The organism is Rheinheimera sp. KL1, from assembly GCF_001275035.1.
GTDB classification, from domain to species: domain Bacteria; phylum Pseudomonadota; class Gammaproteobacteria; order Enterobacterales; family Alteromonadaceae; genus Pararheinheimera; species Pararheinheimera tangshanensis.
On sequence record NZ_LAMX01000015.1, the window covers coordinates 1 to 57,487 of the forward strand.

Genomic DNA, 57,487 nt, shown 5'->3' on the forward strand with positions numbered 1-57,487 from the left:
GCATAAGCTGGAAAATCTCATCACGGGATTGGTATTAATTCCGGGGAAAGGTCATTTGCAATAAGCACTAAACCATCAGAAATACGGTCAATTTTTTCTATTTTGCTTTTTGCTCCCTCGATGACACCCATGAGTTCGTCTTGGGTGGATTCCATGTCTTCAAGGACTTTATATATTGCATCTGTATATAAGCTATCTGCGTCCATCCTCAGTGACGACAGCTGGTCAAATGCCTCTTGAGCCTCTTTTTGGGATATGGTCTTGCTCTTTGCTGCTGAGAGGACTTTTGCATGCATCGCATCTGCTGACTCCGTTAGTTTGTCGGCAAGAGCTTCTATTTCCGCTGCGGTTGATAATGCCATTCATATTCTCCTTGGAAAGTTCTTAAATGCTACTTACGGTTTGAATACTTTTAGATAAGTTTTTTATATCTTTGGTTAGCACTTTTAATGATTTCTGTAGGTCAGAGCCAGACAAATCGTCTAAATGTTTCACTAATTCTCTATGACCATCAGCGACTTTCTGAAGTCCTTTTTCGGCACTCAAATAGAGTGGCTGGGCTTGTTCGTATTCACGACGTTTGGCATCTTCATGGACTCGGGCAAGTGTAGCCAGTAGGCGGTCTTTGGGGGTATCAGCATATAGCAGCTCTACCTCAAAAAAGCCCAGGACTCTCTTTTTCTCGTTCTCATTTGTTTTTGAGTACAATCTTACTAAGTCCTGCATACCCGCCAGCAATAGTTGAAACGATGCGTCACCTTCTCGCACCATCTCCTTCACAGCTTTTTCTTGTAATCCTGCCATCGCCCATTTAGTGATAAGCGTCGTAATATTGGCAACAGCATCAACATGCGCAGCGGACACTCCAAAATCAGGATGTGCTTTAATTCCTCCGGATATGCCTTTAATTTCTCCAGACAAATCGTAAGTATCTTCACCGGCGAGTTTTGCTAAAGTCTGCATATATAGAGAGGCCGTTTGATGCACTCTTACGAGGTCTACATACGCTGCTTTACGCTTTTTGTCGTTCGTCTGGGCTCTCGCATCGACAGGGCCCGATAAATACAAGCGCTCACGTTCATACGTCGTATTAAACCTGTCAGTAAGTTGGGTGTAGCTCGATAGCTCAGCTGATGCATTCGCAAAATCCCTTACAGGTTGTAAGTTAGCGCAGCCAGTAAGATAAAATGCAGCAACAACACCAAAAATGTAATTCAATCGTTTCATACAAAATGTCCTTGGATAGTGTTATTGGGCTACCAGTGGATAAGCTGGCTTGTCTTTTCCTTCGAGCATCCAGTTCACCCACAATTTGTTATCTGAACCTTCAAGTAAGGTCACAAAGTTTCGGGCGCGGATATACTGGTTTGAGCCATATGGTTTGAGCATGTCGGCTGTAATAGATTTGTTCTCATCCAGGTACTCAGTGTCATCATTGGTAATCGCTAGGATGCCCAGCCACTGGATATAGGTAGGCGCAGGATGAACAATTCCAGAAGAAACAACTTGATGAATATTGATTGAGCTTGTTTCACGTTTGTCGCGGATGACGCCGAGGCATCCGACATGAACATCCCCAGATAATAGGACGGTTTTGCCTTTACGCATTTTTGCATTGTCTAATAAGCGCATAATTAGTTTTTGACGCTCACCTTGGTGCTCTTTTGCGCGCCAGTGGTCTTTTAAGTCATCGGTAACTTCTTCTTCCCATGGTGTAGAGTCAACAATAGATTCAGCTGCTGCAAAGTCTCTGTATACAACGGGCACTGCTGTCATGACAAGAAGGTCACCCGATGTGCAATAATTAAGAGCTGCAGCGATATCATTCCAGTGAGATTCACTCATCACCTGAGATAGTGTGCGTTCAGAGCGATTGTCTAAAGCCAAAACGGTATAAGTACCAAACTTTAAACTCATTGAATAATGCTTTAGATCTGCAAGATTTCCGATGAGTGACCTATTCTGAGGCCCTCTTACCTGCAATAGCTCAAAGTGCTTTTTGGCAGCTCCATAGATGGCTTGGTATACAGGACAATTCGTCAGTTTTTCTGGATAACTTCCCCACCCATCGAATATATCGTGGTCATCCCACATCATGACCGAAGGGATTGTAGCCAATATCTGTGCGACTTGTGGCTGATTCCAACGAGAGACATAAAGCTCACTGTAAAAACGGTCAATTTTTTTCTTCATATCAACCGTTGCCTGACGCTTTATCTTTTCATCTATTCCAAGTTCATTCCATTTTTGCAATGGTTCTATGGCTGACCAAATAGAATCCGCATACACTTGGTCACCCCCCATGAGTAATGCAGCAAATGGGGCTGAATCATGCTCGCTCTTCATCAGGTCCCAAAGGCGATAGGGATTCTCTGCGGTATTCATCAGCCTGTAGTCAGAAAAGCCATTGCATGATGCATAGGCGAACTTCGGTTTCTCATTGACTCCAGGAACATAAAATGCCCATTCCGAGATAGCTAGCTGACTTTGATACTGTTTGTTGTCACATACCACTTTGTATTCAACAAAGAAGCCCTGGCTTTCTGAGGTACGTGAATATCTGTACGCCAAACACCACCTGAGACTATTTCGCCTATGCACTGGGCCTGGATACTTTGCTCTCCAAGCAAAACAACCGCAGATTGAATGTTTTTAACAACAAAGAGAATGGTGTAATGGTTATCAGATTCGAGACCAATAATTGGGCCGAGCACGAGCTTGTCTGTCATGAAAATGTCCTGTTTTTCTATGTATTGTTCTTTATGTCAGCAGCCTAAACGCTTGAGCAGGATGGGATTAAACTTGAATTCCGGAAGGCTATAACGGAGCTTTGTTTGTAAATTTTCAAGAGGGATTGTTTTTGAGCAGTATCTTTCGCTGCGCGGAGTTGACTGCTCCATATGAAAAGCCACCGCATTGCCAGACCTGTCATAAATAATCTTGTAGTAAGCCGAAGGCACTATATGTGGCTCATCTGCCCCTGGCATTTTCGGCATAGGTTTATCGAAAAGCGGTCCTGTAATGACAAAGATAGAGTTGCGGAAACTAACCGCGCTTCTCTCTGCATCCTCTAGATTTTTCCAGGCACCTTGGTTCAGGTCTTTGTCCTGTGGGGTGATGTTGCTCAGATAATTCAGCTCGTACCAATATTTAGAGCCTGCGAACGATGCTAAAGGTGCTTGATGTCCACGGTCTGCATCTAAGGGCTCTTTACTCGCATCTTTATAATCAGGCTCTTCTAACGTCGCATCAGCGGGTAAAAGCGGATCGCTTGCCCAATCCCGACCTGGAGACTCACCAAAATTTGTGACATCCACTTCATAAGCAACCCAATCAGCCATTTTTGTATTGCTATTGTTTGACAGAGCATAAAGATGGCCAAAGACCAGAGTGTTTTCTTTGGGATTATCAGGACATCCTATGGGACAGTGAACGGAATAAATTTGCTCTGCCGCATAGGCAAATATAGAACTTAATAAAAAGATAGCGAAAAAAAAGCTTCGCATGGCCCAAACTCCCTTTGGTGCGTTTCCATTTAAGGTAGCATCTAATTTGCAGAATTCAACAGTTAAATGACAGATTTTTGAGCGTCAGTACTCAATATCTGCCAGCTCTAGCTTTAGTCACTATCCAACAAAACGACCACAATACAAGCTAGCAACTTTTTGAGTTGATTGACGGGTGAGTCCAGCACTAATTCTTATTAGGTCAAATAGTTAAACAAGTGCTCAAATGAACTTCTGCTTTATTAAGATGAGTTGATTACCATCCCATCTTGAAACTGTGGTTTGGACGGAATGAAAAACGAGGATCTAATAACTCAATTTCGGCATTTTCGTTTCTTTTGATTAAACGCACATTGAAATTCTGTGATTGTGTTATTTGCGGAAAATCGACCCCGAGTACTCTAAGCAGCTCTGGGTTATCAATCCATTCGCCCCCCACCATTGGGGTTATTTCGAACGAAATCTGCCAAGCCTGATAAACCGCAGTTGGTAATTGTTCTGTAGGGACTTCCTTAATCAGATTTACATTAGAGATAGTGTGTCCAGATGCATAACAAAAACCGTTCTGCTTGTGATCAAAGAAGTCTTTTCCTTTAGCTGTTAGGTCAAAAGTACCATTTGCCTGCTGCACCAATCCTACATCCGCCAACCGTTCCATGATCACCTTATTTCGGGTAACAAAATCACCTTTAGCAGGCCACTCGCTAAATAACTCTGACGTTAAACACGCTTTTTTCTGACCAAGTTCGTTTAAAGCGGCTAGTAGCTCTTCACTAGTCGGTCGCTCATTTGAGCAACCGCTTAGTGCACAAACTACAAGGGGAAAAACTTTCCTCATTTTTCATTCCTTTGAATACAAAACAAAGTCGTATCGTACCAATTAGGAGTACGTTCTGCTAGTACCTATTTATTGTTGATGTGAGGAGAGAAAACAGATAGCTTGATAAATCAATTAGTTTCATCGGAACTGAGATTAATGACTTATCTAGCACTGACAAAATCCTGTTAATGAGACTCATTCAAGATGAAAACTATACTCCAAGAAAATCGAGAAAATATTGCCTTAGTCGTCGGAAATGGGATCAATTTGTATGGGGCGGCTAGTGCAACTAACTCTTGGCAAGCTCTCTTAATTGCTCTCGCCAAAAAGAATTTACCATTGCCGCTTCGAGATGTACCTGAAGGAGTTACAATGACAGAGTTTTACGATGTACTGGAGCTCAAATCCAAACACTCCTCGTCAGCCATTCCATTGTCGCAGCAATTTTGTCAGTTAATGACTTCATGGAAATTTTACGATCATCATCAGCGTATTGTTCAATGGGCAATAAGTAACAAAAGTCCAATTCTGACTACAAATTTTGAGCAAGTACTCTCTGACGCCGGTAATTGCACATTACGTCGTAAAAAGAAAGATGGCTTCACGGACTACTACCCTTGGGGCAGCTACTACAGTAAGGAGGATGTATTAGATCCTAGTCGTGAGTTTGGAATTTGGCACATCAATGGGATGCAGCACTATAGACGGAGTGTTCGTCTTGGTCTTTCTCATTATATGGGGTCTGTAGAACGAGCAAGAAACTGGTTCCACAAGGGCGGGAAAATGAGCCTGTTTTCAGGTAAAAATTCTCAAGTGTGGAGTGGCGCGGATACTTGGTTACACATTGTATTTAATACTCCGTTACTAATATTTGGACTTGGTTTGGAAGAAAACGAAGTATTCCTTCGATGGTTGTTAATAGAGAGAGCTCGTTATTTCAAAAAATTCCCTGATAAAAGGAAAGACGCTTGGTATGTAAGTACAGGCGGACGTGATTCTGATGGTAAAAAGTTTTTCTTGGATGGTGTCGGAGTAACCCATATAGATGTTGGTAGTTATGATGATATTTATGGTGCCGAAGTCTGGAATGACTAGTGATCACATTGACTTTAATTCGCATCGAGTTTTAAGACTTTAGGTTCGGCAACTTTTTCAGTTGTTAGGTCTTGGATGCGGAGATTGATTTTTGAGCATCAAATCCCAAAGTATACGACTAGTACATTCATCAGCTTAGCTATAAGGGAAGTATAACAAATGGATGATTCTTTGGTCTTTCACTCAATCGCAAAATTACTCAGTGCCGATTACAGCAGACTAATTTTAGCTGCTAACGCTTATCAGTGTGTACTTTATGCTGAAACCCAATCTTCTGAACTGAAAAATGTTGGATCCATTGAGTTTAGTGACACCGAAAGAGCTAAGCTGCTTGATAAAACCATTAATAAAAAAGTGTTATGGCTGACAACTGATAACCCTCAAAACGTATCACCGCAGGATACCCAAAGCTCAATCCTTGTTAATTCTGCTACCGTTAAGCAATGGATTAAGAAAAGAGATCAAGTTACAAATGGTCGAAATGGTGAAGTAAGTAAAGCGACAAGAGATGAAGTTTTAGCTTCTGCGGCTTGGCGATGTCAGTTCGAAGGATGTGGTGAAGATTTACGGACACATTTTACATCTGGAGTTATAAAAGGTAATTTTAGTTATTTCGCGCATATTATTGCCTCATCACAAGACGGGCCTAGAGGTGATCCATCAGCATCACCTCTATTAGCTGATGATCCGACCAACATTTTATTGCTATGTGACAAATGCCATCGAACTATTGATCGAGTCGCGCCGCATGAATACTCAGTAACTAGGTTGCGGCACATGAGAGAGAGCAGCATCGCTCAGGTAAAAAGAGCTCTAGAGACACTCAGGTATCGCAAAGTCAAAACAATTGTCCTATCCGGCAGTATCGAAGGGCAATCGCCAGATTTTGATCGTAGGAAGGCTGAAGAAGCATTGTGGCAATCTGAGCTTCGAAGTGAAGGAGAGCCTTTTTGGATCCTAAAACAGGCATATCAAACTTCCTCTGTTAATAAAGCTAGTTTTTGGTCAAACGCATTTGACTGGATTGGCTTAGAATATAGGAGTCTACGTTCATATCTATCTGGGACAGGTACGGCTGGAGGTGAACGTCTTCCGACAGCAGTTTTCGGAGTTGCAATGATGTCTCTGATGGTTCTTGCGGGTAGGATCTTTGGTGAATCGTCATCGATTTACCACTTTCAATTTCATCGCGACCAGAGTGCGGATAAATTTGGCGGGCAGTGGGCTTGGCTCGCCGACGAAGAGCCAAAAAACACTTTCTCCTTTGATACATTAAAAGAGCACAACGGTGAAAACTCTGCGGTACTACTTTTCTTTTTGACTGCAAAACCTGAATTTAATGAGCTTCCTCCTGATATCTATTTGAATGGCGAATTCCAGAAGCCTACCGTCATGATAAAAGCATCGAATACGTCATTCAAATGTATTAGATCGAAAGATGATTTGATAAGACTTGGATATGTAATAGATGATGTTGTTAAGCTAATACAAGATGAGTGGCGTATCAAAAATGTACAGCTACTTCCCTTAGCTCCTACAACAGCATGTTTTAAATTGGGACAAAAGATGCAGGCGCGTTGCCAGCCTGAGTATACCATTTATGAACGCTCTCTGGCTGGAAATCGCGAGTTTGAGCCAATCCTAAAAATCACACCAACAAAAGCTGTATGCCTCGCAGGTTCGTCCCAAGAAGAAATACAGCTATAGGAATATGTATGAACGAGACTTTTATATCTGTCGATATTGAGGCATCAGGACCCGTGCCTGGTGAGTTCAGTATGTTATCTGTTGGTGCTTGCTTGGTTTATGAACCAACTCAAACATTTGAACGAGTCCTTAAGCCGACTACTAAGAACTTCGATCCAGAAGCTCTCGCTGTTACAGGGTTTGACTTAGATGAGCTTACTAGAAATGGTCAAACTCCTGAAGAGTGCATGCGAGCCTTTGCGGATTGGCTTCAGGCTGTAGTTCCTAGTGGTTCAAAACCAGTCTTTGTTGGTTTGAATGCGGCATTTGACTGGTCTTTTGTTAACTATTATTTCATCAAATTTTTTGGAGTTAACCCTTTTGGATTTGCACCTTTAGACATTAAAGCAATGTACATGGGGGTATTCGGATGCGCTTGGAAAGATACTAAATCAAGCTTGATGTCCAAAGCTCTCAATGCTGAACTTCAAGGTAATCACAACGCATTAATCGACGCTGTTTTTCAAGCGGAGTTGTTTCGATTAATGCATCAAAAATCAACTATTCAGAAGCGAGATTAAATATGGATCTAGTACAACAAGACCTAGGCCAAGTTGATAACTGGGAGCTGATGCTTCTGGCAGCTATTGATAAAATTTCCATTACAGAACCCCAGTATTCTCTGATAGAAAAACGCTACGACGTCTTACAGGACATCTTGTCTGGTTCGGACGACCCAATTTTACAAGATGCACATATTTTCATTCAAGGCTCAATCTGCCTAAAAACTACAATAAAACCAGCTCCAGAAGCAAAGGATGAAATGGCCACCATAGATGCTGATGCGGTCGTTTTATTACCTCGGGCTCGTGGCTACTCTGCGGATGAAGTGTTAAAAAGTATAAAGAAAATTTTCTCTGAACGCTCTCGTGTGCAAAGCCCTATAGTTGAACTACGGCGTGGTATACGAATTGAGTACGCAGATGAAAACCCAGCATTTCACATCGATGTAACACCTGCGATTTCAACGTCAGTCTATTGCGATCCAAAAGGATTCGGTAACCTGCAGGTTCCAGATCGGGTGCAAGGATGGAAAGCGAGTACACCCAGAGATTATTCTGATTGGTTAGACGAGCTTTCAAAGCAGCAAATTACTATAGCATTGGAAAGCAGAACCATGATGAAAGGAGATGCCTATGACGCTATTTTCTCTAATGTAACACAAGACCCTATGCCAAGTTATGATGACTACACGTCACATAACCCACTTAGAGCCACTATTAAGGTTTTAAAAAGACTTAGAGATGTGTGGGCGATTTCGACTGAAAAAACAGACCAAAGACCTATATCGGCAGTTATTACAACACTTGCTGCACTGTCTTACGAAGCTGTTGTCGCAGCTTCGGTAATTAGACCTTTGCGACCACTTGAAGCAATCACAATGATCATCGAGGGAATGCCTAAGTTTATCAAAATGAACCAAGCTACCGGTGAGTATTTCGTTCTCAATCCCAAAGATGCTGGTGAGAATTTCGCAGAAAAATGGAACCGAAAAGGGGGACATGAGTATCGTCAAGCATTTTATGAATGGCACGGGTTTGTCATGGATGCTCTTAGAATTGGCTTGGTTCAGCACACATCTGAACTAGAATTTGAATCCAACTTCTCGTCGCGTTTTGGACTCCCTAAGGCATGGGTTTCAGACTTCATTGAGAAAACATTACCTTCGAATAAAACTCTCCCAGGTTTGAAAAAAGGCGTAACAAAAAATACGTTGGCTATAGGGCTTTTTAGCGGCGGAACTGCTGCTCAGGAAAACATAACTTCGGTAGATAGACTTGGTTGATTTATCAGTACTAACTAAATTACCAGAGCCTGTTCAACAAGGTGTTCAGGCTCTGTTCGATGGTTTTGGTCCTCAAATACACTATGTATTGTCAGAGACTAAAACGAATTACAAGGAGGTGATTGCATTTCAAATGTTACTGCCTCTCGATTACTTGGGCGTTCAGCGTCACTTGCGCATCGGATTCCCAGAGAAGTTTCCACTCCAAAATATGATTTTAAAAGTGACACCTAATGCGTGGTTGGAGTGGCCGCATACGTTTGAAAATAGCATTTGTCTTTATGGCGCTGGAGAGCATCCTTCATCACTAGAACCTGTAGATATAGTTAATGATGCGATAAAACGATTAAAGCTGCTAATTGGGTTCGTTGCTAAAGATACATGCCCGATATCCAGGCAAAAAGAGTTCGAGCGGGAAATATCTACTTATTGGAACCAGCAACTTACTCGTATTCATCAAACAGCACTTTTACTAAATATACCGAAAAAGGCCTGTGCTCTTTACACGTTGAGCGATGCAGCAAACAGAACGCTCAGCAATATGCCAACTTGGTTTGCGGAAGAAGTTGGAGTGCTAAAAAATCATGCTTTTAAATCTTCAAAGTATACCGTTAGAGCAGAGCATTTAGCACAATCAGCCTACTACTTAGTATTAAGTTCCGTTCCGTCCAAAGAGATACCGAAATCTGAACTGCTCCTTCAATGGTTATCTGAGCATATTAGCGGTATTGAACTCTCTAATTTCCAAAACTGGCTGGGAGAAAGCAGTAAGTACTCTACACGCTGGATATTTTTAAAGCTTCCAGAAACAAATCCTCCGAAAATTCAAACACTAATTATACGTGGGATGTCTCAAGAAGATAAATTTGTTAAGTTCTACGGGCATCGAACAGCTAAAAGATCGAAAGCTAGAGATAACTTAATCATTCATCCTAAGCTTCATACTGCAGCTGTTTATATACTCGAACCTTCAATTATTCACTCACGAAACAAGAGTGTTGACTTGGAGCAAATTGCTACCAAAAAAATCGTAATGGTAGGCGCTGGAACGTTAGGTAGCTTTGTATTGTTGCAGTTAGCGAAGTTTGGCATTCAGAAACTCACTATTATCGATCCTGATAATCTCTCTGATGCAAACTTAGGGCGTCATGTTTTGGGTATCTCAGAGTTAGGCCAAAATAAAGCAGAAGCAATGCGGAGTTTTTTACTGAGAAATATGCCATGTGAAAAAGTACAGGCAGTCCCAACTTACCTTCAGTTCGCTTTATATGATAAGCCGTCAATGCTTGATAATGCCGATATCGTGGTGATTACAACTGCTGACTGGGATTCTGAGAAATATCTATGGGAATTAAAAAGTCGGGGAGCGAGTTGGGAGTTGATACAGGCCTGGACAGAGCCCCAAGCTCATATCGGTCATGCAATTGTCAGTGGTTCCGATGTTACTGATGGTCGATATTTATTCGAGCCAAAGGGACGGTTTAAATACAGATTTTCCGATTGGAAAAAAGGTGGTGTAATTCCTCTACCTGGATGCGGTGAAAGTTTTATCCCAAGTGGGCCTGTTGGTGTTGTACAAGTGGCGTCTATGGTTGCTGACATTGTTATTAAGGTTGTTACTGGGCGGCTAACTGATGCAGCTTGGTTTTCTATGATAAAAGAACCTTCAACAATTGAAGCCCTGGGTGGAGAGTACTTAGGACCGAAAGAATACTTTCAGGCAAATCTTACGATCCTGTCTAGAGCATGGCCTGATGATGCCTCTTAGTTCAGTATGTTCATGGGGGTGGGACAACCCGAAGTTGGTACTCCATGTCACTGAAAATGTGATGAAGGTACTAACTTCATATCGACAATATGGCAACCAAAGTGAAGTGGGTGGACAGCTATTTGTTGACATGAATCAGCCTGATGGTATTTGGCTTGTAAAGGCAACCCTACCTCATCCAGCAGACAAATGTTCTTATAACAGTGTTGAATTCAACAAATTGCGGTGCTTGGAAGAAATGCGTCAGGCATCGAAGGAAGGGCTTCAATTTATAGGTTACTGGCACACCCACCCTCAAGATATACCACAGCTTTCCCCTCAGGATCTTGTGAGTATCCGAAAATTTGTAAATAAGAATAAGCATATTCAAGAATGCTACATAGCTGTTATCGTTGGCCGATCTTTATCTCTTGATGGAGTGAGGGCTTGGCTATGTACGCCTAACACAATAACTATTTCACAGAATGCGAGAAATTAATCTTGGTAAGATTTGTGGACGGTAATTCATTTGATCGGGGATAACGACATTGCCCTGTCAGATGTGACCAATATTGCAATATCGGAAATTAGCTAGTGCATAGTAGGAACTGTAATTTCCACAATAGATAAGTTAATGTTCTGTTTGATACATGAACTTTTAATGCTCTCTAGCACTTGCCCCTGATACATTGTATTGCAATGCTCCCCGTCCACTGGAAGATGGTAGATACTGCCAGATGCTTGCTCCCAAACAAATTTATCACCTTCCTTTTTCAGTGCTGATAAATCTGGGGCACCGCTGGAGAGTTGCCATTTATCATTTTCTTCACGCCAGGTTGCAAAAATTTTGTAGGCGATTTTTTCTCCATCTTCAAATTTCAAAATGGTCCATCCGTCAGGGCAGTGAATTGTTGACACAAACATCTCCTTCCAAACTGAGAGTTAATAAGCATTGTTTTATAACATTTGTCGATACTGGAAAAGTGCTAGTGACTTTTTCTTCCAATACTACTGGTGGGCCGCGTCTTAGCTGAGTTTTTTACGATAAAGAGTGTTAATCCTATTTTGAATGCGTGTGCGAATTACATCCTTCAACTGCTCTGTGCCCGGCGAATCAGCCAATACCTTTTCAATACATTTGTATATCTTCGTGACCAGCTTATCCATCAATACTTGCCCCACCTTTTCACCAAGAGACAATTGATTGGCCAGTTGCATAAAATCATGCCCAGTGTAATAGCCATACTGCTCATAGGAAGACGTACTGAATGCATCATCGACTTCACTTTGGAGTAACCAGATGCTCAACTCACCTGAAGCGTCGTATTCTTTGTAAGGAGCCACAGAGACCATATCGTACATCTTGGTAAAGCCTGTTGCTGCCGAATCATGCATCGGCCTTATCAAACTCATATTTTTAAGATGTAGGTCATTGTTACCCACAATGTAAGCCATTAATACATGTAGAAAACCGTCTTTGAGGACTTGCATGTGCCTGCCGCAACACACATATGCTGTTTTGAGCATACGCTCATATGATAATGCCTCACTGCTTTTGTTGCCCGGAGATACATCCATCGCGGATGCCATATCCTCAATGAAACCAATGTGCCTGCCGGTACGGTCAATATCGAATCTGCTGGTCACATAAGCCATCTCGCCACAGGAGAAAGGCACTAAATAGTGGTCAGCCACATTGAAACCTACCTTGTCGCAGAGCTGCATAATGATGTATTCATTAATAGCCAACTCAGGAAATTCATTTGGAGATGGTTTTACAATATAGGGACCAATGCCCATCGCATTGGTGAGCATTTTTTTAGCACCTGCTTTATGCGTTAAAAACATCTTGGGCTGGACACCCGAAATCGAGGCTCTACCTAATGATGCTATCGCAACTTCATTAAATTCTTCTCGAGGAAAGTCTATTTGAAATCCTTTGAGACTTTTAGCAGGAATGAGCTGATTTTCTGGTTCTGCCTGATGCTCAGGAAGCATCTCGGTTAGAATTCGTATCGGTCCAATCAGTTCTTCCCCGTGCCCCAACAGGAGTCCAAATTTGTCATCTTGATCTAATCGGGCAAGTTTAGCTTGATGGCGTTTTACCCACCCTTCACTTACTAAGTTCGAAAAAAATGTTGGGAGAGCACGGCTTTCAAAGGGAGTAACAGTGAGAGGTAGATTCACTCCAATCTGCGCGAGTCCACTCGTGAGATATTCAGGGGCATATTGGAAGACGTATTCATACCCTCCCTGGACAATGAATTCCTTCAAAGCACCGGCGAAGTGGGCCCCAGCATATACATAACCAACTCGGTTTTCTTGCATCAAAGCCCCCTCTATCTACTGCTTCCCTATATAAAGTTGCAAGCCAATAGCCCTAAGTAGGGCGCTTAACTTGCCCACTGATACAGTGTCTGGTTTGGTGCGGATGTTGTAGTAAGTTCCAGGAGAAATACCACAAATTGCAGTGAGCTCTGATACTTGTAATGTCCCAAGATTTGCATCAATCATATCTGAAAGTGTATTTTCAGAGAGCGGTTGATAAGAGCGCTGAGCTGCTTGAGAAATAGCGTCTTGCATTAATACATCAAGTGTACTTAGCTCATTCACGAGGCGAGCCCGTTTTGCAGCGAGTTCTCGCAATGTCGATTCTTGGGACGAGATAGAATTACTTTCCATAAGTGCCTCAAAAATTCATTATGATGAATTAATCTAGATTAAATCAAACAATAGTTGACAATAATGAAATAAGCAACGGAATTAATTCATCTAAGTGGATAAAAATAAATTTTTCCATAGCAAAGTTCATCTTAATGAATTTTTATTTGGCGTATTAACGGTGATATCTTGTCATCTAGAGCATCAATATCACATAAAACTTTAAGCACTTTGTGGCCCATATGGAATTCAATGTGCTAAAAGTAAGAAGTATCGAAAATAGGCGCTTCCATATCTAATGTTGCCGAAATAATGCAGCTGGCCGGAGTTATTGCGGCCAAATTGCCGAAGAAGGCACTAGCCCTCATGATGAGCTACTTGAAATCTATGACGCAAATTTGGTTGTCATTGAAGCTCTCAGCAATTGAGGGCACTGTAGCTGTAAAAGTCAGGCGAGCCGCAGGAACCGGAAGGCTTTTTGTCTCTGTTCGAGAGCTGAGCCTGTGACTTACGGTGGTAAAAACTGATAATGCCGGCATGCAAACGTGCATAACCGAGAGTCGACTTTTTATGGGTAAGAACAACTTGCAACAAGTTGCTCGCGTTTGTGACGGGCATAAGGTTATGGGTGATAGTGAAACTCAATAGAGATTTAGGATTCTATGTTCCAGCCTTTTTCATGATGAAGGTTGATATAGACTTACCTATTGAAAAAATTATAGACACAGTAAATGAGAGAGTTTTCGCTCACGAATTGATCCATTTTTTACAGGACGTGAGTACTACATACGGGCTAATTAATATTTCAAAATGTATCGATGTCATTAAGTCTCAGAACCATGCGCTAAGGCAAAAGATCGGTCCTGTCCGGTTGCCATTATTGAGTAGCGATCTCAGCGATACCGTAATGGCTAATAATGATCTATTTTCATTGTATGTTGGAGATGATGCCGAAAAATTTAAAGAGTTTCCTGAGAGTTATGCCGTCATAGAGGTAATTGAAAGCCAGATGGAAGTGGATCTCGTTCCAAACCCAGTAAAATATTTCTATATCAGGTATGGGAGCTCGGTGATTGGTGTAACTGAAGATTTTCATTTTGGGGCAATGGCTATTTATGAAAGCATGGCGAACTTAATTGAAAGCGAAATATACGGAGAAGAAAAAAGAAGAAAAAATTTTCCATACGATGCTGCGTTGATGCTAGCCGAGCATTTATGCCCCGGTATTTCTCACTATAGGTTCGCAATTAGTGAGTTGTGTGAAGCGTCATTAATGTACTACAACCCTGCTGAAATATTTGTCGAGTGTCTTAGAAAAATCCATGAACTTGGGCTCGTATTCAAAAGCCCAGATGAATGTTACCGATATGTGTTAAATAATTTCACCTTAGAATCGGAGTCAGTTAGTGTCGAGTACATAAATGCTTCTAAATCGGCAGAGTCTCAGTTAATTGATTTATTCACTGTTTCCCCTTTGAAAGAAGAGCAATGGGCTAGCGGTATGGTCATTAGGGCGAGAGGAATAAGAAATAGTGATAAATCGATATCCGCTAGACTGTGGGGAGCAAATAAAAATCAGTCTAGGAAGTCGCTAATGGATTTTATCCATAGTATAGGAATGCCAGTTGTTTTTAATCAAAACTTTGAAGCTTGGCTCAAAGATTCAGAGAAATCGTTTCTTACTCCCCTAATGTATCCCGCTATTCTTTCGTTTCACGAAATAGTACGAGGTAAGCAACTGGGGTGCATATTAAAAGAACACTGTGCGAACGAAAACTCTGGTTGTACACCAGATGATAATTGTCAATCAGCCCCTTGGGCGCGACTTGCTCAAGGGAAATCCTGCTATTTTTCGAACATATGGAAAATGTGGGGGCTTGAAGATGTGCAAATTTCTGCAAATTAGATCTAACAATTGCATGTTTTGGGCTGGTTTTCTGCTGCGCTCCAAACCGTCCGAAAGTGCAGACATTAACTTCCGCTTCACGCTCTCATTTACCTAAGATCTAAAGTTCAATGTTAGAGAGAGCGTCGAACTGCCACCACCCGCGGTGACAAAGAGTAGACAAATTCAGTTCTAAGATGTACAAAGTTCCTAAAAAAGGAGTTTGCAATGGATAATGCACTTTTAACCACGCTAGTTTTTACCTGTATTTTTATCGTCTTAGTTCTGATTATTCGCTCCCAGTCAAAACGGAATAAATCCTTTAAGAGCCAAGTATCTGCTTTGCTTGCCGAACGCTCTGCACTTCAACAAGTTATTCGTGAACAGGAAATTGATGTCGCAACAGCGCGCGAATTAATTTCTCAGCTTGAATTGAAAACCGCTGATTTATCTGAAGAAGTTCAATCACTGAGTCGTTTTTGTGATATCCGAGACACTACACAAGAACTAGAACGTCTGCAGACTGTAATAGCCAGAAACACAGACGAAGCTAAAGATTTGGTTAATAAATTAATTAATGACGCAAATCAAGATGCAAATCAAATTACCGAGCAAGCTCGGATTTATGCAGAAACCCTAAGACGAGAGGTCAGTGCGGACGCTAAGTTAAAGCGTGAGAAGGTGCAAGCTTCACTTGATGAAGCAAATACCCAAGCGTCGCTCATTATAAGTAAAGCCCAACAAAATGCTGAGGAAATTGCTGGTGATGCCTATCGCGCGCTTAGAGAGGCTGACCGGTTGGAAGCGGTGATTGAAGCACTCAAAAATACAGTCACAGGATACGGTGATGAGCATTTGAAGCCAACCTACGGATTACTAGACGAACTTGCAGAGATGTATGCTTTCAAAGACGCTGGCCAGGAATTAAAACGAGCTCGAGAACGAACCAAATTGATGGTGACGTCAGAGCGCGCTGCGACATGCGACTATGTTGAAAGAAATCGAGCAGTAACGGCCATTAATTTCGTCATTGATGCCTTTAATGGCAAAGTAGATTCCGTTCTTTCACGCTCCAAGACAGACAACTTCGGTAAACTTGAAGCGGAGATCCGTGATGCCTTTGCTCTGGTCAACCATAATGGTAAGGCGTTTAGAAGTGCACGAATCAACGAGGAATATCTTCAATCTCGGTTAGATGAACTGCATTGGTTAACTGCGGTGAATCTAATACGTGAACAAGAAAAAGAAGAGCAACGCCGCATTCGCGAACAAATCAGAGAAGAAGAAAAAGCCAGGCGTGAATATGAGCGAGCAATTAAAGACGCAGCAAAAGAAGAGGCTGCAATTCAAAAAGCTTTGGAAAAACTGCAAAGCCAGTTAGAAAAAGCCAGTGAAGACCAACGCGCTGAATTCGAGGCAAAACTAGCAGACTTGCAACAAAAGTTGGTAGATGCAGAATCGAAAAACCAAAGAGCGTTGTCCATGGCCCAGCAAACCAAAACTGGGCATGTATACATCATTTCCAATCTAGGCTCCTTTGGGGAAAATGTTTATAAAGTTGGTATGACTCGCAGATTAGAACCGCTAGACCGGGTAAAAGAGCTGGGTGATGCCAGTGTTCCTTTCCCGTTTGACGTCCATGCCATGATTTGGAGTGAAGATGCCCCAGCTCTCGAACGAGATTTACATCGCTACTTCCTCCGAGCACAGTTAAATAAGGTGAATCCAAGAAAAGAATTCTTCAGATTGAATATCAGCGATATCAAATCTCATATCGAAGAGCGCGGGCAGGAAGCCGTGTGGACTCTGCAGGCTGAAGCGGCCGAATATCGTGAAACATTAGAAATTGAAAAACGAATTGAGGAAGACCCTTTGGTTGCCGCCGAGTGGACAAGGCACCAGATAGAACTAGCGATTGAGAACAAACAAGCAGACCTTAGTGAAGATGAAGATATTGAATGAGAGAATGCTGATTTGTGCCAAAATCGGATCAATGCATTACATCAAATGCCCACTGAGAACTAATTTTCTTAGCTAAAACTACGTGTAACTACTTGTCAAATTTATAGTTTTAGCTTTTCAGTTTATAGAAACATAAATGGCGTACTGCCTTTGCAGTTTTATATATTGTGGAGAAAATCATTGAAATATGGGTACGTTAGCATTATTTTCGTATGAAAAAATAACATTTAATTCAAATTAAATATCACGACATTGATATATCTTGCACTATTAATTTTTTTGGGGATCACTTGATAAGTTTATGCGTTTATATAAATATTACAGACCAGATTTTTACTTTGAGAAATCCCTTAGATATGATGAAATATTTTTTGCGTCAAATGAACAGCTAAACGATCCACATGATTTAGTTGTCAAGCCATATTTTGGTGACAATAAGGAGGCGTGGAAGAGTATATTAAAAAGTGGTGAGCCTTTTGATACATGGAATTTATCTAAAGTTGTTGATGTAGATAATGATAATCTGATTCAAGAATTGAATGACGCATTTAAAAAAGTTGTTGTTCATAGTAGTTATGGTATTTCACCTGTGCTAGATGAAAAAAAAGATTATTTAGTCAAAGTTTTTGAAAAATACTTGATTACTCAACGAGATAGTATGTTCGAAAAACCAGAGGCTGCAAGCGCGCTATGTGTACACTTTCTCAAGGAAAAGCTCGTTCGTGGTTGGGATAAGCGTTATTACAGTTGTTCATTTTCTAAAGATCCTTTGGAGCCTCAAATGTGGGCCCATTATGGTGGAGGATTTAGAGGGTGTGTTTTAATTTATAGAGGCATAACAGAGGGAACAATCAACCTTCGCCCAAATATCTATATAGGTAACTCACAGAAGTTTAAATTTGCAGAGGTTTGTTACCAAGATAAAGATAAATTAGTAGATATGTTAGATTTTAGCTCAATGCTTAGTCTTATTGAGCGTAATTTATTGAACAAAAGTTCTTTTTGGTCGTATGAAAAAGAAGTGCGGCTTTTGCTAAGTGAAAGTTTTGGTTCTGTGAGAGTTTCTATTTCGTCTAAAATTCCTCAAAGCACTAAAACTCAGATATACCATCACGCGCCTGATGCTATAGAAGGAGTTATATTTGGCTCAAATTGCTCAGAAAGTTACAAAGAAAAAGTTACTTCGATGCTGGCTGAAAAGTATTCATTTTTACTTCCTGTAGGACAACCTGCATTCCTAACGTTTGAGTCTAAATTAACTAGTGCTGGTAAGGTAGAAATAAGTTCGGGGGCGAAGTGTATTATAGTTGGCGTTGGCTCAAGCCAGGTAATGAAACAAATATTGGAAAACGAATATTTAGATGCAGTACTAAAAGAGCTGGGTATCACTTCGATGAAGTGAGAGTTTAGAAAGCATTTACGATTGATTTGCAACGCTTGCTATTTTAACGCTTGGTATTTTAAGCCAAAGGTTGGGGTTCGTTTGAGTCGTAATAATTGTTGCCTGGAAGCAGGCTACGAGTATGTAGACATCAACGAAATTCGTAGGAAATTCGTTGATGTCAGCCAGATATGATTGATGACTGGATAAAGTATTTTTTCAGATACGGTAGATTTGGCTCATGATTTTTGTAACTCAATGTTGCAGTTAAGGGTTGAATTAATTAGCTACGGAACATAATAAGTTGCGGCAATTTGCATAATCGGTGCCGAGAGCTCGCTCCTCGAACCTGTATGAAAAACACTGCTTAAAATGGTGATAATTTTGAATTTAGAAGACTTGAATACCCTATTGGGAAAAATTCTGAAAGAGAATTACTCTGACGAAGATCTTAAAAAGTTACTTGAGCAATTAGGTGGTATTGAGAACTTAGATGATTTGAAATCAATTGTTGAAGGTTGTTTGAAAGGTAAGCCTAAAGACGTTACAGAGTTACTGAATTGTGTTCAAAATAAGATAGTAGAGGCGAACTCAAATAAGATAAACGAAGAGCAGAAACGACGTAGAATAAAAATAAAGTAAGTATTGAATAAATTATCAATACAAATAACAAATCGTTTAAAAAGACAAAAAATAGTTGTATTTTTCTCTTTAGTCGCTAATTCTAGCCAACAATTCTTGGTCTTTTAACGGGGAGCTAATGACCGCTAATCGCTCAAAGCGCTGATTGGTTTTATGCCAATTGCAGACTTTGCTTGAGCATAGTGATAAATAAAAGGTGTTATCTGCTTTCACTATAAAACAGGCCAGCTTTGAACCATTCAACAGGCATATTTATTTGTTGCTGAAGAAGGAAAAATGATCTAATTTATATGCCTAGTGTTGGCCATACTAAAATTAACATGCCAAAGGAACGTAATAATGTGCCAGCACGCTTTTGGTCGCTGTTATGAGTAGTTTATGGTCATTAACTTTTATCAATAAGCTGATTCATAGTTGAACATGTGGTAAAAATAGAGAAAGCGAGCCTTTCCAAAACACATATGCTAGGCGAAATGAATATTAAAAATACTTCAGTCTTACTAATAACTATGAGTGTTCTCTCTACTTTAAATTGGATTTTATATGCCGCTGAATGTTAAAAAAGCTATTTTACTTATTTCATTATTGATAGTCCTGTATTTGCTGTCCCCTAAATATGCTTGGTTCCTTGGATACCATGTTTTGCCTTTGATAGAGTCGATTGGAGTAAAACCAGATAGCACCCTTTATCAAATTTTTCTTTATATATTGGCATCTTTGTTTCCAATTTTGGGCCTTATACCTTATTTTTTTTGGTCGAAAAAGCAGCGGGATAAAACGTCTAGTAACACTTCTCTTTCTGATCAATTGGTCAAGCTAGGTAAATTTAAATCATCTTTAGATGAGGTGACATCATATATAACGACGCTCCAAAAAGACATTGAAGAGAATGCCAGGTTGCAGGTTGAGCTTGAAGAAAAGGTTAAGATATTGAATTCAGTAGCAACGGAGTCTGTTGATACGTTAAAAGAAAAAATGGATGCAATATCATTAGCTAGTAGAGGTAAAAACAACAAAAATTTAGCTATTTCTTTCGTACTCGGAGTTGCCGCTTCACTCTTAGCATCTTCAATCTTCCAATTATTAAGCGATATAGTGATCCCACAAGCCAATTAATTCAACAAATAACAACTGGCTATTTTCGAGACTCTCAATTTTAGCCAGCAGTCATTTGATAGTGATCAGGGGTATTAGGCTGCTTACGAAGATAAAATGAAGCAAGGGACTTAGATTTGAGCATTGAGTTTTTAGAAAGTGACTTCGACAAGGTTAGTTATCTTGTTCATCTTTTGACTTCAAGGGCTACTAAATTAGCTGCTGATTCAAGGGAGTTTGAGCGTCTACGCCATGAACTATTAAGCAATCCAAATGTTTCTCCTTTGCTTCCTCAATGGTTAAAGCAACATAGAAGCCTTGATACCTTTTGGGGATTTATTAAGCAAAAATTTGGTACATATGCTGAACGAAGAACATATCTATCTGAGGAATTTACCCCTGTGCTTGATATGCTTGAGTTTGGTCAATCGATCCAGACAACCCAACAGGTTGGATCGTTTCAGAACGTATTACCCCGCAAGTCAAAAGTCGTGGCAAGAAATAAACGAAAAGTGTTTATTGTGCATGGGCGGGATAATGAGGCGAAGCAAGAAGTCAGCCGGTTTATTGAAAAGCTAGGTCTTGAAGCAATTATCTTGCATGAACAAGCAAGCGTGGGCATGACGATTATTGAAAAAATTGAACACTATACCAATGATGCGGATTTTGCCCTTGTTCTATACACCGCTTGTGACCATGGGCGCGGTGCTCATGAATCGAATGTTAGCCCTAAAAGTAGAGCGCGACAAAATGTCGTATTTGAGCATGGTTACCTTATCGCTAAACTAGGCAGACAAAATGTATGCTCACTTGTAAAAGGTGATATTGAGACTCCAAATGATGTAAGTGGTATCGTATACGTCACCTTGGATCAATTAGGCGCATGGAAAACTGAAGTGGCAAAAGAATTAAAGGCCTGTGGCTATTCAGTCAATAACTTCATTTAGCAAACATCCAAGTTCTAACAATCGTAGGCAAGGCGATGTCTTTTTCGTTTCGGCTTCGCCAGCACTACAAAGCTGTGCGTGCTGCGGGCGTTAAGCGTTAATATCCACTTCTCGCTCATAACTGACTGCCATGCTAGATTCAAAACACGTTATCTAGGTAAAAAGATTCCATTGCCATGGTCAACTATGAGTTGCTCTATCAACTGTTCCTCGTCTTTCGACAGCAAATCTTTCTGAACATAACGCCATCGCTGCTCGTAGTAATAAAATGCATCTTTCTCTGATAACTCTGTAACGCTGAGATCCCAGATTATCTCTGTTAACTGCATTCCTGGTTGCAGTTGAATCATATGGCACCACTCTTGTCATTCGCAGCTACAGATATATATTTAGGCTCTGCTAGGAAATTATAGTTGGCTAATTGAGCAATGATTCGAGAGGGTTTCAGTCTCATTGCCCTAAATATGTTGGCTCTTTGAGTTTAAACAACTGTTAATAAACGCAATGTTGCGATAATCGAAGACTAGCTTAATAGACGATGTGCCGAGACACTGAGTGTGGGAGTGCTAGTTCCATGAACAAAGGTGTCCATGGAACCCCTATAAGCTATCTTTCACTCAGATTGATAATTAGGTCATCTGCTGCATGACCACCAAGTACTCGCTCTTTACAAGCCGACCCTCAGCACGGTGCCTACGCAGTTCCCATCTGGATTTTATGAGCGGGGGGAAGCAAACACACTCCCATTAATAGTACAAAACTTTGGAGATAAAGTCACCTCCAACATCTCGAACGCCCTACTGGCGCGAATGTGACGATTTTGCCTCCAATTTTTACATGACGGTCTTTGTTCTCATAGTAATTGAGCGAGCAACAGAGTTCCGGGGGGGTCTAAGGCATGCTTATTCGAAGTAAGCTAATTCCTCATGCATCGCTGATAAAACAGCTTTTGAAAGTTTGGATTCAGCCTTCCACCATTCAGGTGCAGCAATGTATTGCACAATAGCTTCTTTAGTTTTTGGCCCAAAATATATTGAAGCTAGTTGCATTGTAGAAGCGAACTCGGCATTCAGTTCAGCACGACCATTAATGAATTTAGTACTCTCTAATGGAGGGGCGTGCGGAAAGCATTCTCTTTGATCTAAGCCGCCTTTACCATCCGATTTAATACAGCCAACATTCAATTTTGCTAAATCTGCTTGAAGCGTCGCATAGTCTTGGATGGCTTCCATAATAGGGCCTTTATTGATAATTATAGACATACGTTCAATCAAGCTAACTCTTTGATTTAAAATCAATCCTCTTTCCTCATAGGACGATTGGCGCACCCAAAGACTCTCCTGCATAGAACCTGAGATAAACGTACCTGCTAAAGCTCCTATAAATGCGAGCACTGCGGTTCCTACTGGGACCCAAATACTTAACTTATTGGTCATATTTATCCTTAATGCCTAACACTTAATAAAAAGCTGAATGCCCGCAAATCAGAGATTTTCTGCCATTTTTATTTTGCTAATCGTAAATAAAAACTAGGTCCCTTTGGTCATCAGCCTATTTTCCCCTGAAGTTTTTTAGGTCTTGGCTCTTCCGATAAAGCAATGATTGCTGACTTTAATCTATTTGGAAGACTACTATTGTGTTTACGGTCCTTTTCCGTATGTTTTAATCTTTTTCTTACAAACATCGGCAGAGCATCGGCTGGGATTAGTGTTGGGCCATTCATACAGACTGAGGCGACTATTGCGTTGATGTCTTTGAATTTCAAATTATCTCTATCTACGTGTCTGCATATATAAGTCGAGGAAAGTGATGTTTTGTCATTGCCTGGAATGACTTCTTCTCGTTCTGCTTCAATTAGAGCGTAACGTTTTCCTTGATACCACATTAATACGATTAAGATTTTTCGTGCTAATGATATTCCGTTTATCGTAATGTTACAGAAATCATACTCGACATCATTGATTTTCTTAGGTAAGTCAGAGATGTGAATAGGCACTTCCTTTTTGGGGTTTTCTCGTGATAAGACTATATTCCTGTGCAAAAATGACACTCCCAACTTAAGTGGGGTGCAATGAATCTCTTTACAAAAATCACTATCCGAGTTCAGCATCTTTTCTAGTGCATTCACCAAGTTCTCGATATTGCTCGGGACTCTTGGATTAATTATCTGATTGCTATAGTCGAACTGATAGTCCATAAGAGAAGTATCTGGCGAACCATCTTTGCTTTTCTCTTGCCCTACGGCAGTTGTGGGGGTCTCAGGTATCTTACCTTTTGTGTTTTCACTTTTTTGTTCAGTTTTTTCTATTTTCCTAATATCAAATTGATCTGAATGAATCACTCCTGGTATCGCAACCGTTGTAACAGACTTGCGTGTTGAGGCGTCTTCTGTTGATAGATGTATATCATCTTCGACAGTTTGTTCATATCTGAGCTCTGTTGGAAGGTCAGGAAACGCTGAGGTTAGCGGTTCAGGCTGATTTTCTGATTGTCCATTGTCATTATCTATAAACCAATCGAAGTCTTTTACCGCTATGCTACAAGTAGAACTTCTAATTGAAAGTACAAATGTCGCTTTAGTGCCATCTTTAAGAGTATAGCGGACCCCAGAAATACCTAATTGGACTTTTCCGTGGCTTGGAGGAGCTATTTGTACTTTTCTATTGTACGGTTTAGCTGCCTTTATAGCTGAATAGCACGCAGTAACTCTATCTCTTGTGAACTCAGTAAAATGAATATTGTAGAGCATAGCCAGAGCCCTTTTGCTTGTACTTGTCACTCTTTTGCCGAATTGAATGAATCGGTCACTCAGTCCTGCTTGTCTTCGCTCTACAATACCTTCGTTCGTTTTTCCAACGTTTATAATGTTTCTTATCAACGTTGAGTCTTCAAACCAACCACTGACGATAGCCTCAAGTAAGATTGGAGCAGATCCATACTCTGCTCTGAGTATTTCACTGCATGGAATGATTACTTTACCGCTTGGAGAATCAAATAGAATAGCTTTTGCTCCGAGCCCCTGACCTAATGGATACGTATCTTTGGGGAGATAAGGGTGGGCGACACCTTTGGTATCGGTATACTCAGCTTTTCCTAAATCAATAAACTCAGGCCGCTTTGGGTAGGTGACTTCAGTCAAAAAAGTTTTCTGTGGCAAATAAACACATGTATCAGCTTTCTCGTCAACGCCGGTCCAGACTGAGCCTGGTATTAGGATGGGAAGATGCTCAATGGAAGTCCAGACAACGCGTAACTTTTTGGGGTCATACTCTATAAGGTCACTCTTTTTACCTAACCGTTCTACTTCATTTTCTAAGCTAGGCGCTATCATGAAGCTAACGAGTGAGCGATGAGCGTGGCGCTCATGCTTTTTAAGTTCACCTGTTACAATAACAATTACCCATAAACCTTCATCAGGAGTAAATTTTTTAATGGTTATCATAAAGTTGAGAAACTCCTTATAGAATCAGCGACATCTGTTAGTGCAGGCTAGGGATGTTCAACATTGGCTCTCAATATCACGAATTAATTGGTTGATGTGTTTTTTAAGATTGTCGTTTACTTCCGTAATTTTATTGGTTTTCATTATTGCCCTCGTGGCTAATGTAATGAATGCAACCAGTCCTCCGAAAATAACGGAGCTAAAAAGCATTCCTAGCAGAAACCAAATTCCGATAGATATCATCAGTGACATACCCGTTATTGTCTCTATACCAAGTTGCTTGTTTAGCTCCTCTGCAGTGTTAATCATCCAATGTCTTTTAGCGTTATGATTTATCAACGCCACAAATTGCTTTTTGTTAGAGTCTTGCAGCTTTGCTGATATGACTGATACGTGCTGCCCTGTTCGGACTGGGATATCGCAGTCAGTGAGTTTAATACACTGTTCTACACCATCGCTTTTCTTGATCCAAAACTCATGTTTTGTGATGATTTCTGAGTCGATTGTTGGAGCTTCAATTTTCCCACCGTGCTTACCAACATAGCCACCGCCGCCACTGGATGAGACGTGAGTTTCTGTATATTTGGTTTGCCCTAACACCACTCCTTGGATGACTGAGAAAATGATATTTTTTTCTTGGTATTTAAAAATCTGCATAGACAACTGATTTCCATTTCTTGGTTCAGAAGGTTACTTCTTCTGAGGTAATCGCTTTGAAAACTAAGGTAGATTTTATTTGAATCGCTTTACCACAAAGAGTTTTCTTTACCAAAAGCTTGTCTGATATCAACCAAATTTGGGCTTGAGCTTTCAGCATGTATATGTGCATAGGCCAATTCAATATTGGAAAATTTTACTTTGGGTAAAGACACTGTGTTCGCCAGTTCTGGTGTGCACAGCATGTTGGTGGGGGTCAAAGCAATATGTTTACGGCATGCGAACGGACGTGCACTATATATAGAGCAGGCGTTATTTTGCAGGAATGGACACGGCAAGCCGTGAAACTCCCGTGGTGCAATTTGAGCCTTGTTTTTCTTCACTTTTGTTACTTTTTCAATATAAGAAATTTCAAGCTCACTTATCGACACCGGGTAGTAGCAACATGAGCTACAGCCCTTTTTGCAAGGGGTGAAGCGAGAGGCAAAGTTATACAAATCATCTGTTAAGTTATAAATCGATTCTAATTTTTTCAGTGGACTGGTCTTGGCATTCGCTATCTGCTGAAAGAACTTACTCTCTTTCTCCGAGAGATTCTTAGGTAGGCTTTCTCGTAGTTTTTCCGAGTTTCGTGTTGCTACAGCTTTTTCGTTCTCAATGGTCATCTGAAATTGGAATAGAGTTTAGATGTTTAAAGAATGCACTTAATGGACCTAACTTTTCAACTAATAATTTTGCGTTTTTTAAACATGAAGTCTGCGCTTGTTATCAGACGACTTCGGTTTTTTGAGGGAGGTGAGTTTTACCTACTTGTATTGCTCAGTCATACCGAGAACCAATTCGCTGTTAATTTGGTTTATCAGCTCAAAGAGTAAAGCAACCTTTCAGCAGCAGAACATTTGCATACGGCGGCAGCAACGTTCGTTCTCATTAATTTCTGAACATTCTCAATTATTTCTGAAAATGACAACCACCCCCAACCAAAGCTACTGCTGAGCAGGTGTGATGAGGCTGACGAAAGGGCCGCTGATGCCATTGTTGCAAGGTGCGGGGTTGTGCAGCTACTGAATAAATCGCTGCGGTTTCCAGCGCCTCTTGATCACTCAGACTGGGTAAAATACCAGGTAAACGTTGAGCCAGCATAGATTTACCTGTACCAGCCGGGCCAAACATCAGCAAATTATGTTCACCTGCAGCTGCTATTTCCAGTGCTCTTTTCGCTTGAGCCTGACCACGGACTTCGGCCAGATCCGGATATAATTCAGCCTGAATATCTGGAATGGCAGGTATAGCGGGTAAGGCCTGTTGTTGCAATAAAAACGCATGGAGTTGTAATAAATGCTCTGCACCATACAGCTGCATATCGGGAATTTGTTGCGCTTGTATCGCATTTTGTAAAGGAAATACGGCGATATGTCCGGCCATTTTGCAGGCCAAAGCCAAAGGGATTTCGCCGACTATACTGCGAATTTCACCTGATAAGGCTAATTCGCCAAAAAACTCATAACCCGATAAATCTGCTTGTAACTGGCCGCTCGCATGCAAGATTCCAAGTGCTATTGCCAGGTCAAAACGACCGCCCTCTTTGGGAAGGTCGGCAGGCGCCAGGTTGACGGTAATTTTATGATCCGGAAACTCAAAACCACTATTAATCAGAGCGCTGCGTACCCTGTCTTTTGCCTCTTTGACCGAGGTTTCGGGCAAGCCTACCAGCTGAAATCCAGGTAGACCACGACTCAGATGAACCTCCACTGTGACCAGTGGTGCCTGTAAACCGCAGCGGGCTCTGCTGTGAACTAAGGCCAGTGCCATAGTCTATCCTTAGATAGTTTTTGTTTACTTAATTTTAACCTTTAAACTTCAGTTCGCCAGTAGTCACAGCGAATTGATAAAAGCGTCTTGGTAGCCTTATTCACTCTGTGGTTAAATCTGTGTTTATCGGCACTATTTTGCTTGTTCTACCACGAAATACCTGCGGAGTACTTTCATTTCTCGCATTTGCTGCTATTCCTCTAACAGCATAATAATAAATTAGATCTTCGCTGTTTTATCTGATGAGGTGAGTGTAACTAAATACAGCTTGATATTGATCTGGTTATCAGTGAACACATTGGAGTCCCATGCGCTTTGTATTGATATTGCTGTTCAATTGTGGTCTGTGTTGGAGCCTGCAGGCTAAAACCTATGTGATTGGTATAGAGCAGCTGGACTATTACCCGCATTACGATTTTAAATCGGCTCAACCCAAAGGTTATTTCTTCGATTTAATACAACTTTATAGCCAGTGGAGCGGCGATGAGTTTGTCTTTAAGGCTCTGCCGGTTAAACGTTTATACAAAGACTCAATTGAGCTGACAGACTTTGTCTATCCGGACAACAGAGCATGGCAACCTCATTTAGGTATAGATTCAAGCATCGCTAAGTATTACAGTGCTCCGGTGATTTATACGTTGGGCGCGACTATGGTCTTGCCAGAAAAGCGCCGTATGACGATGGATGAGTTTAAAGTGCTGGCAAACATCCATGGATTCTCGCCGACGCTGTGGATGGAATTAAAAAAACATCACAAGTTTAAGATTCTGGATGTACCAGATGCCGGATCTGCTTTACGTATGGCTATCCGGGGCAGAGTGGATGCTGCGAACGTCGAATACAATGTCGCTTTGTATCATCTTCAGCAAATGAAATTATCTGGTGCTTTGGTTATGGCTGAGCATTTACCTTTTACCAATCTTGCTTTTCATTTATCCAGCCATAAACATCCGGAACAAATACGGCGTTTTAATCAGTTTCTGATAGAACAACAGGATCAAATCCAGCAGTTAAAACAGCGTTATGCTTTGGTAGAATACAGGGAACAATTGCCAAAAGTGCCTGATGGCCACAAGGTTACAGCTGATATTCAGCAATAAAGTCGCTACACTAGCACCAGTTAATTAAAATCATGGGAACTTGATATGTTTGAATGGATCGCAAGTCCAGAGGCCTGGATTGCGTTGGGTACTCTGGCAGCTTTAGAAATTGTCTTGGGCATAGACAATATTATCTTCTTATCTATTTTGGTCGGGCGTTTACCTGAACATCAGCGTGCTTTTGCCCGTCGTATGGGGTTAGGCTTAGCCATGTTTGCCCGTTTGGCATTATTGTTCTCAATTTCCTGGGTGATGGGGTTAACGGAAACCTGGTTTACTGTATTGGGTAATGAGATTTCGGGCCGGGATGTGATCTTAATAGGAGGTGGTTTGTTCCTGCTGGCGAAGTCGACTCAGGAAATTCACCATAGCCTTGAAGGTTCAGATGAAGAAGAGAACGCTGGTCCTAAAGTGGTCGCGAATAACCTCTTTATGGTGCTAATCCAAATTGCTATCTTAGATATCGTTTTCTCTTTAGATTCAGTGATCACTGCTGTCGGTCTGGTCAATCAAATTGAAATTATGGCTATTGCTATCATCGCCGCTGTTTTAGTGATGATGTTTGCTGCTAAGTCTATTGGTGATTTTGTGGATGCGCACCCTTCTATTAAAGTACTGGCGTTATCTTTCCTGATTTTGGTCGGTGTGACTTTAATGATCGAAGGTTTTGATGTGCATGTACCAAAAGGTTACATCTATTTTGCTATGGCGTTCTCTGTCGCTGTAGAGATGATTAATATCCGCATGCGTAAAGGTCGCAATGCGGTGAAACTGCATAAAGCCATGACGGACTGAATAAACTCATCCTCTGATGTAAAAAAGCCCTGTGAGTCAACGACTGACGGGGCTTTTTCTTTCCAGTTGCAGATACAGGACTGTTGCGAGCACCAAAGTGAAAACTACAGCAACGCCAACTGAGCTTATCCGGTACAAAGCGCTGTACATCAGATCCTGATCCGGCTTTAAATACTGACCAAAAATAATGGCCATAGTGGTCATGCCGCCAAAAGCCACCCCGGAGCCTGGCCCCTCCAGTTGCTGCACTCTGGCAAAAATCAACATGCCAAAAAAGAATGCCAGCATGGTTAACGGCAAGTGCTGATAGTTGTCGTATAACACTAACTGAGCGACTATGGCATAAGCTGATCCGAGCAAGACTCCAGAGGCTCTTTTGATACCCGCTTGTACTATGCCAGTGAAACTCATCGGCAGCAGGATCAGGATGCTACTCGCCTGAGCTGACAGTGAATCCTGTAAGTCCAATAGCTGAAAGGTCACAAAAGATAATGTGGCCAGAGATGCAGCCACCAGACTTTGTTGCTGCTGCTCAATAGCTGTTTTAGCAGGAGGCAATTGCATTGGCTGTTCTGGTACTGGAAATAACCACATCATGGTACAGGCAATAAGTAAAGCCAATAATACGGCCAATAAAGCATTGCCCAGCATTTGACCAGGATCCATGCTGGGGTAGCTGGCAAAATGCAAAAAGATACTACCGTTAATAATGGCAATAGCGGCAAAAACAAAAAAAGCTCCTTTGGCCATCAGGCGGAATAACCAGAGAAAATACACAAACACCAGCAGTGTCATGACAAAGCTTAAAGCGCCGAGCCAGCTGTACAGCAATACCATAGCACCAGCCAGCAGGTTTGCCGTCAGGTATTGCAGTACCACAAAAGGGGTCAGTCTGGGGATTAAGCCTAACAGCAGTACTGGACTGATGGTGAAAAACACGCCCCATTGATCGGAGTTAGTCAGTTTAGCCAGCAGTAAACCGAGGCTGGCACCAAAGGCCAGCCGTAGTACTTTATTAAAAGGAGTGGAAGCAAACATAGTGAGCTCTGTACCCTGTCATCAACATCATTTTAGTAGATATAATGCAGCAGGCTAATCAGCTGGATTTGGCTTTTCGCCAAAGCGGCCAGCAAGCTGTTTTCTTGCGGTACCAGTTGCACTGTAGCGCGAGAGCCTACCACTAAAGCAGGTGGCATTTGCTGTTGCATCGCCAGATTGACTTTTAAACGCTGGGCATCACGAACCCAGCGGCTGCTGCTGTCAGCGGTGGCTAAGCGTCCATCCGGTGTACTTTGGCCATTGGCTACACCAGCATCAATATCGCGCACTGAAGCTGTGAATACTTCACCTGGTAAAGCGTCAAAGGTGATAAGTGCCTCAGTGCCCCGGTGCACATGCAGCAGACTTTTCTCCCGAAACAAAGCGCTGACCCAACTTTGCTGAGTAGACACCAAAGCGACAGTGGCCTGATGACTCGCCAGATTAGTACCGACCTCCAGTTGTAAACCTGTCACTATGCCATCGACATCGGCATAGACTTTTGTTCTGTCCAGTTCCAGTTGTGCTAAGGCCAACTGATTCCGGGCTTGTTTAATTTGTACTAATTCCTCTGTGGGTAGCCCAAGTTCAGCTTCACGTTCCGCTAAATCTGCGGTACTGGCCTGTAGCTCTGCTTTGGCTTTGAGTACGGCAGTCTGACTTTGATCCAGTTGCTGGCGAGGAATTAGGTTTTGACTGTAGAGTTGCTGATAACGCTGATCTTCCCTCTGTGCTTCCTGTAAAGCAAAACGTGCCTGATCAACACGTGCCGTTGCACTTTGCAAAGCAGCACTTAACTGACGATTATTTTGCTGGCTTTGCTCCAGTTGTAGCTGAGCTTGCTCCAGCTTGAGTTGGTAGTCCGTTGGATCCAGTTCAAACAATAAATCGCCTTTTTTCACCTGCTGATTATTTTGCACTGCAACAGAGACCACGCGGCCAGGCACCTGCGGCGCAACCTGCACCACGTAACGTTGTACCAGACTGTCTGTAGTGACTGGCATGTATAAATCTGTAGCCAGATAGTAACCAAAGACTAGTCCAAACAGTACTAAGGTCCATTTGATCCAGCGATTAAACAGTTGCTCGGCGCTCATGCTAAATCTCCGGCTTTTTGATCCTGTAAAAGTACTGCGGCTTGTTGCAATACCAAACTCAGTAAGAGTGGCAAATCCTGCTGCTGTTGCGGGGTCAGTTTGGCTAATAATTGCTGTTGTAGTGCCCGGCGTTGTTGATTGATAGCAGCAACTAAATCTGTAGCCGCCGGCAATAAATACAACGCCTTCTGCCGTCTATCCTGTTCTGAAGGACGACGTTCTATCAGACCTTGCTTTTCCAACTGGTCCAATACCGGAACTAAAGAGGGAGTTTCTACAGCCAATAGACGGGCTAGTTCAGTTTGACTAAAGCCCTGATTTTCAGCGATGTACACCAGTGCTATGCCAGAGCTTTGCGTCAGCCCCTGACAAGCTAATTGTTTATCCAGCAAACAGCGCCATTGGCGGGATAACTGGTGAACTTGCAGACCTAAACTTTGGAAACTCATAATTTGCCTGTTAATAATTAGGAATCTAACGGTATTTTAGTTAGCTTCCTAATCAATTTCAAGCTGAAGCACGAATAGCCTCATTTTCTGTGTAAATAAAAAAGTACAGGTGACCTTACTGCTGGGCAGCAAGTTAGCGCAGGTCGTCGGCCTTTTTACCAAATACAGGTATGGTCAAATGCCAGCGAATGGCGGCTAAGCGTAAGGTTAATAAAGCTGTCATCCCTATGAGCATCGCGGGCATTTGCGCTATGCCAAAGCCGAGCAACTGCACATAAACCAAACCACCAAAAATACAGGTAATAGCGTAGAGTTCGCCACGAAACACCATCGGAATTTCACGGCATAACACATCACGGATCATGCCTCCACAGACTCCGCTCATCGTGCCCATCATGATGGCAACAAAACCCGAGGTGCCGTGGTCCAGCGCTTTTTGTGTACCCATGATGACAAAAAAAGCCAGACCAATAGCATCAGCAATTTGTAAGGTATTGTTTGGGATCAGCAATCTGTTGCGGACGGCCAGAATGGTCAGTCCTGCAGCCACAAATATGGCTAAGAAGTAACTGTTGTTGCTCAACCAGATCACCGGAGAGTCCAGGATCAGGTCACGTAAAGTACCACCCCCAATGGCTGTGACTGTCGCCAGCACTATCACACCAAAACCATCCATTTGTTTGCGCCAGGCTGCCAAAGTACCGGAAATTGCAAACACGGCAATGCCTAATAAATCAAACCAGTGGAAATAGAGCTCCATACCACACCAAAAGCTGAAATGAATGGCATTAAATTAACAGGCTTTTACACTGAATCACAGGTTGAAGCAGGTGTTTTCTTTGCTGCTCATGCTAGTATGACGCCGTTAGTTTGGTTGAAGGAAGAGGCAATATGGGTAAAAAAGTGTGGCTTGGAGTTGTGTTGGTGTTGTCAGCCAGTGCTGTGGCGGGTTTTTTCTATGCCAATCATCATGCAGAACAGCTAATGGCTGGCCATATCGAGCGCAGTAATCAGCAGTATTTACAATTAGCTGAACAGGGCGATATGCCACCTATTCATATGAGTTACAGCCAGTTGTCTGCCAACGTCATTACCTCAAGTTACAAGATCCAGGATTTGACTATCGGGATTGCAGGTGTGGGAGATTTTATCACTGTGGGTCAGGTTGAGCTGATTGGCTTACAGCGTGATGGTTTACCCGCAGATGGTGCAGCCCGTTTAAAAGATTTAAAGCTCGCTCCTCAGGCTCTGGTTTCCTTACCCAAAGAGCTGGCTGACTATCTGGCCACTTTAGTGATGGAAATGAGTTATCAGTACAAATACAAAGCAAAAACAGGTGACCTGACTTTTCAGCAGGAATTAAGAGTGGATCATCATTTTAGTGTGAATTATCGTTTCGCACTCACCGGCGTAACGGAGTTATGGCAGTTTGCTGAAAATATACATGGACTGACACCCGAACAGCAGCAGCGACAGTCTGAGCAACCTAATTATCTACCTGATTTAATGAAGAAAGTAGGAGCCATAGGCGTAGCAAGTGGTTCCATTGTTGTGGAGAATAAAGCATTTTTACAACAGCTGTTTGATCAACTGGCGGCAGCTCAAATCACTACAGATTATGCCAGCACCCAACAACAACTTAGTTCAGCAATTATGCATAATCCGCAAATACCTGCGGTTATCAGTGAGCCAGTGCTGAATTTTTTAAAACAGCCTGAGCGGTTAAAGCTCAGTTTCCAGTTTCAACAACCTCCGACCTTTTCTCAAATGCAGGACGGCTCTGCTATGACAGGAATTGAGACTGCGGAAGATTTTATCGAGTTCGCAGGTATTACTATTGAAGGCAATGCTGTTTCCGGGAATTTGTTAAAATAACGGTACATCAGCTGAACTCAGCATAAGCAGTTCTGGTTAAAAAAACGGCCCTTGTCGGGCCGTTTTTAGCAAAAGTATTAATCCTGACCGATACGAGCTTTGATATCGTTAATCAGTGGAGAAGCGCCAAAGCCATTGGCTGCTGCCCAGGCTTCCAGATCTTCTGCAACTAAAGCCTTGGCTGGCATCTGTTTTACAAAAAACGCGCCAGTTTCATAAGCATCGCTGCGCATCGCAAATTTAATTAATGACTCACCATTGCATTGAATTGCGTCATAAACCTTACGAACGTTGACTTTGTTATCTGACAACACTTTACGGACGCGGTTTTTATCGTCTGCTTTGGTGTATTCGCACAAAGAGGTGGCCCATTGATCCTGTGCTATTGCTAACGGTGCTGCTGCGAAATAAGCACTGGCTACTACTGCTAATGTAACGAGCTTTTTCATAAAAATACCCCTTAGAGGTTATAGGTGAATTGGTAAAATTGATAATAATGAAACTATATACTGTTGGGTACTACTTTGCCAAGTATTACCTGCATTTTTAGATAAGCAAGTAATTGAATAAAATCAGTGGTTTGCTGCTGGACGGCTAGATGAGGGCTGTTGTGTAATTATTGGGGAGAGGTGTATCCTCTCCCGAAAGATGAGGCTGGCTTTTAACCTAACCAGGGTTGTAACGAAGCTCGCTGTTGTTCAAAACTACTGATTTGTGGAGCGAACTGTTCGCTGGCGCCGATAAAATCCAGGCCACTTAACAAACGTTGTTTGATATCAGGATCAATCTGAAAACCTACAGCGGCATTATTGCCTAAAATAATCTGCTGGCCGGCCAAATCAATTTTCCATTCCTGTGTGCCTTGCTGGCAGCGGCTGAATAAAAACTCGATATTGGATGCACTGAGGCTGATCAATAACATGCCGTTGTTGATGCTATTGTTAAAGAAAATATCGGCGAAACTCTCGGCAATGATCACGTTAAAACCATACTGCTGAATAGCCCATGGCGCATGCTCACGGCTGGAACCACAACCAAAGTTGGCGCGAGTTAGCAGAATTGACGCGCCTTTGTAGCCAGGCTCGTTTAACACAAAATCCGGGTTAGGTTGTTCATTCGCCAGATAACGCCAGTCATAAAATAAGGCTTCTGCAAAACCTTCGCGGCTGACCGAAGTTAAAAACTGCTTTGGAATAATCTGGTCAGTATCAACATTGTTTTTATCTAAAGGGCAGACCAGCCCTTGTGCAAAAATCTGGCTCATTAGTAACTTCCCCCCGCGCTTTCAAAAGATGAAATATCCACAAAACGACCGGCAATAGCAGCAGCTGCTGCCATAGCTGGGCTGACCAAATGAGTACGGCTGCCACGGCCCTGACGGCCTTCAAAGTTGCGGTTTGAGGTGGAAGCACAACGTTGGCCTGCTTCAACACGATCGTCGTTCATGCCTAAACACATAGAGCAGCCTGGTTCACGCCATTCAAAACCAGAGGCTTTAAAGATATCGGCTAAACCTTCGGCTTCAGCCTGACGTTTCACCTGACCAGAGCCTGGCACTATTAAAGCGCGCACACCGGTCGCCACTTGTTTGCCTTGCACTACAGCAGCAGCCTGACGTAAATCTTCAATCCGGCTATTGGTACAGGAACCAATAAAGACCACATCGACTTTCAGGTCGGTTAACTTCTGGCCCGCTTCAATGCCCATATAAGTTAAAGCACGGCGCGCCGCGTCGGCCTTAATTAAATCGCTGAAGGACTCAGGAGCAGGAATAGGCTGATCCACAGCTATGACCTGCTCAGGGTTAGTGCCCCAGGTCACTTGGGGTCTGATGTTCTCTGCGGCAATAGTGACTGTTTTATCAAACACAGCGTCGGCATCTGAATATAGGCTTTGCCAATACTGCACTGCCGCATCCCAATGATCCTCTTGTGGTGCATGAGGTTTGCCTTTCAGATAAGCAAAAGTCACTTCGTCCGGTGCTATTAAACCGGCTTTAGCACCCATTTCAATGCTCATATTACACAAAGTCATTCGGCCTTCCATGCTCATGTCACGAATAGCAGAGCCACAGAATTCAGCCACATAGCCATTACCACCGGCCGTACCCAACTGGCCTATCACCGCCATAATCACATCTTTAGGCGTTACAAAAGGTGATAAAGAACCTGTCACTTCCACTTTTAAGGTTTTCGCCACTTGCTGCTGTAAGGTTTGAGTCGCCAGCACATGCTCAACTTCAGAGGTGCCAATACCAAAGGCGATAGCGCCAAAAGCACCGTGAGTCGAGGTGTGCGAATCACCACAGACAATAATCATACCGGGCTGAGTTAAACCCAACTCAGGACCAATCACATGCACTATGCCTTGATCCGGGTGCATTAAATCCAGCAAAGGCACATTAAATTCTTTGCAGTTGGCCGCTAAAGCTTCCAGCTGCTTACGGGAGGTTTCCCCCGCCGCGTCTATGCTGCGCAGCTGAGTGGACACGTTATGATCCATAGTGGCATAAGTTAAATCAGGACGGCGTACAGTACGGCCGGCCTGGCGCAAACCAGCAAAAGCCTGAGGGCTGGTCACTTCATGTATTAAATGGCGGTCGACAAACAACAAGTCGGTGCTGCCATTGACCGGAGCCACTACATGGCTTTGGTAAATTTTCTGATATAAGGTTTTGGCCATCATTAAGCTCTCTTTGTATCCATAGCGTTTAAGGCAGCAATCACTGCGGCGCCTACATCTGCCGTACCATAGTTTGAAGCTGAATTAATATCCCGCGTTACTATGCCTTGTTCTAGAGTACTGGCTACCGCTTGCTCAATAGCGCGGGCTGCAGCTTCTTCGCCAAAGCTGTAACGCAACATTAAGGCAGCACTTAAAATCTGTGCTATTGGATTGGCAATGCCTTTGCCTGCGATGTCTGGAGCAGTACCGCCCGCTGGTTCGTACAAACCAAAGTTGGAACCGTTTAAGCTGGCTGAAGGCAATAAACCTAAAGAACCAGCAATGGCCGCAATTTCATCCGACAAAATATCGCCAAACAGGTTGTCGCATAACAACACATCAAAATGCTGCGGCGCCCGAATAAGCTGCATAGCGGCGTTGTCGATATACATATGTTCCAGCTGCACTTGCGGGTAGTCTTTAGCCACACGCTCCACCACTTCACGCCATAACACGCTGGTCGCCAGTACGTTAGCTTTGTCGATAGAGGTGACTTTATTGCGGCGTTTAGTCGCCGCTTCAAAAGCCACCCGGCTGATACGCTCAATTTCGCTGACGCTGTATTTTTGCGTATCAAAAGCTGCGTCTTCAGTCCGGCCTTTTTCACCAAAATAAATACCACCTGTCAGTTCACGCACACATAAAATATCCATGCCCTGGCTGCTGATTTTTGGGTGCAAAGGCGATAACTCGGCAAAAGCCGGGTAAATCTGACCTGGTCGTAAGTTGCAAAACAAATCAAAGGTTTTACGAAGTGGCAATAACGAAGCACGTTCTGGCTGCTGAGCCGGGGGCAGGCTGGTCCACTTAGGGCCACCCACTGAGCCAAATAATATGGCATCACTGTTTTTACATAAATCCAGTGTCGCTTCAGGTAAAGCTGCGCCCGTTGCATCAATAGCAGCGCCACCTATTAAAGCTTCAGTACTTTGAATGCTGAATCCGAATTTATCAGACACCACAGCCAGTACTTTTAACGCTTGAGCCATCACTTCAGGGCCAATACCATCTCCGGCTAACACGGCAATTTTATAGTTTTTCATTGTTACTTCTCTGTCTGTGATTCAGATAAACGGCGAGCCTGCTTGGCGGCGTCTACCTGTTTGCTGCGTTCAATTAAATTTAAGACGTGCACATAAGCTAAAACGGAAGAGCGCACTATGTCAGTGGCTAAGCCTGCGCCGTGATAACGGCGGCCCTGATGTTCGGCAATGATATCCACCTGGCCCAACGCATCTTCACCGCTGCCTTTAGCCTGTAAGTTAAAGTCGACCATCTTGACGTCAGTACCAACAATCCGCTGAATAGCCTGAAACGACGCTTCCACCGGGCCATTACCTGTGGCGGCTTCGGTATGGGTTTCGCCATTAATGCTGATGCCCACAGTGGCGCTGGCGACATGTCCTGTATGAGTGGACGAGCTTAAAAACTCCAGTTTGTAAGGCTCGTTGGTGTCTTGTAAGTTTTGGAAAAACACCAGCGCTTCTAAGTCGTAATCAAAGACCCGGCCTTTTTGGTCAGCTAAAGTGACAAACGCTTTGTAGATCTCATCTAAGTTGTAATCATCCTGGGTGTAACCCATTTCGCTTAAGCGATGCTGGATCACAGCGCGGCCAGAGCGCGAGGTCAGGTTCAGCTCGTTCTGACGGATACCAACCTGCTCAGGAGACATAATTTCATAAGTGTTTTGTGCTTTTAATACGCCATCCTGGTGAATACCTGAGGAATGGGCAAAAGCGTTTTCGCCAACAATCGCCTTATTCGGCTGAATAGGCATATGGCAAATCTGGCTGACCAAATGGCTGCTGCGATAAATCTCAGTGCTTTTAATGTCAGTGTAAAACGGCAGAATGTCCGGGCGGGTTTTGATAATCATCGCCACTTCTTCTAATGAACAGTTACCGGCACGCTCGCCAATGCCATTGACTGTGCATTCAATCTGACGGGCACCGGCCTGAACTGCTGTGATGCTATTGGCTACAGCCAAACCTAAATCGTTATGGCAGTGTACACTTAAAATGGCCTGATCAATGTTCGGTACTTTATTACGCAGGTCGGTAATGATGCGGGCAAATTCATTCGGAATGGTGTAGCCCACAGTGTCTGGAATATTAATAGTGCGTGCCCCAGCTTTGATAGCGGCTTCGACAATACGGCATAAATCATCAATAGGAGTGCGGCCTGCATCTTCACAGGAAAACTCAACATCGTCAGTGTAACGGCGCGCCAGTTGAATAGCGGCAACCGCCTGTTCAGTGGCTTGTTCTAAGGTGCGGCGTAATTTGTACTGTAAATGCAAAGGCGAGGTGGCGATAAAAGTATGAATACGGCGACGCTCAGCATTGGCCAAGGCCTGACCACAGGCTTCAATGTCCGCACTGACAGCCCGGGCTAAACCACAAATAATAGGGCCTTTGACTTGAGTAGCTATGCTTTGCACAGACTCAAAATCACCTGGCGATGACACAGGAAAACCCACCTCCATTACATCGACATTTAAGCGGGCAATAGCATGAGCCAGCTGAATTTTTTGTTTATGACTTAAACTGGCACGCAAGGCCTGTTCGCCGTCTCTTAAGGTGGTGTCAAAAATCCAGACTTTGTCCTGACCACTCATCACATTTTCCTCATTGATTGATTAAAACCCGTTCTGGTGGCCTTGGTTAAAACAAAAAACCCCGGCCTGTGGCACGGGGTTTTTGGTTTACTGGTACAGTCGTTTTACCAATGCACAAAGCCCCGTGGCCTGTTGAGGAGCACGAGGAGAGTGAGCAGGTTAGCGAAACGCTGGTTTGAATTCATTGTTGTTTAAGTCTTCATTGGGTTTAATTTATACAACTGTTATTAGTAATATCACGGCAAATTGACCATTGCAACAGTATAGACGGCTAAATATCTAAGTATTTTTGCTGGTGTTTGATAGTGTCGCTGAGGCCAAAGGTTTAGCTGGGTTAAGCTCATCATCCACCGGACAGCTTCTCTCCTGCTCGATTTCTGCGTGCCAGCAGTAGTATTACCTATGAATGGAGTAGGGTGTTTGTTATTTTAAGAACGCCTTATTTTCCTAAGCGCTTGAAATCCAGGCTGAGAGATGAAAATTTAAACTAAACAGATAGGAGAATAGAGTGGCAGCTATAGGTTTTGTAACTTTGCTTAAAAACTTCAGTGTTAGAAAGCTGCTGTTTGGCGTGGCATTACTGGCGTTGATGATTTTTTTAGTCATATGCATCACCTACACATTAAAACATTCTCCCTGGTTCCTGTTAGGGGCTGTGCCGTTTTTATTGTCTGTGTTGGTGTGTTACGAAGAATTTGTAAAAGTAACCCAAACTTACTTTTTGGACTACATCAGCTGCGCAGTGTCTTTTGGTTTCGCGTTAGTTTATTTAAGACTCTATTGGGACTCGAATTACTCCTCTCAAATGGATGGGCAGTCTGATATTGCCTGGATAAGCCTGATTCCTGTTCACTTTCTTGCTTATTTTGTCTGCTGTTGCCTTGGGCTGGTTGTTTATTATGTTTACACCAAATACTGGAGTCGTTAGCTCCAGCTTCACTATTTTTTGTAGCAAGGAGCTGTTAACTATACCAGATAGCAATTTTTACTGGCCTGTACAAGCCAACAAAACATTTTCGATTTTGTGGGCGTATGTTGTCTTTCATGTCAGGGGCTGGGGCGTCCACCTGATGCTTTTTGCAGCAAAGGCAGCTAAATACAGTTGTTTTTGTTGAAAAATTAGGCGGTTGATGCATTTTTTCAGTTTTTTTATGAAAAACACATGACGAACGCCAGTTATTCAGCATAAAATGCGCCCCGTTCTGCCAGTGTTGTCAAACACGCTCTGCTCATGCCCGGGTGGTGAAATCGGTAGACACAAGGGATTTAAAATCCCTCGCTCGAAAGGGCGTGCCGGTTCAAGTCCGGCCCCGGGCACCATTTCTATTCTGTTAGTCCTGATACATTTCCTTTTAAATTCCTGTTCTGCCACTTAACTGCTATAACTAAAACACTTTGCTTATTTTGCAGGTTTATTCCGTTATGCATTTTTACTCTCTTGATTTCATTAAAGAAATGCCAAAATCTGATCTGCATTTGCATTTAGATGGCAGCTTACGTTTAGACAGCCTGATTGAGATGGCAGCTAAAGCCGGTGTGAAACTGCCAAGCCAGACAGTGGAAGGTTTAAAACAGCTGGTATTTAAAGACAGCTACCAAAATCTTGGCGAATACCTACATTGTTTCCAATACACTTGTGCCGTGCTGCGTGATATGGATAATCTGGAACGGGCTGCTTACGAGCTGGCTATCGACAACCAGCTTGAAGGTGTCAATTATATTGAAGTGCGTTTTGCTCCTCAGCTGTTAATTGATTTGCCATCCGGCATAGATTTTGACCGGGTGATGCATGCGGTCAACAATGGATTGAAAAGAGCGCAGCAGGAATACAATAGCCAAAGCGCTATTCTGAGTGGCGATAAACCGCCTTTTGCCTACGGCATTATCAATTGCGCCATGCGGATGTTTGGCGACAAAGGCTTTTCACCTTATTACACCAATTTGTTCCAGCTAATGCGGGATTTTAGTCCTATTGAAGTCATTAAGCTGGCGGCTATGGAGTTAGTACGGGCCAGTGTGCGGTTGCGGGATGAAGCAGGTATTCCTATCGTAGCTTTGGATTTAGCAGGGCAGGAGTCTGGTTATCCGGCCAGTAAATTTAAAGAAGTGTATGAGTTTGCGCATCAGCACTTTTTGCTGAAAACCTTACATGCTGGTGAAGCTTACGGCGCTGAAAGTGTGTTTGAAGCCATTACCGAATGTTACGCCGACCGCATAGGTCATGGCTATTCCTTGTTTGTGCCGGAGATGATCCAGGACCCGTCTATCAAAGATAAACAAAAGTACATTCGTGAACTGGCGTCTTATATAGCCGACAAACGTATTGCTATTGAAGTTTGTTTAACCAGCAATCTACAAACCAATCCAGAGATCAGCGATATCAAAGCACATAAGTTTGCCGATATGCTGGAACACCGTATTGCCACTGTGATTTGCACCGATAACAGGTTGGTGTCCAATACCACCGTCAGCCGTGAATACAAACTGGCGTTGGACAACTTTGATATCCCGCTGAAACGTTTAAAAGATATAGTGGCTTATGGCTTTAAGAAAAGCTTTTTCCCAGGTAGCTATGTGGAAAAGCGCCAGTATGCTAAGCAATGTTTAGAGTACTTCGACAAAGTCGCACAAAAATACGGCTTTATTAACTAAGTTGTTTAATTCGGCTCAGAGTGAGATTAAATCTCAAATTTAAGTTTACTCTGAGCCGAATGAGGTACGCCGCCCGTTCAGCTTCCTTTTCGTTCCAGAATCTGCATTTTTCATTTTTCATAAGTCATTGAAATTTAATTGAATTATCACTTCTTAATAAATATCGGCGAAAGTGTCGCAAAAAGCATACATGCTAAGTTATTGAAATATATGGTTATTATTTTAAGCTCTGTTTTGCTGTTGCTAATTAGCGACAGATCTTTTGGGGTTTCTGTTCAGTTTCAGCTGGGAATTAAATTGAGCTAACTTAACTTGTTGATATTTAAGGTTTAAAAATTAATTTTCAAACTTGGCACAGACTCTGCATTTATTAGTTCGTAACGGTAAATTAGGTAAGAGGTACGCAGTTGTTACTCTTACCTAATTTACCGGCAGGCTCAGCAAAACGCTGAAATGAACAGTAGTAAAGACGGGGTGAATTATGGACTTATTTTTAATCGCAGCTATCGCATTCTTCATGGTGAACGCTTTTGTTTTTGTAACCTACATGCGCAAAATTGATTTAAACGGCAATGCAGTTTTAGAGTTAGAGCGTGTTCAGGCCGCTGATGCTTATGTTCGCACCGCTGCTAAAGTACGTAAAGCTCGTGCTTCTGCCATGTTAGAACAAGCTACTAACTAATTAGTTGCTGTAAATCGATGAAAAGCCAGTCTCTGACTGGCTTTTTTGTTTTATGCGCAGTCATCCCTGGCGCTTAACCTCCTTCTGTAAATCCGTTATGATAAGCGCCTGATTTTTCGTGGAACCCTGTCCTGATGCGAATGCCTGTTCAGCCTGCTTCCTTGCGGCAGTTTGTTTTACTCAGCTTTTTTATGGCGTTAATCCCACTTGGGGTGCTGTTATGGCAAAGTCATAGTGCTTTATCCGATGTCAGTCGTTATGCCATAGCTGAAGCCGAGAGTTCGGTAGCGAATGTACGCCGTGCTGAAAATATGCAAAAGCTGGTCAATGACATTGAACGTTCAGTGCTGCAGTTTAGCATTTTGAAAACCGATGCCCTGTCTCAATTGGCGGCCACTCACTTAAACAACTATCAACAGAATCTGGGTTCCGTTTGTCTGAATCTGGCGCAGCCTGTGCTGTGCGCGCAGCAACAAAAACAACTGGAGTTGTTGTTTGACAGCTACTTACACGAGAGTAATGAAGAACTAAGCCCTATTCTGCAAAAAATCCGTCAGCAGCAGGTGCAACTGACGCAAGTGATTTGGGCCTTGCTGGAACAACGATTACAGCAGCAACAGGTGTATGCCGAAGAGGCGCAAAGTCATCTGGCCTGGCAAACCGTGGCTTTAGTGGTACTGACTTTATTGATGGTGCTGTGGGCCTCTGCCCGAATTACAGCACCGGTAAAAATGCTCGACACCATGATCCGTTCTATAGGGCAGGCCAGCCATCATTTCCCGCATGACAAAGTGGATGGCCCACGTGAACTGACCGAACTGGGTGAGCAGTTACGCTGGCTGGCATCACGTCTGCAGCAACTGGAAGCTTTGCGGCTTATTTTATTGCGTCATGCATCTCATGAACTTAAAACACCTTTGTCCAGTATCCGCGAAGGCTGTGCGCTGTTAAGCGAGCAATTGGTTGGACCATTAAACCCACAGCAAATGGAAGTGGTTAGTTTGCTCAATGGCAGTGCGGACCGTTTGAGTGTGCTAACGGAACAGCTGCTGGATTACAACAAGTTACTGCAGCAAGCAAAACCTGAGTTTGACTGGCATGACAGCGAAACCTTGCTGCAAAATTGCTTTAACGACCATGCGTTATCCTTGCAGCAACGCGAGCAAAAAATTGTGCTGGACTGTCAGTTACCTCGTATTTACACCGATTCGATGTTATTCCGGCGTATTCTGGATAACCTGATTAACAATGCACAGGCTTATGGTGCCGAAGGCAGTAATGTCTGGGTCAATTTGCGTCAACATGATAAGTTTATGTTGTTAGATGTGGCGAATAACGGCACTCCTATCCCTGCTGAATTACGGGCTAAGTTGTTTGAACCTTTCCAGCGCGGCAAAGCCCCACGTTTTGATGCGGTACAAGGTTCAGGTTTAGGTTTATCTATTGTCGCCGACTGCGCCCGTTTATTAGGTGGTCTGGCAGAAATTATCGATGTGAATTACGCCGATGTGTGTATTCAGGTGCGTTTGCCTTTAGTTGAGGATGCGGTATGAAAGTTTGGTTAAGTCTTGGCCTTTGTTTGGTGTTAACAGCCTGTCAGGGCGTGAAGCCTGTGGCACCAGTGGTGAATAAAACTATACCCAAAGTTGAACCCGCCCAAACCCAGCAAGTGGAACCACCTAAACCGATAAAGGCTGAACTGGCTATTGCTGACGATGTATTAACTTTGCAAGCCTGGCGTGATTTTCGTGCCCAGTTGTTATTGATGCCGGTGGCAGAGCGCGATCTGTTATTACGTAGTTTCAAAACCAGTCCTGTAACGACCTTACAAACCTTATTGATTAAGCTGCATCCTGACAGTCCTTATACGGTTCGTTTTGCCGCTCAGACTCAGTTAAATGACAAACTGACCACTTTACCTAAAGGTTTAGCCGATTTATTGCGTTGGGATTTAGCCTATAACCAGAAGTTGCTGGAAAGCGAATCTGCGGTGACTGCGTTATCGCGTTTAAATGCACAGCAGCAAGAACAACTGGACAGATTGCGTCGGCAAAGCAAAGACTTACAAAAGAAAATTGATGCGCTGACGCAGATCGAAGCCAAATTAAATCAAACAGGAAATTAAGCATGAGCAATGGCGCCCGGTTATTGCTGGTGGATGATGATCCCAGCTTATTGCGTTTACTGACGCTGCGTCTGGAAGGTGAAGGCTATCAGGTGATCAGTGCCGATTGCGCTGAAACTGCTTTGGTATTGCTGGGTAAAAACAAAGTCGATGTAGTGCTGAGTGATTTGCGGATGCCGGGTTTAGACGGTATGGCTTTGTTTGATGAAATCGCCAAACGTCACGCCGGTTTACCTGTGGTGTTGATGACAGCACACGGCTCTATTCCAGAGGCCGTAGCTGCAACGCAGCGTGGTGTGTTTGGTTTTTTAACTAAGCCACTGAATAACAACGATTTACGTGACATTTTGGCTCAGGCGGTGCATCAATCTCATGTGCCAAGTAAAGATGAGTGGCGTGCAGATATTATCACCCGCAGTAAAGTAATGGAGCAGGTGCTGGATCAGGCTTATCGGGTGGCGCAACGCGATGTCAGTGTGTTGATCACAGGCGCCAGTGGTACAGGTAAAGAAATGCTGGCCAAGGCTATTCATAAAGCCAGTCCAAGAGCGAAAGGCCATTTTGTTGCTATTAACTGTGGTGCTTTGCCTGAGCATTTGTTGGAGTCCGAGCTGTTTGGTCACACCAAAGGGGCTTTTACTGGTGCAGTGAACGAGCATTTAGGTTTATTCCGCGAAGCAGACGGCGGTACTTTGTTCCTTGATGAAATTGGTGATATGCCAATGCCATTGCAGGTGAAGTTATTGCGGGCTCTGCAGGAGCGGCAAATACGTCCTGTCGGCAGTACCAAGACTATCCCTATTGATGTGCGGGTATTGTCGGCGACTCACCGTGATTTAAAACAGGCGATGCAGGAACAAAGCTTTCGTGAAGACTTGTATTACCGCTTAAACGTGGTCAATTTGCAGCTGCCAACCTTAAGAGAGCGGGCTGAAGACATTCCATTGTTAGCTCGCCATGTGCTGCAACAAAATGCAGAGCGCCATGGCGTACAGGTGAATCGTTTCTCCGAAGACGCCATGCAAGCTTTAGTCACAGCTCAGTGGCCTGGTAATGTTCGCCAATTGGTGAACGTGGTCGAGCAATGTGTGGCGTTAACCCAAAGCCCGGTGTTGAGTGTCGCTTTAGTTGAACAGGCGCTGTCGCAAAACCGCAGTTTCTGGCCAACCTTAAGCGAAGCCCGTGATCAGTTTGAACGCCAGTATTTGATCCGGGTGTTAAAAATGGCTGAAGGCAATGTGACCCGGGCTGCGGAGCTGGCCGGGCGCAACAGAACAGACTTTCACAAACTGCTGAAAAAGCACGAACTCAGCGCAGCTCAGGTGTCCGAGCAAAGCGATGAATTGGAATAACCGAAAATGGGGTCGGATCACATTGTTAACAGCGCATAATGTGATCTGACCCCGAGAGATTGATTTATGCACGAAAATTTTGATGTAGAACCTGACGTACTGAAAGCGAAAATCATCAGCGAAACAGCCCGCATCAACTGGCTGGAGCTGCAAAAGTTTTATGCGGCCGGTTCTGTGGTGCAGGTTTCTGCCGAACTGGATTTAGTGGATGTGGCTTTTGCCTTTAGTCAGGATGATAAAGCAGCAGTAGAGAACTGGCTGCAAGCTGGTTTAGTCGACAGAGTAGCTGATACACAAGCCCAGCTTTGGGTGGAACAAAAAGCCGAACTTTGGGCCGTGGTGATTTCTCCCTGGATTCTGGTACAGGACAAAGCAGCCCAAGCTACTCATTAACTACGCAGGTCAATCCCTTATGTATGCAGAAAATTTCCAGTTAGAGTCCTACCTCAAGCGTATTGGTTATACTGGACCTTTAGAGCTCAGTGCTGACACTTTAACAAAGTTGATGCGTGCTCAGCTGTTTAGTGTTGCCTTTGAAAACCTCGATGTGCAAGCCGGTAAAATTGTCTCTCTGGTGCCTGAACAGATAGTCGACAAAATAATAGGCCAGGGCCGCGGTGGTTATTGTTATGAGGTCAATGGCCTTTTTGCGATGGCATTACAGGCGTTGGGTTTTCACTACAAGTTTATCGCCTGTCGCCCGATGTTTTATCCGGTGCGCCGGCCTAAAACTCATATGATAGTGCTGGTGGAAGCTGATGGCGAGCAGTGGATCTGTGATTTAGGTTTTGGCAGCTACGGCATTCGTGCCCCTATAGCTTTATCGTCGTTAGAACAAATCCAGCAGCAAGACTTTGATCAGTTCCGTTTAACCACAGAGCAGAGCGGTGCTTATGTGGTGCAGGCCTTGGTGGATGGCCACTGGTTAAGTCAGTTTGGTTTTGAGCCTTATGAGAGCGAGTGGGTCGATTTTATGCCTGCCAACTACCTGAACTCCACCCATCCGGATACGATTTTTGTACAGAAGTTATTAGTGATTAAACACCATGAACAAGGCCGCGATATCCTGCTGGGCGATCAGCTCAAACAAATACGAGCTGATGGCACAGAAGTGCAGCAACTAAGCCCGCAGCAGCGGGAAGACATACTAAAGCAGTTGTTGAGTTAGAGAAAAGGGCAGAGTGGATACTCTGCCCTTTCTTATTAATAACCTGCAGCCTGGCCGTCTTTACGGGATTCTGAAGCGCCGTAATACACTCCGGTTTTAGGGTCTTTCATAATGGCCTGATAACCACCAAATTCCCCTAAACCATAACGAACGTCATGGCCTTTTTTCATCAGTTCACGAGCCGTTTCGTATGGCACCCCTTTTTCCAGTTGAACATAACCGCCGTTAGTTAAATACAGAGGCTGTGCGTCTGTTGGTTCAGTGCTGCCCAGATGTTGCCAGCGCGCAGCATCACCTGCTTCCTGCAGGTTCATACCATAATCGACCATATTCACCACAATCTGCACATGGCCCTGAGGCTGCATAGCGCCACCCATCACCCCAAAGCTGGTCAGTGGTTTGCCATCTTTACTGATAAAGGCCGGAATAATAGTCTGGAAAGGGCGTTTGCCTGGTTCATAGGCATTCACGTGTTTTTGGTCCATCGAGAACATCTCGCCCCTGTCCTGAAAACCAAAGCCGGTACCAGGCGCAACCACACCTGAACCCATACCGCGGTAGTTACTTTGGATCAGTGACACCATAGTGCCGTCTTTGTCGGCTGTAGTCAGGTAAATGGTATCGCCCTGATAGGCGGCTGGATTACCTGCATCGACGCGTTGCGCCGCTTTGGGACCAATTAACTTAGCGCGCTCTTTACCATAGGCTTCAGAAATAAGGCCTTTGACCGGCAACTTATTAAAATCTGAGTCTGCGTAATATTTGGCTCTGTCTTCAAAAGCCAGCTTTTTCGCCTCTACTAAGGTATGAATACTGTCAACGCTGTTATAGCCCATGGCTTTTAAATCGAAATTCTTCAGAATTTGTAACATCTGCAAAGCCGCTATGCCTTGGCCATTTGGCGGTAATTCCCAGACATCATAACCACGGTAATTGACGGATACCGGGTCCACCCAGTCTGACTTGTGGCTGGCGAAATCTTCATACCGCAGATAACCGCCATTGGCTTTCATAAAACCGTCGATACTTTTAGCTATATCACCTTTGTAAAAGGCATCGCGTCCGCCTGTGGCTATGGCTTTATAAGTGGCAGCTAAATCAGGGTTTTTAAATAGCTCGCCTTTAGCTGGTGCTTTACCATTGATGGTAAAAGTGCCAACAAAATCACCCGGCTGGTCTTTTAAGCGAGGAACAGACCTGTCCCAGTAATACGCAATCAGCTCACTGACCGGGAAACCTTGTTCGGCATAAGTAATGGCAGGTTGCAGAATTTGCGTCATAGGTAATTTGCCAAACTTCTGGTGCATCTCAAACCAGCCATCAACGGCACCAGGTACGCTGATCGGTAACATGCCATAAGGCGGGATGTCTTTTCGATCGAGCTTTTTCAGTTCTTTAGCTAACTGGGTATAGCTTAAACCTTTAGGTGAACGACCTGAGGCATTTAAACCGTAGATTTTATTGGTTTTACCATCCCAGATAATGGCGTATAAGTCGCCGCCTATACCATTGCCCGTAGGTTCCATTAAACCCAATGCTGCATTGGCGGCTATGGCAGCATCTACCGCTGTGCCGCCTTGTTTCATAATATCTAAAGCAATTTGAGTGGCTAATGGCTGACTGGTCGCTGCCATAGCATGGGGCGCTATTACCTCTGAGCGGCTGGCAAAATCAGCGCCGGTAATTCGGTCATACGCCATTAATTGAGGGGATAATGCAATCAAACTGCAGAGCAGGAGTTTTTTCATTCTGGTTGTGCCTCTGAAATACAGGAGTACTCAAACTAATCAGGACTTGTTGAAATTACCAGCGGCACGCGACCAAAACCCTGATTAGCTGGCTGAAATAAGATGTGCGTTCAAGCTGGCTTTTTGTTCATGGCTGAGTAAGAGTTTCTGTTTAGCGTCAAAGTCGTATTGCACCAGTACGGCTTTTCCTGAAGCACAACACCGACCCTGCTGCCAGGCTTCCTGATGAATTTCAAAAGAACTGTTTCCAACCATGCTAACTCCAGTGCGAAGTTCGACCGGTAAACCATAAAATAGCTCTGCCTTAAACTGTACACTGATGCTGGCGAGTATTAACCGCCATTGTTTGGTATTGAGATCAGGTGTAAATAATTTGAAAATAGGGTCTCTGGCTCCTTCAAACCACTGCGTCAGCACTGTATTGTTGATATGACCTAAGGCGTCTGTCTCGTTAAATCGTGGCTGAATAATTTCTTTAAACATAACAATAACCTAAAAACTATGAATGATTTTATTGAAGTGTTCGATGATGTATTACCCCGTGATTTTTGTCAGCAACTGATCACTTTATTTGAGCAAAGCCCTCACACAACAGCTGGGCGCACTGGCGGTGGCGTCGACACCAGTAAAAAGTTGAGTACCGACTTGTACTTGAATCAGTTTCAGGAGTATCACCCGGCGCTGAGTGAGATTATTAAGTACACCACCACTTATATTGCGGACTATTTCAGAAAGTATCATTTTGCGTTAATTGGCCCCGTCAGCATGACAGTTGCTCATCCGACTGAACAGCGGATGGTCACTGTGACGGCCGAAAATTATCCACAACTTGGTGCTCCTCAGGCCGAAAACTTTATGCGCAGTTTGTATCGGCTTGGCCCAATACAAATGCAAAAATATCAGCAAGGTAAAGGCAATTATGGTTACTGGCACTCAGAGGTCTATCCGCAGCTCCCGAATAATGAGCCCTTGCATCGTACTTTGTTGTTTATGTTTTATTTAAATGATGTAGCAGAAGGTGGCCAGACCGAGTTTTATTATCAGAATAAAGCCATTCAACCTAAAGCCGGACGTATGGTGATAGCGCCGGCTTACTTTACTCACACGCACAGGGGCTGTGTTCCGGTGTCGGATGATAAGTACATATTAACCAGTTGGGTACTGTTTAACCGTGCCGAACAGTTATACGGTACAAACGCCTAGTGACCAGACTCAGCTATCGGACGAACCATCTCTAAATGTGGAATATCATCTTCCAGATAAGGTTCACTGCAGGCGATAAAACCAAAGGACTCGTAAAATCGTTGCAGGTAACACTGAGCAGAAATACGGATCTCCTGATCAGGCCAGCAACTGCTGGCTACATCCAAAGCTTTATCCATTAAACCGCGGCCCAACGCCAGACGGCGCGCTGTTTGTGACACACAGATACGGCCTAAGGCAGGGCTGTTTTCATAACTGACCCCAGGGGCCAATACCCGGGCGTAAGCTAAAATTTTGTCGCCTTTTTTCAGCAGTATATGCCGGGTTTGCGGATGGAGGTCTTTGTTATCCAGCTCTGGGTAAGGACAATTTTGTTCCACCACAAATACATCCACTCTTAATTGCAGCATGGCATACACCGTATACGAATCCAGTTGATTAAAGCCTGCAACCTGCCATTCCATTTGTCTGTCCCGTTATTTTTTTATGGTTCTGGTTTTTACTATATCAAAGTCCCCTTGCTTTTGTCTGGTTGTGAAAAGGATACGGAAGCACAGTAAAAAAATCGGCATAAAGAGCAAACTTGCACCACACTTACTCCAGGCGTTGGATAGGCAGCGGCAAAAGGAGTTGGGATGTGGTTAAGTCAGATAGTTCAAAAGAAGCGCTACTGGCAGCAGCTGCTTAGTCTGTTGGTTGTACTGCTGATCAACTGCAGCTTTTATGCAATAGGTCAGTTACAACTGCAACAACGTCAACAGCAATGGCAACAATGGCTGGAATTACAACCGCTCACGCATCAAGCCTGGCTAGTCAGTGAACAAGGTCAGTTAAAACTTTTATCCAGCCCACCCAAAGCTGCAGCTGATTTTGTTGCTCTGGATGGCACAAATCCGGTATTACATCTGGCACCACAACTGGTGCAGAGTTGGACAGTTCTGGATTATCTGTTACTGAATCTGCCTTTTGTGATCTGGTTGGCCTGGCTAGTGTGGATCCGGCCTTATCAGCAACAATTCCGGCAAGAACTACAGCAGCTTGAGCAACAAACTCAGTTATTGCTGACTCATCTGGATTTACCTTTTCATCAGGAAACGAATCCTGTTACTCAGTTACAGCGAGTATTACTGAAGCTACAAAACTGGCAAAAACGTGACAGTGAAATTCGCCAGTTGGTGCGGGTACAAGGCCTGGTTGATCACGAGCTGGCGATAGGCAACAGAGTGTTTTTTGAAAGTCGTCTCAATCACTATTTAACTGAGAGTGGGGAAGTAAACAGCGGCGCTGTGTTTATAGTGCAGTTGTCTCACCCTGAAGTTCATTTATCCAATCTGATCAAGCTGCAACGTTTAAGAGGTTGTGTGGAATTAATCGCTGAGCTGGTCTCTGGTTGGCCTGAAGCTGTGATGGCCCGGCTGGCCGAAAATGATGTCGCTTTGCTGATCCCAGGATTGAACGGGAAAGAGGCCGAACAACTGGGTGATCGTCTGGCTCAGGTACTGAGTCAGGCTAACTTTTTTGCTGAATGTCAGGATTTTGATTTAGTCCATATCGGTTTTGTGTTGTACCAGCAAGGACAGAGTTCTTATCAATTGATGGCGGAAGCAGATATGGCTTTAAAGACTGCTCAGTTACAGGGACCTAACGCTGCTTATGGTTTTAACGATCCACAAAAACCAAAAATCAAAGGTTCTGTCTGGTGGCGGACTGAATTACATAATGCGTTGAAAGAACATAGGTTTTTGCTGAGCTTTCAGCCTGTATTCTGTTGGCAGGATAATGATGTGTTGCAACACGAAGTGCTGGTTCGGCTGGCCGGTAGTGACGGAGAAAAATTAGCTGCTGCTGTATTTTTACCTATGGCTGCCAACTGTGGTTTAGCTGGGGCTATCGACCAGTATGTCTTGCTCAAGGTTGCTAAATTGACTGAGACCGCTGTGCTTGAGCACTGCCGTTGCAGTGTGAACTTAAATGTGCAGTCTTTGCTGGATGAGGGCTGGTGGCATTGGCTGAGCGCACAGGTAAATCAAGGCAGCCTGGAGACAGCGGATCTGGCATTGGAGTTTCACGAACATCACTTAATCAAACATTATAAAAACCTGAAACCCAAGTTATTACAATTACAGCAATGGGGCTTTGAATTGATTGTTGATCACGTGGGATTGAGTCTGGATACTACCCCTTATACCGATGAGTTACCTATCAGAATGTTAAAAATCCACCCTGCGATAGTGCGCGGAGTTGATCATCAGCTGGAACAACAGCTATTTATCCGGGGCTTATTGGCATCTTGTGTTGGCAAGGATATTAAAGTGATAGCGACAGGCGTGGAGCAGGATCTGGAATGGCAATGTCTGAAAAAATTAGGGGTAACGGGAGCTCAGGGGTATTATTTTAGTCAGCCACTGGCTCGTCTTATTGCACAGAACCAGTTGTCAGAGTAAGGCTCCGATAAGGCCTGTTATCAGGCCGGCCCAGAGCCAGGCAGCAGACCACGGTATGCCAAGCCTTTGAGAGCCTGCAAACCGCCTGTATGGAAAAAACTCAAGCGGCTGCCGGCTGGAATTACGCCGCTTTTAATAAGTTCAAACACTGTATATAAGGCCTTGCCGGTATAGATAGGTTCTAACTGAACAGCCTGGTCTGTAAACGCCAAACAAAACTGCCATAACTGGTGATCAAAGTGGCCATAGCGTGGCTGATGCAAAGCCTGGACTAACTGCCATTCCGGCCAGGAGTGGTCGGCAGGTAAAAATTGCTTAATTTTGTCCGGTAAGCTTGGATCCTTGACCACAGCGATACCCAATACGGGCGTATTTTGGGCGCCATGAATCAGGCCTGCTATGGTGCCTCCACTACCTACAGCGCAGATCAGCAAAGAAGCGGGTCCAGCAGGGGTATTGCACATATCCAGTTCACTGACTCCTTGCACCGCGGCTGTGCAGGTGCCGCCTTCCGGGATCTGGAAATAATCTGGAAATTGTCTGGCCAATTGCTCTAACCAGGTCTGATCGTGACGAGAGCGATAAAGCTCTCTGCTGACAGGGATCAGCTGCATGCCATAAGAACGGCACAACGTCAGCGTCGGGTTATTGATATCAACCTCTTCGCCCCGGACTATGCCAATACTTTTAAGATTATGCTCCGCCGCTGCCGCCGCAGTTGCAACTAAATGATTAGAAAAAGCTCCGCCAAAGGTCAGTAGCCCTGGATATTTTTGTTGCAGTGCTTGCTTGAGCTGGTATTTTAGCTTCAACAACTTATTACCGGATATGTCTGGATTGTTACATGAGGTATAACGCAGCCAAAGTTCCGTCTGATACTCAGTTAAAACAGGATGTTGAAGGTTTTTCCACTGTAAATAAGAGCTTAGTTTCATCAGCAGTGGTCAATCTGGTGCAAAATTTCTATCATTTTTATCGTTTCTGCGATGATTTAGAGTTACAATAATTTAAAGAGCACAGTAGGTAGTATTTGCCGTTATGTTAACAAAGCTATTGGCGCAGTTAAAAATCACCAAAAAATCAAGCGATGTATTTGCTGGCGTTCATTTATCTGCCAATAGTTTAAAGGTTGTTGTTGTCAGCCGGCAACCTGCAACTGAAACCCGGGTTGAACAAATGTTTCAGGAGCAATTTAGTTCCTCTGCACAATTATCAGCTGCTTTTAAAGCCGTGGCGGCAAAATTACCTTCGGATTGCCACTGTACTCTAGTGATCCCGCCTGAGCGTTATATGGTGTTGCAGATTGATAAACCAGCGGTGCCTGATGAAGAGATCTCATTAGCCTTGCCCTGGACTATTAAAGACTTAGTGACTTTGCCTGACGATGATATGGTGCTGGATTATCTGGATTTGCCTCTACAAAACCAACTGCTGGGCGTCAAAGTCAATGTAGTGGTCAGTTCTAAAAGCTGGCTGGCTGACATAGTGGCTCTGTTTACGCAAAATAAGCTGCACTTAGTTGGGATCCAACCGGAAGAATGGTTAGCAAGAAACTTATTACCTGCTAAGAATCAGGCACTGATGCTGGTCTCGCATCAAAGTGGCCAGGACCTGGCTGTACAAATTTTACAGCAGGGGCATCTTTGTTTTTCCCGGCGTTTACGCGGTTTTAATCGTTTGGACCAATACAGTCTGGACGAATTACAACAAGGCGTGTTTGATAATTTGTTGTTGGAGTTACAGCGCTCTATCGATTATTTCGAGGGGCAGTTAAAGCAGGCTCCGGTGAAAGAAATTGCGTTGTTGTTGGTCAATAGCAACCAGAGCGGTGTAGTGCAGTTGTTTGTGCAAAATGGATTTTCCCAGGTATTCGCCCTTTCTGCCAAAGATGCGGGTGTACAGATGTCAGCAGAGCAGTTTAACCTGTATTGGCTGGCTTTGGCCGGAGCTATCGAACCGCTGTGTGCACAAATGGAGGTGAACCTTGAAGCTGCGGGTTAACCTTTATGTGCAGGCTTTACAGCCTGTCAAAGAGAAGATTAGTTTAAAGCTGCTGATTGGCAGTACGTCAGGCTTGTGTGCTGCATTGCTGGCTATTGGTCTTTTGATGAATGCGCAGGCTGCCTCGAAGCAATCTGAGCTCTTAGTATTACAAGAGCAAGTGAAACGTCAGGAACAGCAAATAAAACAACTTCAGGACTCGCTTGGGAATCGCCAGCCTGCTCCGGTTTTGGTGAAACGGCGTACTGAGTTGAACCAGACCATAGCGCAAAAACAAAAGCTGTTGCAATTTGTGCAAGGTGAGCAATTAAAAACTTCAGTGCAATATTCCCCTGTATTGCAGTATCTGGCCGGTATCGACCTGCAAGGCTTTTGGTTAGATAGCTTCAGTTTAAGTGCCCACAGCAGCCAGTTTAGTGGTTATGTCACTGAGCCTGAATTATTGCCGCAATGGCTGAACAAATTAGGCGGCACAGCGTTTTTTAAAGGCCATACCTTTTCTCAATTTGAGATTAAACAGCAGGAAAATACAGAGGCTTTAGCTTTTAAAGTCACATCTTCTGCGGTGGTTCTGACTACTGCGGAGGCTAAACCATGAGTGCATGGCAACAAATGTCAGAGCGTTTCAGCGCGTTAAAAGAGCGGGAAAAGTACACAGCTTTGATTGGGGCTTTGCTGTTGTCTTTATGGCTCTTTATGCTGCAACTTTTAGTACCGGCTTTCGAAGAACTAAGGAAAGTGGAGCAGCAAATCACCAGCGCCACTCTGGCTACACAGCAGCACAGCAATACCTTAACTACATTAGAGCAGCAGGCCGGAGTAGATCTGGATGCTAATTACAAAAAGGAGTTAGAGGCGTTAGAGCTTCAGGAGCAAGAGCTGCAACAACAGATTTCCAAACTGACCAGCTACTTTATAGGTTCTGAGCGCATGGCCTCTTTACTGCAGGATGTGTTAAAAAGTAGCAAGAATGTCAAGATGAAATCAGTGATTGCCAACCCTCCTGTGCCTTTAACCTTCGCAGAGCAGGGCACTGATAATAAAGCAGTTATTTATCAACATTCGACAGTTGTGGTTCTGACGGGCAGCTATTTTGCATTAACAGCGGTGCTGGAGCGTCTTGATGCGTTGCCCTGGTCTTTAGGTTGGCAAAGTATTGACTATAAAGTCACTGAATATCCTGATGCAGAGCTGACTTTGCATTTACTGACGGTGAGCGATAATGAAAGTTATATTAAGTTGTAGCCTGTTGCTGCTTCTGAGTGTGGCGGTGCAGGCTGCTTCAGATCCAACAAAACCTGATGTTGCCATGGCTGTGCCTGTGGCCGCGGATCCTGTTCAGTCAGATCAGAGCGTTAAATTTAAATTAGGTCTGATTAAAAACGTGCAGGGACAACAGATGGCATTGATTAATGGCCAGTCAGTGAAGCAGGGTGATGAAATTGATGGTTACAGGGTGCTGAGCATTAACCAGAAACAGGTGGTGTTACAGCAAGCGAATGAGCGTTTAACCTTAAGTTTGTTTAAAGCGATGAAAACTCAATGAATTATTTTAAGAAAAACTATTTCACATTAGCTTTCATCAGCTTAAGTCTGGCTGCGTGTCAGGGGTTGCAGGAAACGAAGGTGCCACAACAAGCACAAGCGGCGTTAACTGAAGCGCAAAAACAACCCAAAACCGCGGCTCCTGTGGTGCCAGACAGTGTGACTCAGGATTTGTTAGCCTTAGCTACCCCTATGCAGCAAGGTCAGGCCATTCAACCTCGTTTTAATGTAGCTGCCGCCAATGTGGAAGTTGCAGACTTTTTTACTTCTTTAGTCGCAGATACAGACTACAGCGTGGCTATTCATCCGGCAGTTTCGGGCCAGATCACGCTGGATTTAAAACAAGTGACTTTAAACGAAGCTTTTGCCGTGATTGAGCAACTCTATGGTTACCATATTCAGCAAGTAGGTCGATTTATAAAGTGATGCCAGGTGGCCTGCGCACTGAAACTATCCCGGTGAATTATTTATTGATGCAACGTTCAGGCAGTTCATCTATTTCTGTCACTGCCGGTGGTATTAGTTCTGGCCAAAACGGCAACCAGAATAACAACAATAATGGTCGTAATAGTCAAAGCAATACTCAGATCCAAAATAATAGTAACGGGACTGAGGTGAACTCTAATTTCCAGACCGGATCTAATACTGCAAACGGCAGCTCAGTGCAAAGTTCCAGCGAAACCGATTTCTGGAAAGACTTAAAAGAAGCTATTACAGGGGTGATGGGATCAGGGCCGGACAGAGCCGTGGTGGTTAGTCCGCAGGCTGGTTTAGTGACTGTGCGTGGTTTGCCGGCTGAAATTGAAGCCGTACGGGCTTATTTAGGTCAAACCGAAGCCAGTTTGCAGCGTCAGGTGATACTGGAAGTAAAAATTATTGAAGTCACCTTAAATGATGATTATCAGCAAGGCATTAACTGGAGCCAGATCGCCGGAAGCATTGGCTCTACAGATATCAACTTCAGTAATAACAGCTTTACGCTGGGAAATAATATTACCGCTCAGATAGGCGGCTTAGGCAGCATAGGTTTTGAAGGCGATGATTTTAGTGGAGTGATTAACCTGCTGGAAACTCAGGGCAATGCTCAGGTGCTGTCCAGTCCGCGTGTTACCGCCATTAACAACCAAAAAGCCGTAATTAAAGTAGGCTCTGATGAATACTATGTCACTGGGGTCAGCAGCAGCTCGAATCTGGCTGATACCACAGGGACTGGCACAGGCATTACCAGAGACGTCCCGATTCCGGAGCTGGAACCTTTTTTCTCAGGTATTGCTTTGGATGTAACGCCGCAGATTAATGTCGATGGTGATGTCATTTTACACGTGCACCCATCAGTGTCCGAGACCACAGAGCTGAGCAAGTCGATCAACTTAGGCGGTACCAGCGCTTATACTCTGCCTTCGGCTCAAACCAATATCCGTGAATCCGATACTATTATTAAAGCCCGTAATGGTGAAATTGTGGTGATAGGCGGTTTAATGCAATCCACTATCAGTGACAGTGAATCTAAGGTGCCAGTGCTGGGCTCTGTGCCATTGCTGGGCAAATTATTTACCAGTATCAGTAAAGTGGAACGGAAAAAAGAGCTGATTATTCTGATCAAACCTACAGTATCGTCCGGCAGCGCTATGCAGCAACAGCTGAAACAATCTGCCGATTTGATTGATCAATGGTATCCGAAGAACTGA

At 43.6% G+C, this 57,487-nt stretch carries 59 protein-coding genes and 1 tRNA gene (1 of these 60 cut by a window edge); 33 read left to right on the forward strand and 27 right to left on the reverse strand.

The features are described from left to right. Positions 1-20: 20 nt before the first annotated feature. From WH43_RS07395 to WH43_RS07415, 5 genes are all read right to left on the reverse strand, one after another. Complete coding sequence (locus WH43_RS07395) at positions 21-362, reverse strand: hypothetical protein (protein ID WP_053424001.1); 342 nt, start codon at positions 360-362, stop codon at positions 21-23. A 22-nt stretch (positions 363-384) separates the two neighbouring features. After that, positions 385-1,227: a hypothetical protein gene (locus tag WH43_RS07400; protein ID WP_053424002.1), complete on the reverse strand. Its 843-nt coding sequence runs from the start codon at positions 1,225-1,227 to the stop codon at positions 385-387. Positions 1,228-1,248: 21 nt separating this feature from the next. Continuing rightward, positions 1,249-2,571, reverse strand: a complete 1,323-nt coding sequence (locus WH43_RS07405) for an alkaline phosphatase D family protein (RefSeq protein WP_152342803.1) — start codon at positions 2,569-2,571, stop codon at positions 1,249-1,251. A gap of 194 nt (positions 2,572-2,765) precedes the next feature. After that, on the reverse strand, positions 2,766-3,506 hold the full coding sequence (locus tag WH43_RS07410; RefSeq protein ID WP_053424003.1) for a DNA/RNA non-specific endonuclease: 741 nt from the start codon (positions 3,504-3,506) through the stop codon (positions 2,766-2,768). A gap of 256 nt (positions 3,507-3,762) precedes the next feature. Beyond that, positions 3,763-4,344 carry an SEN1982 family lipoprotein gene (locus WH43_RS07415; protein WP_053424004.1) on the reverse strand — a complete coding sequence of 194 codons (582 nt, stop codon included), beginning with the start codon at positions 4,342-4,344 and terminating at the stop codon, positions 3,763-3,765. Positions 4,345-4,530: 186 nt separating this feature from the next. On the opposite strand from WH43_RS07415, the gene WH43_RS07420 reads away from it, so the two are divergent. The 6 genes from WH43_RS07420 to WH43_RS07445 all read left to right on the forward strand — a co-directional run bounded on the left by WH43_RS07420 (position 4,531) and on the right by WH43_RS07445 (position 11,199). Beyond that, positions 4,531-5,421: a hypothetical protein gene (locus tag WH43_RS07420; protein WP_053424005.1), complete on the forward strand. Its 891-nt coding sequence runs from the start codon at positions 4,531-4,533 to the stop codon at positions 5,419-5,421. A 159-nt stretch (positions 5,422-5,580) separates the two neighbouring features. Beyond that, positions 5,581-7,128 (forward strand): HNH endonuclease, encoded by a 1,548-nt coding sequence (locus WH43_RS07425; protein WP_053424006.1) that lies wholly within the window; start codon positions 5,581-5,583, stop codon positions 7,126-7,128. Positions 7,129-7,136: 8 nt separating this feature from the next. Beyond that, complete coding sequence (locus WH43_RS07430; protein WP_053424007.1) at positions 7,137-7,688, forward strand: 3'-5' exonuclease; 552 nt, start codon at positions 7,137-7,139, stop codon at positions 7,686-7,688. A gap of 2 nt (positions 7,689-7,690) precedes the next feature. After that, a complete protein-coding gene (locus tag WH43_RS07435; RefSeq protein ID WP_053424008.1) occupies positions 7,691-8,953 on the forward strand; it encodes a nucleotidyltransferase domain-containing protein in 1,263 nt (420 codons plus the stop codon). Further along, complete coding sequence (locus WH43_RS07440; protein ID WP_053424009.1) at positions 8,946-10,721, forward strand: ThiF family adenylyltransferase; 1,776 nt, start codon at positions 8,946-8,948, stop codon at positions 10,719-10,721. Before WH43_RS07435 ends, WH43_RS07440 begins: the two co-directional genes overlap by 8 nt. Positions 10,722-10,782: 61 nt before the next feature. Next, positions 10,783-11,199 (forward strand): Mov34/MPN/PAD-1 family protein, encoded by a 417-nt coding sequence (locus WH43_RS07445; protein WP_286049562.1) that lies wholly within the window; start codon positions 10,783-10,785, stop codon positions 11,197-11,199. Between the two features lie 92 nt (positions 11,200-11,291). Here WH43_RS07445 and WH43_RS07450 read toward each other — a convergent pair whose 3' ends face one another. From WH43_RS07450 to WH43_RS07460, 3 genes are all read right to left on the reverse strand, one after another. Beyond that, positions 11,292-11,618, reverse strand: a complete 327-nt coding sequence (locus WH43_RS07450) for a lipocalin/fatty acid-binding family protein (protein WP_152342804.1) — start codon at positions 11,616-11,618, stop codon at positions 11,292-11,294. Positions 11,619-11,726: 108 nt separating this feature from the next. Further along, entirely contained in the window at positions 11,727-13,028 is a 1,302-nt protein-coding gene (locus WH43_RS07455; RefSeq protein ID WP_053424012.1) for a type II toxin-antitoxin system HipA family toxin, read from the reverse strand. A 15-nt stretch (positions 13,029-13,043) separates the two neighbouring features. Further along, on the reverse strand, positions 13,044-13,382 hold the full coding sequence (locus WH43_RS07460) for a hypothetical protein (RefSeq protein ID WP_152342805.1): 339 nt from the start codon (positions 13,380-13,382) through the stop codon (positions 13,044-13,046). A gap of 613 nt (positions 13,383-13,995) precedes the next feature. Between WH43_RS07460 and WH43_RS07470 the strand changes: the two genes are divergently transcribed. The 6 genes from WH43_RS07470 (at position 13,996) to WH43_RS07495 (ending at position 21,273) form a co-directional block, all read left to right on the forward strand. Next, positions 13,996-15,267 carry a hypothetical protein gene (locus WH43_RS07470; RefSeq protein ID WP_152342806.1) on the forward strand — a complete coding sequence of 424 codons (1,272 nt, stop codon included), beginning with the start codon at positions 13,996-13,998 and terminating at the stop codon, positions 15,265-15,267. 207 nt (positions 15,268-15,474) lie between these two features. Beyond that, positions 15,475-17,208, forward strand: a complete 1,734-nt coding sequence (locus WH43_RS07475) for an SNIPE associated domain-containing protein (protein WP_053424016.1) — start codon at positions 15,475-15,477, stop codon at positions 17,206-17,208. Positions 17,209-17,509: 301 nt separating this feature from the next. Further along, positions 17,510-18,610, forward strand: a complete 1,101-nt coding sequence (locus WH43_RS07480) for a DUF2971 domain-containing protein (RefSeq protein WP_053424017.1) — start codon at positions 17,510-17,512, stop codon at positions 18,608-18,610. A 363-nt stretch (positions 18,611-18,973) separates the two neighbouring features. Continuing rightward, complete coding sequence (locus WH43_RS07485; RefSeq protein ID WP_152342807.1) at positions 18,974-19,231, forward strand: hypothetical protein; 258 nt, start codon at positions 18,974-18,976, stop codon at positions 19,229-19,231. A gap of 543 nt (positions 19,232-19,774) precedes the next feature. Then, positions 19,775-20,347, forward strand: coding sequence for a hypothetical protein (locus WH43_RS07490; RefSeq protein WP_053424019.1), 573 nt, complete (start codon positions 19,775-19,777; stop codon positions 20,345-20,347). Between the two features lie 116 nt (positions 20,348-20,463). Beyond that, positions 20,464-21,273 (forward strand): TIR domain-containing protein, encoded by an 810-nt coding sequence (locus tag WH43_RS07495; RefSeq protein ID WP_053424020.1) that lies wholly within the window; start codon positions 20,464-20,466, stop codon positions 21,271-21,273. 149 nt (positions 21,274-21,422) lie between these two features. Here WH43_RS07495 and WH43_RS07500 read toward each other — a convergent pair whose 3' ends face one another. The 6 genes from WH43_RS07500 to WH43_RS07520 all read right to left on the reverse strand — a co-directional run bounded on the left by WH43_RS07500 (position 21,423) and on the right by WH43_RS07520 (position 27,184). Next, positions 21,423-21,623 carry a hypothetical protein gene (locus WH43_RS07500; protein ID WP_053424021.1) on the reverse strand — a complete coding sequence of 67 codons (201 nt, stop codon included), beginning with the start codon at positions 21,621-21,623 and terminating at the stop codon, positions 21,423-21,425. 552 nt (positions 21,624-22,175) lie between these two features. After that, a complete protein-coding gene (locus WH43_RS07505) occupies positions 22,176-22,709 on the reverse strand; it encodes a hypothetical protein (RefSeq protein ID WP_053424022.1) in 534 nt (177 codons plus the stop codon). Positions 22,710-22,819: 110 nt separating this feature from the next. After that, positions 22,820-24,715 (reverse strand): hypothetical protein, encoded by a 1,896-nt coding sequence (locus tag WH43_RS07510; protein WP_053424023.1) that lies wholly within the window; start codon positions 24,713-24,715, stop codon positions 22,820-22,822. A gap of 57 nt (positions 24,716-24,772) precedes the next feature. Beyond that, positions 24,773-25,378 carry a hypothetical protein gene (locus tag WH43_RS07515; RefSeq protein WP_152342808.1) on the reverse strand — a complete coding sequence of 202 codons (606 nt, stop codon included), beginning with the start codon at positions 25,376-25,378 and terminating at the stop codon, positions 24,773-24,775. 83 nt (positions 25,379-25,461) lie between these two features. Next, positions 25,462-26,037, reverse strand: coding sequence for a YkgJ family cysteine cluster protein (locus WH43_RS19785; RefSeq protein WP_082335713.1), 576 nt, complete (start codon positions 26,035-26,037; stop codon positions 25,462-25,464). Positions 26,038-26,323: 286 nt separating this feature from the next. Beyond that, positions 26,324-27,184 (reverse strand): YifB family Mg chelatase-like AAA ATPase, encoded by an 861-nt coding sequence (locus WH43_RS07520; protein WP_082335714.1) that lies wholly within the window; start codon positions 27,182-27,184, stop codon positions 26,324-26,326. Between the two features lie 308 nt (positions 27,185-27,492). Between WH43_RS07520 and WH43_RS07525 the strand changes: the two genes are divergently transcribed. Together WH43_RS07525 and WH43_RS07530 are read left to right on the forward strand one after the other, a co-directional pair. Continuing rightward, complete coding sequence (locus tag WH43_RS07525; RefSeq protein ID WP_053424025.1) at positions 27,493-28,284, forward strand: transporter substrate-binding domain-containing protein; 792 nt, start codon at positions 27,493-27,495, stop codon at positions 28,282-28,284. 45 nt (positions 28,285-28,329) lie between these two features. Next, on the forward strand, positions 28,330-29,079 hold the full coding sequence (locus tag WH43_RS07530; RefSeq protein ID WP_053424026.1) for a TerC family protein: 750 nt from the start codon (positions 28,330-28,332) through the stop codon (positions 29,077-29,079). A 36-nt stretch (positions 29,080-29,115) separates the two neighbouring features. Here the strand turns inward: WH43_RS07530 and WH43_RS07535 are convergent, their stop codons facing one another. From WH43_RS07535 to WH43_RS07550, 4 genes are all read right to left on the reverse strand, one after another. After that, positions 29,116-30,117, reverse strand: a complete 1,002-nt coding sequence (locus WH43_RS07535; RefSeq protein ID WP_053424027.1) for a DUF2955 domain-containing protein — start codon at positions 30,115-30,117, stop codon at positions 29,116-29,118. Between the two features lie 32 nt (positions 30,118-30,149). After that, positions 30,150-31,214 (reverse strand): HlyD family secretion protein, encoded by a 1,065-nt coding sequence (locus WH43_RS07540; RefSeq protein ID WP_053424028.1) that lies wholly within the window; start codon positions 31,212-31,214, stop codon positions 30,150-30,152. Continuing rightward, complete coding sequence (locus tag WH43_RS07545; protein WP_053424029.1) at positions 31,211-31,663, reverse strand: MarR family winged helix-turn-helix transcriptional regulator; 453 nt, start codon at positions 31,661-31,663, stop codon at positions 31,211-31,213. The genes WH43_RS07540 and WH43_RS07545 overlap by 4 nt, the downstream gene beginning before the upstream one ends. Positions 31,664-31,796: 133 nt before the next feature. Continuing rightward, positions 31,797-32,423, reverse strand: a complete 627-nt coding sequence (locus WH43_RS07550; protein ID WP_053424030.1) for a trimeric intracellular cation channel family protein — start codon at positions 32,421-32,423, stop codon at positions 31,797-31,799. A 131-nt stretch (positions 32,424-32,554) separates the two neighbouring features. Between WH43_RS07550 and WH43_RS07555 the strand changes: the two genes are divergently transcribed. Continuing rightward, positions 32,555-33,538, forward strand: a complete 984-nt coding sequence (locus WH43_RS07555; protein ID WP_053424031.1) for an aq_1923 C-terminal domain — start codon at positions 32,555-32,557, stop codon at positions 33,536-33,538. A gap of 77 nt (positions 33,539-33,615) precedes the next feature. Here the strand turns inward: WH43_RS07555 and WH43_RS07560 are convergent, their stop codons facing one another. The 5 genes from WH43_RS07560 to leuA form a co-directional block, all read right to left on the reverse strand. Beyond that, positions 33,616-33,987 (reverse strand): DUF3718 domain-containing protein, encoded by a 372-nt coding sequence (locus tag WH43_RS07560; RefSeq protein WP_053424032.1) that lies wholly within the window; start codon positions 33,985-33,987, stop codon positions 33,616-33,618. A gap of 212 nt (positions 33,988-34,199) precedes the next feature. Beyond that, a complete protein-coding gene (gene leuD, locus WH43_RS07565; RefSeq protein ID WP_053424033.1) occupies positions 34,200-34,802 on the reverse strand; it encodes a 3-isopropylmalate dehydratase small subunit in 603 nt (200 codons plus the stop codon). Continuing rightward, positions 34,802-36,223 carry a 3-isopropylmalate dehydratase large subunit gene (gene leuC / locus WH43_RS07570; protein WP_286049563.1) on the reverse strand — a complete coding sequence of 474 codons (1,422 nt, stop codon included), beginning with the start codon at positions 36,221-36,223 and terminating at the stop codon, positions 34,802-34,804. Before leuC ends, leuD begins: the two co-directional genes overlap by 1 nt. Next, on the reverse strand, positions 36,223-37,305 hold the full coding sequence (gene leuB, locus WH43_RS07575) for a 3-isopropylmalate dehydrogenase (protein WP_053424034.1): 1,083 nt from the start codon (positions 37,303-37,305) through the stop codon (positions 36,223-36,225). The genes leuC and leuB overlap by 1 nt, the downstream gene beginning before the upstream one ends. Positions 37,306-37,307: 2 nt before the next feature. Further along, positions 37,308-38,879 carry a 2-isopropylmalate synthase gene (leuA, locus tag WH43_RS07580; RefSeq protein ID WP_053424035.1) on the reverse strand — a complete coding sequence of 524 codons (1,572 nt, stop codon included), beginning with the start codon at positions 38,877-38,879 and terminating at the stop codon, positions 37,308-37,310. Positions 38,880-40,112: 1,233 nt separating this feature from the next. Here leuA and WH43_RS07590 point away from each other — a divergent pair. The 8 genes from WH43_RS07590 (at position 40,113) to WH43_RS07625 (ending at position 46,858) form a co-directional block, all read left to right on the forward strand. Beyond that, positions 40,113-40,199: transfer RNA gene (locus tag WH43_RS07590), tRNA-Leu, on the forward strand. A 102-nt stretch (positions 40,200-40,301) separates the two neighbouring features. After that, positions 40,302-41,531 (forward strand): adenosine deaminase family protein, encoded by a 1,230-nt coding sequence (locus WH43_RS07595; protein ID WP_053424037.1) that lies wholly within the window; start codon positions 40,302-40,304, stop codon positions 41,529-41,531. Positions 41,532-42,012: 481 nt separating this feature from the next. Continuing rightward, a complete protein-coding gene (locus WH43_RS07600) occupies positions 42,013-42,213 on the forward strand; it encodes a hypothetical protein (RefSeq protein WP_053424038.1) in 201 nt (66 codons plus the stop codon). Positions 42,214-42,347: 134 nt separating this feature from the next. Further along, positions 42,348-43,766: a sensor histidine kinase gene (locus tag WH43_RS07605; protein ID WP_053424039.1), complete on the forward strand. Its 1,419-nt coding sequence runs from the start codon at positions 42,348-42,350 to the stop codon at positions 43,764-43,766. After that, entirely contained in the window at positions 43,763-44,338 is a 576-nt protein-coding gene (locus WH43_RS07610) for a hypothetical protein (protein WP_053424040.1), read from the forward strand. Before WH43_RS07605 ends, WH43_RS07610 begins: the two co-directional genes overlap by 4 nt. A 2-nt stretch (positions 44,339-44,340) precedes the next feature. After that, positions 44,341-45,690 (forward strand): sigma 54-interacting transcriptional regulator, encoded by a 1,350-nt coding sequence (locus WH43_RS07615; protein ID WP_053424041.1) that lies wholly within the window; start codon positions 44,341-44,343, stop codon positions 45,688-45,690. Between the two features lie 66 nt (positions 45,691-45,756). Next, positions 45,757-46,083 carry a DUF2288 domain-containing protein gene (locus tag WH43_RS07620; RefSeq protein WP_053424042.1) on the forward strand — a complete coding sequence of 109 codons (327 nt, stop codon included), beginning with the start codon at positions 45,757-45,759 and terminating at the stop codon, positions 46,081-46,083. Between the two features lie 19 nt (positions 46,084-46,102). Continuing rightward, entirely contained in the window at positions 46,103-46,858 is a 756-nt protein-coding gene (locus tag WH43_RS07625; RefSeq protein ID WP_053424043.1) for an arylamine N-acetyltransferase family protein, read from the forward strand. A 35-nt stretch (positions 46,859-46,893) separates the two neighbouring features. On the opposite strand, the gene ggt is transcribed toward WH43_RS07625, so the two are convergent. Together ggt and WH43_RS07635 are read right to left on the reverse strand one after the other, a co-directional pair. Next, the gene (gene ggt / locus WH43_RS07630; protein WP_053424044.1) at positions 46,894-48,606 is read right to left on the reverse strand and encodes a gamma-glutamyltransferase; all 1,713 of its coding nucleotides are present in this window, start codon (positions 48,604-48,606) and stop codon (positions 46,894-46,896) included. An 84-nt stretch (positions 48,607-48,690) separates the two neighbouring features. Continuing rightward, positions 48,691-49,089 carry an acyl-CoA thioesterase gene (locus WH43_RS07635; protein WP_053424045.1) on the reverse strand — a complete coding sequence of 133 codons (399 nt, stop codon included), beginning with the start codon at positions 49,087-49,089 and terminating at the stop codon, positions 48,691-48,693. 18 nt (positions 49,090-49,107) lie between these two features. Between WH43_RS07635 and WH43_RS07640 the strand changes: the two genes are divergently transcribed. After that, a complete protein-coding gene (locus WH43_RS07640) occupies positions 49,108-49,809 on the forward strand; it encodes a 2OG-Fe(II) oxygenase (protein WP_053424046.1) in 702 nt (233 codons plus the stop codon). Here WH43_RS07640 and WH43_RS07645 read toward each other — a convergent pair. Continuing rightward, positions 49,806-50,273 carry a GNAT family N-acetyltransferase gene (locus WH43_RS07645; protein WP_053424047.1) on the reverse strand — a complete coding sequence of 156 codons (468 nt, stop codon included), beginning with the start codon at positions 50,271-50,273 and terminating at the stop codon, positions 49,806-49,808. The genes WH43_RS07640 and WH43_RS07645 overlap by 4 nt on opposite strands. 171 nt (positions 50,274-50,444) lie before the next feature. On the opposite strand from WH43_RS07645, the gene WH43_RS07650 reads away from it, so the two are divergent. Then, entirely contained in the window at positions 50,445-52,253 is a 1,809-nt protein-coding gene (locus WH43_RS07650) for an EAL domain-containing protein (protein ID WP_053424048.1), read from the forward strand. Positions 52,254-52,273: 20 nt separating this feature from the next. Here WH43_RS07650 and WH43_RS07655 read toward each other — a convergent pair whose 3' ends face one another. Continuing rightward, complete coding sequence (locus WH43_RS07655) at positions 52,274-53,113, reverse strand: 1-aminocyclopropane-1-carboxylate deaminase/D-cysteine desulfhydrase (protein WP_286049573.1); 840 nt, start codon at positions 53,111-53,113, stop codon at positions 52,274-52,276. Here WH43_RS07655 and WH43_RS20455 point away from each other — a divergent pair. Then, entirely contained in the window at positions 53,098-53,259 is a 162-nt protein-coding gene (locus WH43_RS20455; RefSeq protein ID WP_286049577.1) for a hypothetical protein, read from the forward strand. The genes WH43_RS07655 and WH43_RS20455 overlap by 16 nt on opposite strands. A gap of 32 nt (positions 53,260-53,291) precedes the next feature. Beyond that, positions 53,292-54,254: a hypothetical protein gene (locus WH43_RS07660; RefSeq protein WP_053424050.1), complete on the forward strand. Its 963-nt coding sequence runs from the start codon at positions 53,292-53,294 to the stop codon at positions 54,252-54,254. Continuing rightward, a complete protein-coding gene (locus WH43_RS07665; RefSeq protein ID WP_053424051.1) occupies positions 54,238-54,852 on the forward strand; it encodes a PilN family protein in 615 nt (204 codons plus the stop codon). The genes WH43_RS07660 and WH43_RS07665 overlap by 17 nt, the downstream gene beginning before the upstream one ends. Next, on the forward strand, positions 54,849-55,499 hold the full coding sequence (locus WH43_RS07670) for a hypothetical protein (protein ID WP_053424052.1): 651 nt from the start codon (positions 54,849-54,851) through the stop codon (positions 55,497-55,499). Before WH43_RS07665 ends, WH43_RS07670 begins: the two co-directional genes overlap by 4 nt. Beyond that, entirely contained in the window at positions 55,477-55,800 is a 324-nt protein-coding gene (locus tag WH43_RS07675; protein ID WP_053424053.1) for a hypothetical protein, read from the forward strand. The genes WH43_RS07670 and WH43_RS07675 overlap by 23 nt, the downstream gene beginning before the upstream one ends. Next, a complete protein-coding gene (locus WH43_RS20460) occupies positions 55,797-56,225 on the forward strand; it encodes a hypothetical protein (RefSeq protein WP_286049564.1) in 429 nt (142 codons plus the stop codon). The genes WH43_RS07675 and WH43_RS20460 overlap by 4 nt, the downstream gene beginning before the upstream one ends. Beyond that, positions 56,225-57,487 carry a pilus (MSHA type) biogenesis protein MshL gene (mshL, locus tag WH43_RS07680; RefSeq protein ID WP_286049574.1) on the forward strand — a complete coding sequence of 421 codons (1,263 nt, stop codon included), beginning with the start codon at positions 56,225-56,227 and terminating at the stop codon, positions 57,485-57,487. The genes WH43_RS20460 and mshL overlap by 1 nt, the downstream gene beginning before the upstream one ends. Beyond that, positions 57,469-57,487 carry the start of an ExeA family protein gene (locus WH43_RS07685; protein ID WP_286049565.1) on the forward strand. Its footprint extends 914 nt past the window's final position, so the window shows 19 of its 933 coding nt (coding positions 1-19); its start codon is at positions 57,469-57,471; the stop codon falls past the right edge of the window. Before mshL ends, WH43_RS07685 begins: the two co-directional genes overlap by 19 nt.

Bases quoted from the DNA above. Each gene is read 5' to 3' on its own strand.
- WH43_RS07505 (WP_053424022.1), bottom strand. From the start codon at position 22,709: ATGACCAATAAGTTAAGTATTTGGGTCCCAGTAGGAACCGCAGTGCTC.
- leuD (WP_053424033.1), bottom strand. From the start codon at position 34,802: ATGAGCCAGATTTTTGCACAAGGGCTGGTCTGCCCTTTAGATAAAAAC.
- leuB (WP_053424034.1), bottom strand. From the start codon at position 37,305: ATGAAAAACTATAAAATTGCCGTGTTAGCCGGAGATGGTATTGGCCCT.
- WH43_RS07430 (WP_053424007.1), top strand. From the start codon at position 7,137: ATGAACGAGACTTTTATATCTGTCGATATTGAGGCATCAGGACCCGTG.
- WH43_RS07550 (WP_053424030.1), bottom strand. From the start codon at position 32,423: ATGGAGCTCTATTTCCACTGGTTTGATTTATTAGGCATTGCCGTGTTT.
- WH43_RS07615 (WP_053424041.1), top strand. From the start codon at position 44,341: ATGAGCAATGGCGCCCGGTTATTGCTGGTGGATGATGATCCCAGCTTA.
- WH43_RS07415 (WP_053424004.1), bottom strand. From the start codon at position 4,344: ATGAGGAAAGTTTTTCCCCTTGTAGTTTGTGCACTAAGCGGTTGCTCA.
- WH43_RS07400 (WP_053424002.1), bottom strand. From the start codon at position 1,227: ATGAAACGATTGAATTACATTTTTGGTGTTGTTGCTGCATTTTATCTT.
- leuA (WP_053424035.1), bottom strand. From the start codon at position 38,879: ATGAGTGGTCAGGACAAAGTCTGGATTTTTGACACCACCTTAAGAGAC.
- WH43_RS07545 (WP_053424029.1), bottom strand. From the start codon at position 31,663: ATGAGTTTCCAAAGTTTAGGTCTGCAAGTTCACCAGTTATCCCGCCAA.
- WH43_RS07640 (WP_053424046.1), top strand. From the start codon at position 49,108: ATGAATGATTTTATTGAAGTGTTCGATGATGTATTACCCCGTGATTTT.
- WH43_RS07660 (WP_053424050.1), top strand. From the start codon at position 53,292: ATGTTAACAAAGCTATTGGCGCAGTTAAAAATCACCAAAAAATCAAGC.
- WH43_RS07535 (WP_053424027.1), bottom strand. From the start codon at position 30,117: ATGTTTGCTTCCACTCCTTTTAATAAAGTACTACGGCTGGCCTTTGGT.
- WH43_RS07610 (WP_053424040.1), top strand. From the start codon at position 43,763: ATGAAAGTTTGGTTAAGTCTTGGCCTTTGTTTGGTGTTAACAGCCTGT.
- WH43_RS07620 (WP_053424042.1), top strand. From the start codon at position 45,757: ATGCACGAAAATTTTGATGTAGAACCTGACGTACTGAAAGCGAAAATC.
- WH43_RS07645 (WP_053424047.1), bottom strand. From the start codon at position 50,273: ATGGAATGGCAGGTTGCAGGCTTTAATCAACTGGATTCGTATACGGTG.
- WH43_RS07510 (WP_053424023.1), bottom strand. From the start codon at position 24,715: ATGATAACCATTAAAAAATTTACTCCTGATGAAGGTTTATGGGTAATT.
- WH43_RS07625 (WP_053424043.1), top strand. From the start codon at position 46,103: ATGTATGCAGAAAATTTCCAGTTAGAGTCCTACCTCAAGCGTATTGGT.
- mshL (WP_286049574.1), top strand. From the start codon at position 56,225: ATGCCAGGTGGCCTGCGCACTGAAACTATCCCGGTGAATTATTTATTG.
- WH43_RS07480 (WP_053424017.1), top strand. From the start codon at position 17,510: ATGCGTTTATATAAATATTACAGACCAGATTTTTACTTTGAGAAATCC.
- WH43_RS19785 (WP_082335713.1), bottom strand. From the start codon at position 26,037: ATGACCATTGAGAACGAAAAAGCTGTAGCAACACGAAACTCGGAAAAA.
- WH43_RS07540 (WP_053424028.1), bottom strand. From the start codon at position 31,214: ATGAGCGCCGAGCAACTGTTTAATCGCTGGATCAAATGGACCTTAGTA.
- WH43_RS07420 (WP_053424005.1), top strand. From the start codon at position 4,531: ATGAAAACTATACTCCAAGAAAATCGAGAAAATATTGCCTTAGTCGTC.
- WH43_RS07595 (WP_053424037.1), top strand. From the start codon at position 40,302: ATGCATTTTTACTCTCTTGATTTCATTAAAGAAATGCCAAAATCTGAT.
- WH43_RS07520 (WP_082335714.1), bottom strand. From the start codon at position 27,184: ATGGCACTGGCCTTAGTTCACAGCAGAGCCCGCTGCGGTTTACAGGCA.
- WH43_RS07670 (WP_053424052.1), top strand. From the start codon at position 54,849: ATGAGTGCATGGCAACAAATGTCAGAGCGTTTCAGCGCGTTAAAAGAG.
- WH43_RS07410 (WP_053424003.1), bottom strand. From the start codon at position 3,506: ATGCGAAGCTTTTTTTTCGCTATCTTTTTATTAAGTTCTATATTTGCC.
- WH43_RS07445 (WP_286049562.1), top strand. From the start codon at position 10,783: ATGAAGGTACTAACTTCATATCGACAATATGGCAACCAAAGTGAAGTG.
- WH43_RS07525 (WP_053424025.1), top strand. From the start codon at position 27,493: ATGCGCTTTGTATTGATATTGCTGTTCAATTGTGGTCTGTGTTGGAGC.
- WH43_RS07460 (WP_152342805.1), bottom strand. From the start codon at position 13,382: ATGGAAAGTAATTCTATCTCGTCCCAAGAATCGACATTGCGAGAACTC.
- WH43_RS07605 (WP_053424039.1), top strand. From the start codon at position 42,348: ATGCGAATGCCTGTTCAGCCTGCTTCCTTGCGGCAGTTTGTTTTACTC.
- WH43_RS07675 (WP_053424053.1), top strand. From the start codon at position 55,477: ATGAAAGTTATATTAAGTTGTAGCCTGTTGCTGCTTCTGAGTGTGGCG.
- WH43_RS07395 (WP_053424001.1), bottom strand. From the start codon at position 362: ATGGCATTATCAACCGCAGCGGAAATAGAAGCTCTTGCCGACAAACTA.
- WH43_RS07635 (WP_053424045.1), bottom strand. From the start codon at position 49,089: ATGTTTAAAGAAATTATTCAGCCACGATTTAACGAGACAGACGCCTTA.
- WH43_RS07555 (WP_053424031.1), top strand. From the start codon at position 32,555: ATGGGTAAAAAAGTGTGGCTTGGAGTTGTGTTGGTGTTGTCAGCCAGT.
- WH43_RS07475 (WP_053424016.1), top strand. From the start codon at position 15,475: ATGGATAATGCACTTTTAACCACGCTAGTTTTTACCTGTATTTTTATC.
- WH43_RS07425 (WP_053424006.1), top strand. From the start codon at position 5,581: ATGGATGATTCTTTGGTCTTTCACTCAATCGCAAAATTACTCAGTGCC.
- ggt (WP_053424044.1), bottom strand. From the start codon at position 48,606: ATGAAAAAACTCCTGCTCTGCAGTTTGATTGCATTATCCCCTCAATTA.
- WH43_RS20460 (WP_286049564.1), top strand. From the start codon at position 55,797: ATGAATTATTTTAAGAAAAACTATTTCACATTAGCTTTCATCAGCTTA.
- WH43_RS07650 (WP_053424048.1), top strand. From the start codon at position 50,445: ATGTGGTTAAGTCAGATAGTTCAAAAGAAGCGCTACTGGCAGCAGCTG.
- WH43_RS07490 (WP_053424019.1), top strand. From the start codon at position 19,775: ATGCCGCTGAATGTTAAAAAAGCTATTTTACTTATTTCATTATTGATA.
- WH43_RS07435 (WP_053424008.1), top strand. From the start codon at position 7,691: ATGGATCTAGTACAACAAGACCTAGGCCAAGTTGATAACTGGGAGCTG.
- WH43_RS07600 (WP_053424038.1), top strand. From the start codon at position 42,013: ATGGACTTATTTTTAATCGCAGCTATCGCATTCTTCATGGTGAACGCT.
- leuC (WP_286049563.1), bottom strand. From the start codon at position 36,223: ATGATGGCCAAAACCTTATATCAGAAAATTTACCAAAGCCATGTAGTG.
- WH43_RS20455 (WP_286049577.1), top strand. From the start codon at position 53,098: ATGAGGTATAACGCAGCCAAAGTTCCGTCTGATACTCAGTTAAAACAG.
- WH43_RS07455 (WP_053424012.1), bottom strand. From the start codon at position 13,028: ATGCAAGAAAACCGAGTTGGTTATGTATATGCTGGGGCCCACTTCGCC.
- WH43_RS07530 (WP_053424026.1), top strand. From the start codon at position 28,330: ATGTTTGAATGGATCGCAAGTCCAGAGGCCTGGATTGCGTTGGGTACT.
- WH43_RS07500 (WP_053424021.1), bottom strand. From the start codon at position 21,623: ATGATTCAACTGCAACCAGGAATGCAGTTAACAGAGATAATCTGGGAT.
- WH43_RS07560 (WP_053424032.1), bottom strand. From the start codon at position 33,987: ATGAAAAAGCTCGTTACATTAGCAGTAGTAGCCAGTGCTTATTTCGCA.